Raw genomic sequence first — 56,738 nt, forward strand, 5'->3', positions numbered from 1 at the left:
CCAGTCGTGCAGGACCAGTGAGAGCACATAGCCGCCCGCGCCCGGGGGCAGCGGGTCGAAGAAGCTTCCGGCGACGGTGTCGGCGCGGTCCCCCAGCCCGGCGGCGGCGAACCGCTCCTTGGCGGTGTGGGTGGCGTCGGGCAGGTCGACGACCGTGCCCCGCAGGGCCGGGTTGGCGTGCAGCAGTTCGGCCAGCAGCGAGCCGTCGCCGCCGCCGACGTCGACGACATGGCCCAGGGACGCCCAGTCGAACCCGGTGACGACGCCTGGGGCGCGCTCGGCGACGTCGGCCCCGAGCAGCTTGTTGAAGGAGGCGACGCGGTCGGGGTCGGCGGTCAGGTCCTCCCAGTACTCGCGTCCGTAGCGGACCGGGAAGGCGGCCTCGCCGGTGCGGACGCTGTGCAGCAGCTCGACGAACGACAGCTCGCCGCGGCCCGCGCCGTCGATGTCGAACCAGGCCCGGATGCCGGCCGGGTGGTCCTCGCGCAGTGGTTCGCCCAGGGGCGTCAGGGCGTAGCGCCCGGTCTCGTCGCGCTCCAGGACGCCCCGGACCGCGAGGTAGCGCAGCAGGCGGTCGAGCGCCTCGGTGTGCGCGCCCGCGGCCTCGGCGAGCTCGGCCGCGGTGCGGCGCCCCGCGGCGATGTGGTCGGCGATCCGCAGCGTCGCCGCCACGCGCACGGCCATCGGCGTGCCCAGGCTCGCCATCGCCCACAGCTTGGCGGCCGATCCGTCCCCGTCACCCAACACGGCATGTCCTCCCTTGGTCGGCGGCCCCCTCCCGGAGCCGTGGCCTTCATCGTGGCGCACGGGCAGTCGGGGGCCATCTCCCTTGTTGCGCTGCTGACTTGGGGGTCGCAGACGGACGGAGCGGCGCTTGTCGTCAGACGCTTTCGAGCGTCTGACGGCGCTCTGGCTCGGACGTCGCCGCCGCGGGTGCCGCACGGTCCGCGGACAGCCGGCCCGGTGCCCAGAAGCGCGGGCCGAGGTCCAGGGCGAGCGCCGGCACCAGGACCGTACGGACGAGGAAGGTGTCGATCAGGACGCCGATGCAGACGACGAAGCCCATCTGGGCCATCGCCACCAGCGGCAGCCCGGCGAACACGGCGAACGTCGCGGCGAGCACGAGGCCGGCCGAGCTGATGACGCCGCCGGTGCTGCTCAGTCCGATCAGGACGCCCTTGGTGTGACCGTGCAGGGCGGTCTCCTGCTTCACCCGGTGCATCAGGAAGATGTTGTAGTCGATGCCGAGCGCGACGAGGAAGACGAAGCCCAGCAGCGGCACCGTCCAGTCGACGCCGGGGTAGCCCATGACGTGGTCGAACAGGAGGTTCGAGGCGCCGAGGGCGGCGAAGTAGGACACGACGACCGTCGCGAGCAGGACGAGCGGCGCGACCAACGCGCGCAGCAGCCACACCAGCACGAGCAGGACGACGAGCAGGACCAGCGGCACCACGACGTCCAGGTCGCGTGCGGCGGCGTTCTCCTTGTCCAGGGCCTGGGCGGCGGTGCCGCCGACGAGTCCGTCGACCCGGTCCCGCAGGGCCTCGACGGTGTGCTTGGCCGCGTCGCTGTCGGGTGTGCCGGGCAGCACGGCGGCCAGCTGGGTGAGGGTGCCGTCCGGGGTGCGGCCGACGGTGCTGACCTCGACGACGCCCTTCGTGCCGCGGGCGGCGCGGGCGGCCTCGGCCGCGTCCGGCGTCCTGACGACGATCGTCGCCGGGTCGGCGGAGCCGGACGGGAAGTGCTGGGAGAGCTTCTCCTGGGCGACGACCGACTCCGGCTTGTTCTGGAACCAGTCGGTCTGGCTGAGCCCCATGTTCAGGCCCAGGGCGCCCAGCGCGAGGGCGCCGGTGACGGCGAGCGAGGTGATCCACGAGGCGCGGGGCCGGGCCGCGACGGCCTGGCCGACGCGCTCCCACAGCGGGCGGGCGGCGCGCACGGGCGCGCCCTCGCGCGGCACGAGCGGCCAGAACACCCAGCGGCCGGCGATGACGAGCAGGGCCGGCAGGATCGTGACCATCGCGAGGAAGCCGCACAGGACGCCGATGACGCCGACCAGGCCCATGGAGCGGGAGGAGTTGATCTCGGCGAAGGCGAGGCAGGCCAGGCCGATCGCGACGGTGCCCGCGGAGGCGAGCACGGCGGGTCCGCTGCGGCGCAGGGCGGCCTGCATGGCCGTGTGCCGGTCCGCGTGGCGGTGCAGTTCCTCGCGGTAGCGGGCGATGAGCAGCAGCGCGTAGTCCGTTCCGATGCCGAAGACGAGGACCATCAGCACGCCCGAGCTCTGCGGGTCGACCTGGAGGCCCGCTCCCTTGGCGAGGAGGTAGGTGCCGGCCTGGGTCAGCACGGAGGCGAAGGCGACGGCGAGCGCGGGGAAGAGCCACAGGACGGGACTGCGGTAGGTGAGCAGCAGCAGGACGACGACGATGAGGCCGGTGGCCATCATCAGCGTGCCGTCGAGGCTGTCGAAGACGGTGAAGGCGTCGGCGAGCGAGCCGGCCGGGCCGCCGACGCGGGCGTCGAGCCCGGGCGGGGCATGGGCGTCCGCGATACGGCGCAGCTCGGCGATCTTGTCGGCGACGACCGACTGCTCCTTGCCGGGCAGCGGCACGACCACCATGAGGGCCTTGCCGTCCTTGGACTCGACGACCGGCGGCACCTGCCGTCCCTCGGCGGCGACCTTCGCGAAGGCGGCGTGGTCGGCCCGGACCTTGGCGCGGGCCTCGTCGCTCAGCATGCCCGTGCCGCTGTAGACCACGACGGCCGAGGTGAGGTCGTCGGTGCGGAACTTCTCCAGCTCCGTGTTCACCTTGGCCGACTCGGCGCCGCGCGGCAGGAAGGCGTTGGCGCTGGTGTCCTGGACCTCGCCGAGCTTCCCGGCGAGCGCGCCGAGCGCCATCACCGCGATCAGCCAGGTCACGAGGACGAGCCATTTTCCGCGACGGCTGCCGGGCACGCCGGCGGCTCGTTCGAACCATGCTCGCATGGAGTTCTCTCCTTCAAGGGGGACGTTCCGCGGCCGGGCGCGCTGCGGCCGCGCGGCGGGGACGTTTCATCGTCCCGGGCGTTCAATCGGGGCCGCATCTTCCGTATTGCTGAATGCGCGCATGCGGCAGCGCCCGTGGAGCCACGCTCCACGGGCGCTGCGCGGTGCCGCCCGGCGGATCGGGCCGAAGCCCGTTGCCGGTGGCCTCAGTTGGCGAAGAAGTTCTTCAACTCGGGTGCGAGGACGGCCGGGTCGACGGCGATGCCCTGGCCGGCCAGGGCGTGCCGGCGGGCGTCGGGCAGGGCGTCGGTGACCGCCTGCGCGGAGGCCTTCAGCCACGCGTCCGCCTCACCGCCGTGCACCACGAACACCGGGGCGGTGACGGATGCCAGTTCCTCGGTCGGCAGGACGAAGTCGTCGCCGACGATGGTCGTGTCGTACGGCAGCGTGTGCGCCAGGGCTTCGAGGCCCGCCCAGAACGGGGCGAACTTCATTCCGGCGACGGCCTCGGCCGGCGCCCCCATGCCCTCGGTCATGAAGAACTCGACGGCCTCGGCACGCCGGCCGGACGCGCTCAGTTCCGCGAGGCGGGCGGTGAAGCCGGCCGGGGGCCGCGGGCCGGACTCGTCGACGACGTACGGCGGGTCGTAGACGGCGATCTGCGTGATGTCCAGACCGGCGGCCGCGGCCTTGAACGCCAGGGCGCCGCCGGCCGACAGGCCGAACACCCTGGCCGAGCCGCCGGCCTCGGCGATCAGTGCCGCGAGGTCCTCGATCTCGCGCTCCACGGCGTACTCGGCGGCGTCGCCGCTGTCCCCGCGGCCGCGGCGGTCGTAGTTGAAGACAGTGAAGTGGGGGGCCAGTTCCTCGGCCAGCTGCGTCATGGTCGGATGCGCCCGCTCGCTGAAGGAACCGCCCACGAGGATCAGCGGTTCGCCCTCGCCAAGGCGGTCGTAGGCGATCGTGGTGCCGTCGGCGGACTGAACTGTGTTCATTGTTCTCCTGAGACGTCAAGCGCCGGGCTGCGCAAGCGGATGTCGGGTGGTGTCCTGGTCCAGCCTGCTGACGGCGTGGGGCGCGGCGCATCTTCGGAATTGCTGCGTCCGCGCACGGGGCGCACGAAGCCCCGAGGGCCGGGAGGCCTTCGGGGCGGGTGGTGCGTGGTCGTGCGCGGGTCAGCGGGGTCCGGCGACGGTGTACGCCTCCTGCGCGGGGGCGGCGGCCGGGTCGGCGCCGTCCTTGCGGGCGGCCCAGCGTCCGACGGCCTTCACGATGGGGCGTTCGACGAGGTAGTGGCTGGCGCTGGCGGCCAGGATGCTGCCGACGAGCACCGCGGTCATCAGCTCCGGGAAGCCGATCGTGCCGCGCAGCTGGTTCATCAGACCCGGCTGGGTGCCGAAGACGCTGCCGGTCTGGAACCAGAAGTACATGATGGCGAAGTGCCACAGGTAGATGCCGTAGGAGATGCGTCCCAGGTAGCGCGAGACGGGGTTGGCGACGATCGCGTCGACGACCCGGGACTTGGTGCCGGGGATCGAGAGCGGCATCACCATCAGGTAGGAGAAGACCAGCAGCAGGAAGTACTGGGTCAGGGCGAGGCCGACGCCCTCGTAGTCGCCGTAGCCGGGGCGGCCGAAGGGCTGGGTGCAGTTGAAGGCGTAGACGGCCAGGGCGCCGATCCAGAACAGCAGCGGGTGGTTGGCGGCGATCCGGTACAGGGCGGGCTTGCGGTCGGGCCGCAGCTCGGCGAGGACGTGCAGGAGGGCCATCGCCATACCGAGGGCGAAGGCACCGCCCACCCCCAGCGGCCACCAGTACTTGGTGGGGTAGATGCCCATCTGCGGGCGGTGGATGTAGTACGTCCACACCGCTGATCCGACGGTGATGAGCGCCAGCGGCACCATCATGCGGCGCACCTTGCGCACCGGGTCGTCCGTGCCCCGGGCCAGCCAGTGCATCAGTACGGCCAGCAGCGGGAGGGCCAGGTAGTACTGCATCTCGGCCGGGACGGTCCAGGCCGGGTCCATGCCGGCGATCCACGTGTAGTCGTAGACCTGGAGCATCAGGATCGGCCGCAGCACGTACCAGACTCCGTCGACCGCGTCGAAGTTGAGCAGGAACACGCAGACCAGCGACAGCAGTATGTAGGCGGGCCACAGCCGGGCCAGGCGCTTGGCGAGGAACGGGCCGACCTTGGGGCGCTCGGCGCCGCCGAGGGTCCAGCGGGCGAAGGGCCGGTACAACAGCATGCCGGACAGGACGAAGAAGGGGCCCAGCGCCAGCGGGCGCATGCCGGCCAGCAGGTCGGCGAGGGCCTGGTTGCCGGGCCGTGCCGTGTAGGCACCCATGACTCCGGCGGCGAAGGACGTGTGGACGGCCGCCACTCCGAGGGCACACAGCGCGCGGACACCGTCGAGTCCCCCGACGCGCTTGGTCTGTGGGGCCGGTGCCTCGGCCCGATTGGCATTCACTGCGTCAGAGCTCCTCTGTGTCTCGATGGCTTGTTCAGCATGGGCATGGCGTGATTGCGGCGCCATCTTCTGCCGTGCGGTGTTGCCACGGGCCGCCGCGACCCGGCGGTCGGCCGCCAACTGCCGTATGACGCACGGCAATCCAGGAGATGCAGCGCCCGGCGGCCCTGTGTGACCGTTCCGGCTGACCCGTCAGGCCGCCTGCGTGCGGGCTGCCCTCGGCAGGGACGAGCGATTGGACGTAAGCGATGGTCTCCACCTCGATTCACGAACGTTTCGCCGCGCAGGCACGCCGGACGCCGGACGCGGTGGCGGTGTCGGCGGGCGACGAGACACTGACCTACCGTCAGCTGGACGAGCGGGCCAACCGCCTCGCCCACCGGCTGCTCGGGGCGGGCGTCGAGCCGCATGATCCGGTCGCGGTGCTGATGGAGCGCTCCGCCGACCTCGTGGTCGCGATCCTCGCCACCCTCAAGGCCGGTGCCTTCTACCTGCCGTTGCACAGCGCCCACCCGCTGCCGCGGATGCAGCAGATCATGGACCGGGCCGGCTCCCCGGTGCTGCTCGCGGACCGGGTGAGCCGGGCACGCGGGCTGCCCCGCACCCGCCAGGTCGTCCTGCCCGCCGGCGACGAGCCCACGGCCGCGGCCCCCGCCACCGACCCGGGTGTCCCGGTGGGGCCCGAGGCGCCGGCGTACGTCATCCACACCTCGGGCTCCACCGGTGAGCCGAAGGGCGTCACGGTCCCCCACCGCGGTGTGCTCGGCCTGGTCGACGACTCCTGCTGGGACGGTGACGCACACCGGCGGATCCTGGCGCTCGCCCCGTACGCCTTCGGTGTCTCCACCTACGAGCTGTGGGTCCCGCTGCTGCGCGGCGGCGAGATCGTGCTGCCGCCGCCCGGCGACCTGGACGTACGCGCGGTGCGCCGGCTCATCACGGCGCACGGCATCACCGCGCTGCACGTCACCGCCGGTCTGTTCCGGCTCTTCGCCGACGAGGCCCCGGACAGCTTCGCCACCGTGCGCGAGGTCCTGACCGGAGGGGACGTCATCTCCCCGGCCGCCGTCGGGCGCGTCCTCGACGCCTGCCCGGACCTGGTCGTGCGCGCCATGTACGGCGCCACCGAGGTGTCCTCGTTCGCCGCCTCCGCGACGCTGACCGCGCCCTACGAGCCGACCGCGGTGATACCCGTCGGCCGGCCGCTGGACACCGTCGACGCACGGCTGCTGGACGAGCGGCTGCGGCCGGTGGCGGACGGCGGGACCGGGGAGCTGTACATCGCGGGCGAGCGGCTCGCCCTCGGCTACTACCGGCGCCCGGACCTGACGGCCGAACGCTTCGTCGAGGACCCCGAGGCTCCGGGGTCCCGGATGTACCGCACCGGCGACCTCATGCGGCGCGGCCCGCGCGGCCTGGAGTTCGCGGGCCGCGTCGGCGACCAGGTCAAGATACGTGGTTTCCGCGTGGAGCCGGCCGAGGTGGAGCACGTGCTGGCGGGACGCGAGGATTTGGCCCACGCCGCCGTCGTCGCCCTGGAGCAGGAGGGCGGCGAGCGGCGCCTGGTCGCCTACCTCGTGCCCAAGGCACCGGGTCTGGACCTGGCGGCGCTGCGGACGGCCGTCGCCCAGGTGCTGCCCGACTACATGGTGCCCGCCGCGTTCGTCGAGCTCGCCGAGCTGCCCCTGACGGCCAATGGGAAGCTGGACCGCGCGGCACTGCCCGCGCCCGCACCGCGGCACGGCACCGGCTCCGCCCCGGCGGCCGGCGAACGGCAGGACGTTCTGTGCGCGCTGTTCTCCCGCGTGCTCGGTGTGCCCGAAGTCGGCGTGGACGACAGCTTCTTCGCGCTCGGCGGTGAGTCGCTGCAGGCCGTGCGCCTGGCCTCCCGCATCGAGGCCGAGCTGGGCTACGAGATCTCCGTCAGCGATGTGCTGAACCATCCGACGGTCGCCGAACTGGACCGCCGCCTGGAGGAACTCACCGAGGAGGCCAAACTCGCGGGGGCCGCGCGATGACCGGCCGGCCCGCCGCCGAGGACACCGCCGGGCGCGAGTGCGTCGTCCTTGTCAACACCCTGGGCCGGCACTCGCTGTGGCCCGCCGAGCTGGAGACCCCGGCCGGCTGGCCGGTCGCCTACGGCCCGGCCGCCCGCGCGCGGTGCCTCGACTTCATCGACCGGGCCTCGAACCGCCGCCACGAGGCGGCCGAGGCGGCCGCCGCCTGAACCCCGGCGGCCGCGCCCGCGGGCGCACCGCCCCACCACCCGGAGAGGACTGGATCACGTGAGCATCACCGCCGTACCGCCGGAGGCGGAGGGTATTGCCCAGCGCATCCCGCTGTCGTACAACCAGGAGTTCCTGCGCGCGTTCGACAAGGGCGAGACGGACGGTGCCTTCGGTCACCGCCACACCCTGGTGTGCGGCTGGCGGGTCACCGGCGAGATCGACCTCACCGCCCTCCAGCTGGCCCTCGACGACGTCGTGGTCCGCCACGAGGTGCTGCGCACCTCCGTGCGCGGCGACGAGCAGGGCGGCCACCAGGTGGTCGAGCCGCCGTCGCCGGTCCCGCTGGAGGTCCGCGAGCTGGGCGCCGACGCGGCGACGCCGCGTGATGTGCGGGCCGAGGAGTTCCTGAACGAGCTGGACGCCCGCCCGTTCGGGGTGCGCGAACTGCCGCACCTGCGCGCGGCCGTGGGCCGCTTCGACGCCACGGACGCGGTCCTGGTGCTGGCCACCCACCACACCTCGACCGACGCCTGGTCGCTGCAGGTGATCATGCGCGACCTGGCCGCCGCCTACGCGGCGCGCGTGACGCACCATGCCGCCGGCCAGCCCGTACCCGCGCAGTACCAGGAGTTCGCCCGCCGGCAGCAGGACACCGCCGCGAGCGGACGCGTGGACCGTGCGCGCGGCTACTGGCGCGAGCGGCTGGCGGGGGCGCAGATCACCGGGATCACCTCGGACCGGCCGCGGGACGAGAACCTGGCGAGCGCGTACGGCGTGCACCGGTTCGTCTTCGACGCGCAGCTGTCCTCGGCCGTCCTGAGGTCCGCCAGGGACAAGCGCTGCACGCCGTTCATGGTGATGGCCGCCGCCTACAGCGTGCTGCTGCGCGAGCGCACCGGCACCCCCGACGTGGTCTTCCCGACCTTCTCCTCCGGCCGCTACGAGGAGCGGTTCATGGACGCGGTCGGCCCGTTCTTCAACTTCATGCCCGTACGGATCGACACCACCGGCTGCGAGACCCTGGCCGAGGTGCTGGAGCGGGCGCGCGTCGCCTGTGTCGGCGCCTACCAGCACGAGATCCCCTTCGCCCGGATCGCCGAGGACAGCCCCGCGCTGCTCGCCCCGTTCGCCAACGGCTCCCTCGCCGTCGTCGCGTTCGAGGTGCTGCAGACCGCGTTCCCGATGGAGGGAACGCCGGCCGGCGGCCTGCGGTTCGCGGAGATCCGGCACAGGACCCTGTCGCAGCGGGTCAGTTCGGCGATCCCGGACGGCGGTCTGTGGGCGATGGACGTGCTGCCGAACGGGCAGCTCGCCGGAAGCCTGAAGTTCGACCACAACCGCTTCGACGAGTCCACCGCGGCCCAACTGGTGGCCCGGTTCCGCGAACTGCTGAGCACGCTGGCCGACGCGCCCCACACCCCGCTGGACTGACCCGCGGGAGCCGAGCCCCCTTCGACGCCAAGAGGATCCATCGACGATGACAACCCTGGCCCCCTTCGCCCCTGTGACTCCCCCGGAGCCCGGCCTGACCCCCGAGGAGATCGTCGCCCGGGCCGAGGCCCTGGCCGCGACCCTGGTCGAGCGGCAGGCCGAGACCGAGCGGCGCGGCTTCTACGCCGAGGACACCCACGAGGCCTTCGCCCGCGCCGGCTTCTACCGCATCCTCGTACCGCGTCGCTACGGCGGTTACGAGTTCGGCCCCGAGACCTTCATGAAGGTCTCCATGGCGCTGGCCCGCGGCTGCCCCTCGACCGGCTGGATGTACCTCTTCGGCGCCGCGCACGCGCTGGTCGTGGGCACCCTGTTCGACGAGGCCACGCAGGCGGAGCTGTTCGCCGGCGGCGACTTCATCTGTCCCGCGACGGTCGCCCCGGCGGGCTCGGCGCGGCCCGACGGCGAGGGCGGCTGGGTGCTCGACGGCACCTGGAGCTACTGCTCCGGCGCCCCCTACGCCACCCACTTCATAGGCCACACCCTGGTGGCCCAGGGCGAGGGCGAACCTCCCGCGCCGATGCTGTTCGTCGCCCCGCGCGAGCAGTTCGAGCGCCTGGACGACTGGGGTGCCCAGCTCGGCCTCAAGGGCAGCGGCTCGCACAGCATCCGCATCGAGGGCGGCCGCGTGCCCGGGCACCACACGCTCGGCGGGCACCTGAGCCAGCTGCCGGTCACCGAACAGACCCCGGGACGCAGCCTGCACGGCCCCGAGTACGGCGGCGGTCCGCTCAGCTTCATGCTGCTGGAGCTGGGCGTCCTCGCCGTCGGCATGGCCAAGGGCGCCCTGGACGCGTACGAGCAGCTGATGCGCAGCCGTACGACGACGTTCTTCCCGATCGTCCCGCGCACCGAGGACCCCGACTTCCAGTTCCGCTACGGCGAGGCCACCGGCATGATCGCCGCGGCCGAGGCGGCGGTGCTGCACGCCACGCAGCAGTGGCAGGAGCTGTGCCGCAAGGAGGCGGCGGCGTTCACGCGCGAGGAGGAACTCCGGCTGGCCACCATCAGCCGGGAGGCCGTGCGGCTGTCCTGGCGGGCGGTCGAGGGGCAGCTGTTCCCGACCGCGGGGTCCAGCTCGGTGCGGGCCGGCGAGCGCATCGAGCGGGTCTGGCGCGACCTGTCCACGCTGCACAGCCACGCCGGCAACGGCGTCTTCCTCTCCTCGCTCGCCAACCGCGAGCTGGCCCGGGCGCACTTCGGTACGGCCGGCCGGTGAGTGCCGCCGCGCTGCGCCCCTGGACGCCGCCTCCGCCCACGCCCTCACTTTTGACAGATCGGGATGAACCCGTGACTCCACCCACGCGTAAACGCGCGGGCTTCCTGTGTCGGTGGCCAGGCCACGTCGCAGAGGACCAGCCCGGCCCTGTTGAGGACGTTCGTCGCGCCGACGTGGTCCGCGTTCCCGGTGAAACCGCACGTCGTGCACTTGAAGTCGGCTTGGGTGACACGGTTCTCCTTCGCAACGTGCCCGCAGTCGGGACACGTGCGGGAGGTGTTGCGCGCATCCACGGGGATCGTGAGGCGACCGGCACTCTCAGCCTTGTTCGCCAGGATCCCGAGGAACTGCGCCCAACCCGCGTCGAGGATGCTTCGGTTGAGTCCGGCCTTCGCTGCAGCACCGTTCGGCAGGAAGCCGCCGGGAGTGTCCGGGTCGGCCTTGGGTGCGGGCGACTTGGTCATGCCCGCCGTGTTGAGCCGCTCGTGCGCGATGACGTCGTGGTCGCTGACCAGCGCGCGGGCGGTCTTGTGGTGGAAGTCGAGACGCTGTCGCCGGATTCTGGCGTACAGTTTCGCGACCTTCCGGGCCGCGGCGCGGTGACGCTTGGTGCGCTGCCGGGTCCGCTTCGGGAACGTCGCAAGGTACCGCTGTGCCTCGGCCAGCTCGTCGGCCATGGCTTCCAGGAAGCGCGGATTCGCGACGTGCCCGCCGTCCGACGTGGTCAGGAAGTGGGCAACACCCATGTCGATACCGACGAGCGCGCCGGTGGGCGCAAGGGGCTCGGCGGGAACGGCATCGCACGCCAGGACCACGTACCAGCGCCTGCCTTCGCGCTTGACGCTGATCGTCTTCACCCGCCCCTTGACGGGCCGGTGCTGGTGCACGCGGACGTGTCCTACACCTTGCAGGCGTACGCGGGTCTGCGCGTCGTGCGGGGTGGAATCCCAGCGGCAGCCGTCGCCGTCCTTCGGGAACGTGACGGTGTCGAAGTGGCCGATGCCCTTGAACCTGGGGTATCCGGGTGTCTGTCCGGCCTTGACTCGCTTGAAGAACGCGGCGAACGCCTTGTCCAGGCGTCGCAGCGTGGCCTGTTGCGAGCTGAAGGACCAGCGGCCCTGACGCTCCGGGTCGAACGCCCGGATGTCCTTGAGCTGTGCGGACTGCTCGCCGTACCTGATGCTCGTCTTCAAACTGTCCCGGTAGGCATCCCGGCGTTCCTGCAAGGCTCCGTTGTAGAGCGAGCAGTGGTCGGCCAGCATCCCGCGCAGCGCGGCCACCTGATGGGCCGTGGGGCGCAAGAGGAACTTGTACGCGCGGATCACCGCTCGCGCCTCCGCTCGGCGCGGAGTCCTTCGGCGAGGAGTACGCAGGCAGCGGCATTGATCGAGATGCCTACGCGCTCGGCGTATGCCTCGATCTGCCGCTTCAAGTCCGGTGAGACGCGCAGGTTCAGCGACTCCCGGCGATCACCTCTCGCCACAACCAAGATGCTGCCACTTCGCGATGCGCTGCGGCCCCGTGCACACAGCCGGGGTCACAGCAGCACTGAGAAGCAATTCCCCCACCGGCTAAAGCCGGTAGTCCCCTTGCTAGGAGATCCGATGGAACAAGGCTGCCCCTTCGCCCTCGACACCACCGGCCGCGACATCCACGCCGAGGCCGCGACCTTGCGGGCCAGGGGCCCGGCGACCCAGGTGGAACTGCCGGGTGGTGTGCTCGCCTGGTCGCTGAACGGCCACGCGGTGATCAAGCAGGTGCTCGCCGACCCGCGTGTGACCAAGAGCGCCCGCAACCACTGGCCGGCCTTCGTCAACGGCGAGGTGCCGCCGGACTGGGAGTTGATCAGCTGGGTCGCGATGGACAACATGGTGACGGCCTACGGCAAGAACCACGTGCGGCTGCGCAAGCTGGTCGGCAAGGCGTTCACCCCGCGCCGCGCCGAGGCGTTCCGTCCCCGCGTGGAGGAGCTGACCGACCAGCTGCTCGACGCGCTGGAGCAGGCCGGGCCCGGTGAGACGGTGGACCTGCGCGAGCGGTTCGCCTACCCGCTGCCGGCCCGGCTGGTGGCCGACCTGATCGGCATGCCGGAGGAGGCCCGCGCCAAGACGGCCAAGGTCATCGACGCGATGGTGGACACCACCATCACCCCGGAGCAGGCCCAGGGCGTGCTGGCGGGCTGGCGCGGCGCGATGGCCGACCTGATCGCCGACAAGCGGCGCGAGCCGGGCGAGGACATCACGAGCGACCTGGTCGCCGCCCGCGACGAGGACGGCTCGCGGCTGTCCGAGGACGAGCTGACCGACACGATCTTCGCGATCCTCGGGGCCGGCTCGGAGACCACGATCAACTTCTTCGACAACGCCATCACCGCGCTGCTGAGCGACCGTTCGCAGCTGGAGCTGGTCCGTTCCGGGCGCGCCACCTGGGACGACGTGATCGACGAGACGCTGCGCGTGGAGTCGCCGCTGGCTCATCTGCCGCTGCGGTACGCGGCGGAGGACATCGAGCTGGACGGGGTGACCATCCCGAAGGGCGACCCGATCCTGGTCAACTACGCCGCGGTGGGCCGTGATCCCGAGCTGCACGCCGCCGCGCCCGAGACGTTCGACCTCACGCGGAGCGACAAGTCCCATCTGTCGTTCGGGTTCGGGCCGCACTACTGCCTGGGCGCGGGCATCGCCCGCCTGGTGGCCACGACCGGTCTGTCCCGGCTGTTCGAGCGCTTCCCGGACCTGGAGCTGGCAGTCGGCCGCGACGAGCTCCAGCCGCTGCCGACGTTCATCATGAACGGCCACCGCGGCCTGCCGGTGCGGCTGAACGCGAAGGTGCCGGCCGGCGCCGCCGCCCGCTGAGCCCCGCACGCGAAGGGCCGTCCGGGACGTGAGGTCCCGGACGGCCCTGCGGTTTGCCCGGCGGCGGGCGTGGGCCCGGGTGACCGGAGGGGGTACGGCCGCGGCCGCACACGGGCGTGGCTATGCCGTCGTCAGGGGTGGGTGCGGGGAGCATCGGGCAGACGGCGTCGACCTCCATCCGTATTCGCTCGGCACGCTGCCACGGCTCCGCCCGCCGCTCCTCGGTCACCATCGCTGCCACGCCCCCGGCTCGACCGTGACGTACACCCAATACGCGTGCCGGTATCGCTGATGCCCGGTGTCCCGCGTGCGCTCCGCCATCCAACGGGTGACCTCCTCCAGGCTGCGCACGTCGCCGGACGTCTTGCCGCAGTCGGCATCGTCGCCCGAGACGCGCACGGCCTGAAACTCGGGCATCGCCAACTCGTCGGGCCCGACACCCGGTTGCTCCGTGACGTTGAAGTTCCGAAACCGGTAGGTCGTAGTCACTGTGTCGCGCCGTCCGTCGAGTTGCCGTGGTGGGTGTGGCCGCCGAATTCGCCGGTCCGCGGGTCGGCCGAACCGACGGTCATGGTGAGGGCGACTGCGGCCCGTGCCACCCGGGCAGCGACTCGCACTGACCCTGCGGCCGGGGGGTGAGCTTTGACCGGTCCCGGCCCGCTGGGGGGCGGGCCGGGCCAGGATGGGGCGGGTGACAACGACCACCCCAGATCTCTGGCATCACTACGGCCGCTCCCGTGCCGAGACCGACCGCGACGTTCCCGACCGTTTCCGCTGGACGTGGGGCCAGGACTCCGGGCCCGGTACGGAGGTCCTGGGCGGCCTGGACGGGGCGTGCGTGGCAGACCTCGGCGCCGGGGCGGCCCGGCACGCCGCGCACCTGGCCATCCGTCACCGGCCCGCCCGGGTCGACGCGGTGGACTCCTCGCCCGCGCAGAGCGCGATGGCCGCCGATCTGTTCGGGCACCTCGCGCCGCGCCTTCAGGTCGTGTCCGGCGATGTGACCGCGCACCTTCAGGCCGTGCCTGCCACCTATGACGTGCTGTACTCCGTGTTCGGGGCGGTGGACTTCACCGATCCGCGGGAGCTGCTGCCGGCGGCCGCAGCGGCGCTGCGGCCGGGCGGGCGGCTGGTGTTCTCCACGCTGGCCCACTACCTGTCGGGGGCGCCTGCGCAGGCGGACGTGGTCGCCGGGAGGGTCGGCGCGAAGACGCCGGACGGAGAAGCGACCACGATGCCGCGCTGGGTGCTGGAGGAGCAGGTGTGGGTCAAGCTCCTGGACCAGGCCGGGTTCACGGACATCGCGGTGGAGCTGTGGCCTGCGACGGGTGGGGGGCCGCGTACGGCGGCGACGCTGCTGGTGTCGGCCCGCCGCGCGGCGTGAACTGTCCCGGCTAGATGAACAGCGGCTGGTGGTCGCGCCACAGGTACTGCCAGCGCCCGTTGTCGTCCTTCGCGGGTTCGTTGGTGTCGCGGCGGACCGCCCGCAGGTATGTGTGCGGCTGCGGCGCCGGGACCTGGACGGACCAGCCGGGCACGCCCTGCGGTGGGGGCGCCACCATCAGGTGGGCCGGGGCCACCCGTTCCCGTTGAGTTCGACGGGCGGGCTGGAGGGGCACGAGTACAGGCCGAGGCTGCCGAGCCAGCGCCGGCCCTGATCCCACGGGGGCGCGAACTGTCCGGGTGCGGGCCGGGGTACGGCCGCCCCGCACGCTCCGCAGGCGAGGGTGTCGGCGGCGGCCGCCGCGACGTCCTCCGTCATGGTGGTGGTCACCCGCGAAGGGTATGCCAGCTCGGCGGCGCTGCAGGCCTGCTGGCTGCCACGGAAGTGCGCGGTGTGGGTGGTGGGATCGCGGAGGGCGTCAACGAGGGCGTCGAGTCGAGAGGGCACACTTCTCCGGCCACGCCGCGTTCCTGCCCGGCGGCAAGTACGCCCGGCCAGCCTGCCCGCTGTCGTGCTCGCGGGAGCACTCGGGATCACGGGTAGTGCGCCCAGCTCACAGCACACGACAGCAGCGGCCGCGGCCGCACACGGGTGAGCCCGTCCCGCGCCTGGCGCGGGACGGGCTCACGGCTCCCGGCTCCCGGCGGGGAGCCGGCACGGGCGGCCGCAGCGGCCGCGGGTGCTACGCGGCGAGGGCCGCCGCGGACTCGCGTGCGCCTTCCTCGACCCGCCGCAGCATGTCGGGGCTCATGAGCGCGTCCGGTGTGGCGACCAGGCCCGCGACGCGCATGAACGTGGCCGTGACCTCGCCGTCGACGACGGCCGCGGCGTGCAGCGCGGCCATGAAGGCGCCGGACGCCTCCCACTCCGGGGTGCGCTCGCCCTCGACCTCGGGGTAGCCGAGGTCGGCGCCGGCGGAGAACTGCCAGGGCACCTCGATGACCTGCGCGATGTCCGCCAGGAACGCCTTCGGGTCGACCTCGCCCCGGCTCAGGTGGTCGCGCAGCACCAGCGCCTCCAGCGCGGCGACGGTCATGCCCTGCCCGTACACCGGGTTGAAGCTGCACGCGGCGTCGCCCAGGACCAGGAAGCGGCCCGGGAAGCGGGACAGCCGCTCGTAGTGGCGGCGCTGGCTGGCCGGGTAGCGGAAGACCGCACCGTCGTCGACCGGCTCGGCGTCGTGGATGACGTCGTGGATGTCGGGCACCGGCAGGGTGCGCGTCCACTCCAGGAAGCCGGGCAGGTCGGCGGGGGCGCTGTCGCCGAGCACGCCGGTGAGGGAGACCACGACGAGGCCGTCCTCGATCCGGGACAGGAACGCGCCGCGCCGGTGGCTCGGCGAGGAGACGGGGTTGATCGACAGATCGCCGGCGAGCACCGCCTCGTCGCGCAGCCGGAACTTGCGCGTGGTGTAGCTGAGGTCGATGCGGATGCGCGCCTCCTCGGGGCGCTCGTAGCCGAACTCCTGAAGCCACAGCGGGGTGCGCGAGCCGCGTCCGGTCGCGTCGACGACGAGGTCCGCCTCGATCGTCCGCTCCCCCGCCCCCGGCTCCTGGGACTGCACGCGGACACCGGTGACGGTGTCGCGGGCGTCGTCGGCCACCAGTCCGACGATGTCGTACCGCTCCAGAAGGGTCACGCCGGGCAGCGCCGCGACCCGCTCGCGCACCCGGCTCTCCAGCACCGGGCGCGTGGCCGAGACGCAGATCAGCCCGGTCGTACCGGGGCTGAGCCGGCGGCCGTTGAAGAACCAGCGCAGCTCGCCCAGGTCGCCGGTCGGGACACCGGCCTCGACGGCGTCGCGGGTGAACCCGGGAAACAGCTCGTCGAGGATCTGCTGCCCGCGTGCGAGCAGCCCGTGGACGTGGCGTCCCTGCCCCACGCCCTTGCGGGCCGTGGTCGCCCCGCTGATCGTGTCGCGCTCCACGACGAGCACCTCGTCGTAGGAGTCGGCGAGCACCCGCGCGGCCAGGAGCCCCGCCATGCTGCCGCCGAGCACCACCGCGCGCTCGCCCACCCTGTCGGTCATGGACTTCACCTCTCTAGCGATGCGGGCGCCGTCAGGCGGCGTGGCGCGGAGTGTTCTGGTACGCGGCGAGGAACCACTGCCCCTCGCGCTTGACGACGACCCAGGAGGCGTGGACGGCGCGCTCGGTGCTCGGCTCGCTCTCGCCGGGGGCGAGGACGCCGCCCCGGGTGATCAGGATGCCGGACTCGCTGTTGGCGAAGCGCAGGTCGACGGGGGTGCCAGTGACGCGGGTGCCCTTGAACGGGCCCGCGAACGCCTGGGCCATGAAGGCGCGGATGGCGTCCCGGCCCTTCTGGAAGACGCCGGGGATGATCATCGTGCCGTCGGGGGTGAAGACGCCGGCGAAGGCGTCGGCGTCGTGCGCGGCCCATGCCTCGACGATGCGCTGGGGCAGCGCGGCGATGGCGGCCTTGTCCTCGTCGGTCACGGTGATGGTGGTCTCGGTGCTCTGCGCGGTCATGTGCTGCTCCTGGGGCGTTCGGTCGGTGAAGGGGCTCAGATGTAGAGGGTGTTGGGCTCCAGGCCGCACAGGACCCGGCCGTACAGCTCGTTGTTGGTGTCCGGGTTCATCAGCGCGTGGAGGCTGACGGCCTGGATGTCGCGGCTGATCCGCTGGATCGGGACGTCGCGGTAGATCGAGGAGCCGCCGGAGGCCGCGGCGAGGATGTCGACGGCCTCCTTGGCGAGGCGGACCACGGCGCCCATGTCGGCGCGGGCGCGTGCCCGCTCCTCCACGGTGAACTCCTCGCCGGTCAGGCCCTTGGCGTCGACGAGGTCGGCGAGGCGGTGGGCGTGGAACTCGGCCTGGTCGATCTTGAGGGTGGCCGTGGCGACCTGGTGGTGGGTCAGCGGCGCCTCGGCCTGGGTCTCGTACGCGGTGTAGGTGAGGGTGCGGCCGGGCAGCCGCTCGAAGAAGACGTCGCGGGCGGCACGGGCGAGGCCGAGGACGGTGCCGACCGAGGAGGCGGCGGCGACCGGCAGCAGCGGGACACGGTAGACCGGGCTCGCGGCGTTCAGCTCGGAGGCGTACTGGCCCTGCAGGATCGCCGGGAGCGGGATCACCCGCTCCTGCGGTACGAAGACGTCCTGGGCGACGGTGCTGACGCTGCCGGTGCCGCGCAGGCCGGAGGTGTCCCAGTCGTCGATGATCTGGAGGTCCGACATCGGGACGAGGGCCATCACCGGCAGGTGCCGGCCGTCGGGCGTCGGCTGGACGGCGATGATCTCCTGCCAGTGGGCGTGCTGGGCACCGCTGACGAAGCCCCACTTGCCGTTGACGACGATGCCGCCCTCGGCCGGGGCGGCCAGCGCCGACGGGCTGAGCGTGCCGCAGATGCGCACGTCGGGGGTGGCGAACACCTCGTCCTGGACGCTGTCGGGGAACAGGCACGCCATGAAGGTGGGGATCCAGTAGACCGATGTCGTCCAGGAGGCCGCTCCGTCGGCGCGGCCGAGCTCGGCGGCGACCTCGACCAGGGTGCGGGTGTCGACCTCGTAGCCGCCGTAGCGCTTGGGCACGCGAAGCTTGAACAGTCCCGCCTCGGCCAGTGCCTCGATCGTCTCGTCCTGCAGCCGCCGGTCCTCCTCCGCCTGCGCGGCGTTCTTCTTCAGCAGCGGTGCGAGTTCACCGGCACGCTGCACCAGGTGCGCTCGCGTGGGGATGTCGGCGGTGAGCATCGTGGGTCCTCCCGGAAGGTACAGAGGTGTCGGTCGTCGAAGCGGGACCGTTTCGCGCACCCGACGCTCACACCGCGGGGGCCCTCCAGGCACCTCCGTCCGTGCGCTTTTGCGGTGCTCGGCGCGACTTCGGCACGTCGGCGCGGGGATGGGCCGGCTCCCGCACGCAGCAAGAAGCCTCCGCCGGCCGGCGGCTGTCACGATGAGGCGCATGACCGATCAGCAGCACGCCGGAGCAGGCCGCGAAAAGGCTTCCGCCGCCCGTCCGTTGACGGGCGAGGAGTACGTCGAGAGCCTGCGGGACGACCGCGAGGTGTACCTGTACGGGGAGCGCGTCAAGGACGTCACCGCGCACCCGGCCTTCCGCAACCCGGTGCGGATGACGGCCCGCCTGTACGACGCGCTGCACGACCCGGCCCACCGCGAGGTGCTGACCACCGCGACCGACACCGGCAGCGGCGGCTACACGCACCGGTTCTTCACCACCCCGCACAGCGCCGAGGACCTGGTGGCCGACCAGCGGGCGATCGCCGCCTGGTCGCGGATGAGCTACGGCTGGATGGGGCGCAGCCCCGACTACAAGGCCGCCTTCCTCGGCACGCTCGGCGCCAACGCCGACTTCTACGCCCCCTTCTCGGACAACGCGCGCCGCTGGTACCGCGAGTCGCAGGAGAAGGTCCTGTACTGGAACCACGCGATCGTGCATCCGCCGGTCGACCGCAGCCGCCCGGCGGACGAGGTCTCGGACGTCTTCGTCCACGTGGAGAAGGAGACCGACGCGGGCCTGGTCGTCAGCGGCGCCAAGGTGGTCGCCACCGGGTCGGCGCTCACCCACCACAACTTCATCGCGCACTACGGCCTGCCGGTGCGGAAGAAGGAGTTCGCGCTGGTCGCCACGGTGCCCACGGGCGCGCCGGGGGTGAAGCTGATATGCCGCCCGTCCTACACCGCGATGTCCGCCGTCATGGGCAGCCCCTTCGACTATCCGCTGTCGTCGCGGCTGGACGAGAACGACACGATCCTCGTCCTGGACAAGGTCCTGATCCCGTGGGAGGACGTCTTCGTCTACGGTGACATGGCCAAGATCCAGATGTTCTCGGGGCAGTCGGGCTTCCTGGAGCGGTTCACCTTCCACGGCTGCGTCCGCCTCGCCGTGAAGCTGGAGTTTCTCGCCGGGGCGCTGGCCAAGGCGCTGGAGATCACGGGGACGCAGGACTTCCGGGGCGTGCAGACGCGCCTGGGCGAGGTGCTCGCCTGGCGGAACCTGTTCTGGGGGCTGTCGGACGCGGCCGCGCGCAATCCGGTGAAGTGGCGGAACGGGGCGGTGCTGCCCAATCCGCAGTACGGCATGGCCTACCGGTGGTTCATGCAGATCGGCTATCCCCGGATCAAGGAGATCATCCAGCAGGACGTGGCCAGCGGCCTGATCTATCTGAACTCCAGCGCCGAGGACTTCAAGAACCCGCAGATCCGGCCCTACCTCGACAAGTACGTGCGCGGTTCGGACGGCATCGACGCCGTCCAGCGCGTCAAGGTCCTGAAGCTGCTGTGGGACGCGGTGGGCACCGAGTTCGGCGGGCGGCACGAGTTGTACGAGCGCAACTACTCGGGCAACCACGAGAACGTCCGCACCGAGCTGCTGTTCGCGCAGACGGCGAGCGGGCAGCTCGACGACTACAAGGCGTTCGTCGACCAGTGCCTGTCCGAGTACGACCTGGACGGCTGGACGGTTCCCGATCTCGACTCGTTCGAGGGGCTGCGCGAGGCCCGCGGGGGCCTGCTCGGCGGCTGAGCCCTCAGGTCCGTTCCAGCAGGTCGGCCAGGAACGGCGCGATGACGCCGGACACCACCTTGCAGTCCAGGACCAGGGTGCCCGGGCAGCCCGCCGTACGCCAGCGCCGTACGGCGTCGAGGTCGTCCGGGCGCCGTACCGTGACCGCGGTGGCGCCCAGCCCGCGGGCCACCGCGGCGAAGTCGGTGTCGGCGAAGGACAACGTGGCCGGGTCGGCGCCCTGCGGCGCGTACATGTGCTCCTCGAAGCCGTAGGCCGCGTCGTCGTAGACGACGACGAGCGCCGGCCGGCCCGAGCGCACCAGTGTGTCCAGCTCGGGCAGGCCCATCAGCGCGCCGCCGTCGCCCACCGCCGCCACGGTCAGCCGGTCGGGGCGGCCCACCGCCGCGCCGACCGCGCCGGCCAGGCCCAGGCCGATGCTCTGGAAGGCGGCGCCGGTGAAGACGAAGCCCGCCGGGTCGGGGACGGGCCAGTACATCCCGGGCCAGGCGATGAAGTGCCCGCCGTCCAGCACCACCGTGCGTTCCTCGGGCAGCAGCGCGGCCAGGGACCGGGTCAGGGTGTGCGGGTCGATCCGGTCGGCGGTGGAGGCGTCCTCGTGGGCGAGGGCCGCCCATCCGGCGCGCGCCCGGGCGACCCGCGCGGCGCGCCGGTGGCGCCAGTCCGGCACGGGCAGCGCCCGCTTCTCGACAGCGTCGAGCAGCCGTACCGCGACGGCGTGGGCGTCGCCGGTCACCAGGAGGTCGGTCCGCTGCGCCCGCCTGCGCTCGGCGATGTCGACCTGGACGACGGTGGCCGCCGGATCGAGGATCCGGCCGCCGTGCAGGGTGAAGGTGTCCAGGCTCGCGCCGAAGGCTACGACCACGTCGGCCTCGCCCATCAGCGCGGCCGCGTCCGGTGCCGCGAAGCCGCCGCAGACCCCCAGTGACCAGGGGCTGTCATGGAACAGTCCGCTCGCCATGACGGTGGTCGCGAACAGGGCGCCGAGGCGGTCGCCCAACTCGCTCAGGATCTTGCCGGCGCCGGAGTGCCAGGCACCGAGTCCGGCGAGGAGCAGCGGGCGGCGCGCCCCGGCCAGGGCGTCGAGGACCGGCTCCAGGGCACGACCGTCCACGGCGGGCGGCAGGCTCGCCGCGCCCGGCGCCACGGCGGCGCGCTCGTCGCGGAGCGGAAGGCCGAGCAGGTCGCCAGGCAGGAACAGGGCGACGGGGCAGCGTCCCTCGCGGGCGATGCGTACGGCGTCGGCGGTGTCCGCGCGGGCCGTTCGTGGCTCGGTGAGCCGGACGACACGGACCCCGAGCGCGGCCATGAGCGCGCTCTGGTCGATGTCGTGCGGCCTCGGGCCGCTCAACGGGGCGTCGCCGCACAGCAGGACGACCCCGCTGCGGTTCTTGGCCGCGTCCGCCAGCGCGGTGACGGTGTTGGCGATGCCGGGCCCGTGGGTGGTGGTGCAGATCGCGACGTCGCCGGTCGCCCGGAAGTAGGCGTCGGCCATCGCCATGGCCCCGCCCTCGTGCCGGGCCGCCGTGTACCGCACGCCCGCCGCGGTGAGCGCGGCGGTGGCCAGGATGTTCCCGCCGCCCACCACCCCGAACGCGTGCCGGATGCCGCTGCCGGCGAGGGTCTGCCCGACGGCCTGCGCGAGTGTGGTCATGCGTGACTCCATGGGTTGCGTCAAACGACTTACCGATCGTGCGGAGCGGGCCGCACCGGATGGCGCGTCCCCGGGCGGCTGGCGGTGACGCCGTGGCCCGGGGTCCGGTGTGCCGTGCGGATCAGGCGAGTTCGAAGATGACCTCGCCGACGGTGATGTCGATGCGGTTGGTGCGTACCAGCTCCCAGCCGCCCTCCTCGAAGACCGACTCCCAGTCCTCGACGGTCGGCAGGAAGGTGCCCATCAGGTCGTGGCCGAGTTCGAACCCGAGGGTGAAGACGGGCAGTTCGGTGTCGGGCAGCGCGGTGCGGGTGGCGTCGCCGATCAGCAGGCGCCGGGCCGCGGGGAAGACCTCGCGCAGCCGGCGCAGGGTGGCCACGCAGTTCTCCCGGGGCCAGAAGTCGTGGCCCATCATGAAACAGGTGAGCAGTTCGATGTCGGCGTACTCGGGACGGGGTTCCAGGCGCAGCACGTCGCCCTGCACGAAGTCGGCGCGGTCCGCGAACCCGGCCTCGGCCGCCTCCTTCCTCGCCACGTCGAGGGAGGGCCGGGCGATGTCGACGCCGACGCCCGTCGCGCCCGGGTGGCGGTCGAGGATCTGCATGAGACGGGCGCCGCTGCCGCAGCCGAGGTCGGCGACGCGGGTGAAGGGGAAGTCCACCCGGTCCATGGCTGCCCAGAAGGTGGGCGCATAGGTGACCTGGTCGATCTCCCGGCAGGCGTAGGCGATGGCGGCGGCGTCGCGGTGGTAGTAGTCGCCGGCGCGGTTCTCGGTGCGCAGCACGGCGGGCATCTGCCGGAACAGTTCGGCACTGCCCCGGGTCAGCCAGTGGAAGAACGACTTGTTGCGGTACATGTCGTCGAAGCCGTCGAGGGTGTACACGACGGCACCGTCGCGCCGTACCAGGCCGACCGCCGCGAGGGCGCGGAACAGGCCGGTGGTCGACTGCGGGTCGAGTCCGGCGCGCGCGGCGAAGTCCGCGGTGTCCAGCGTCCTGGCCCGGTGCAGTTCGTCCAGCGCACCGACCTCCCAGGCGGCGGCGATCGCCCAGGCCGCCACGGCGGAGTTGTAGATGGAGGCAATGCCGCGCGCGTTGCCCTGTGCGATGTCAACAGTCACTGCTCAGCACCTCGTCCTTGGGAGGGTCCACGGGTCTGTCACCCTTCGCTCCATGCTTCAAGCGGGTGACGGGAGGGGCATCTCTGACGTTGCTGTGCCGCCCGCGCCGGTCGGGCCCGGCGCCGGTGTGCGGGGCCGTCAGCCCGTCAGCTCCCGCTCCAGGGCCCGCTCCAGCTCGGTCAGCGGCAGGTCGGTGAGCCGCTCCGGGTGGCCGGGCGCGGGCTCGTGCACCACGTCGGTGCCGGGCGCGACCGGTACGGCACAGATCCAGGTCCAGCCGAATTCGGACAGGGACCAGTAGGCGGAGCGCAGCAGCCGCCGGGCCAGGTGCAGGGCGGCGGGCCGCCGGCTTTCGGCGGGGTGCGGGAAGGGAGTCGAGGAAGTGGTCACGGGCCGACCGTCACACCCGGTCCTCGGCCGGCGCATCTCGCACCGTGCGCCGCTCACCGGCCTGCTGCAGCGCGGCCTGTCCGCGCCGGCCCTCCTCCAGGGTCGGTGCGAGTTCCACGGGTGCGCAGGAGTCGCCCTCGCGCAGGATGGCGGCGGCTCGGGCGAGCTGGTCGGCGACCCGGTCGAGGACGTCGGCCACCGGGCCCGCGTTGTGCGCCAGGACGTCGCTCCACAGCCACGGGTCGCCGCCCGCCGTGCGGACCGCGTCGCGCAGCCGGTCCTCGGCGAGCCCGAGGAACGCCTCGGAGCTGTCGGCGAATCGGGTGGCGAGGGCGGCCACGATCAGGTGCGGGCCGTGGGACAGTTCGGCGACGATCCGGTCGTGCACATGGGACGCGAGGTCGATCCGGTACGCCCCGCACGCCTTGATCAGTGCGTCCACCGTCTCCAGCGCCCACTCGGGCGTGGTCTCGTACGGGCACACCGCCCAGGGCCGGCCGATGAAGCGGTCCGCCGCGGCGGCCTCCGGGCCGGTCCCGTCGGGGCCGGCCAGCGGATGTCCGGGCACGTATCCCTTGAGGTCGCAGCCGCGCAGCTCCGCCTCGGCACAGACGATCTCCTTCGTGCCGGCCGTGTCGGTGTAGACGTGCCCGAGTCCCCGGCTCTGCGCACCGTGCAGGACGTCGGCGACGGCCGAGGGGGCGGTGGCGACGACGACGAGATCGGCGGGCGGCAGTCCGGGGGTCCAGGCGGTCCCGGCGCCGAGGGCGACGGCCTCGTGCAGTGCCCGCGGGTCCTCGTCGACGAGGGTGACCTGGACGCCGGCGAGGGTGAGGGCGAGGGCGACGGAGGTGCCGGTGGTGCCGCAGCCGATGACGACGGCGGTGCGCAGGGTGGTGGTCATGGGGGCTCCTTGCGGCGGGGCGGCCGGGCCGGTGGGCTGCGGGTGCGTGGGGGGGGGCCGGGGCGGCCGCGGCCGCCGGTACGGCGGCCGTTCAGTGGTCGCAGCCGGGGTGGGCGAACTGCCCCGGCTTGCGTCCCTCGCCGGCGGGACCGCGGTAGGCCTGCGCGATGTCGAGCCAGCGGTCGGCCTCGCCGCCGGTGGCGACGAGGGCGAGGTCGTCGCGGTGGCGGCGGCGGGTGACCAGGAGGCAGAAGTCCTCGGCGGGTCCGGTGATCTTGTTCCCGGCGTCCTCGGGGCCGTAGGCCCAGACCTCGCCGTTCGGGGCGGTCACCTCGATGCGGAAGGGCTCGGCCGGCGGGGTCAGGCCCCGGGAGAGGTAGCCGAAGTCCCGGGTGAGGAAGGCGAAGAAGACCAGGTGGCGCAGCCGCTCGGTGGGCTCGCGGCGCACGCCGAGCGCGTCGGCGATGTCCTGGCCGTGGCCGAAGATCTCCATGATTCCGGCGGAGGCGAGGACGGTCGGCGGCAGCGGGTTGACCAGCCACGGCACGACCTGGTTCTCGGGGACGGCGGCGAGGGCGTCGACGGACTTGCGGCCGAGGGCGCGGAAGCGGGCCAGCAGTTGGGCGGGCGGGAAGGCGTTGAACTGCCGCAGGGCGGCGTCGACCGCGGCGTCGAAGTCGCCGGCGGCGCCGGCGGCGAGCTCGGCGAAGGCCTCGGGGTCGGACGCCGCGGTGCCGGCCAGGTGGAAGATGAAGGTCAGGTGGGCGATCTGGTCGGCGATGGTCCAGCCCGGGGCGGGGGTCGCCGTGTGCCAGGTCTGCTCGTCGAGGCTCTCGACGAGACGGGCGGTCTCCTCGATGTCGGTGGCGAGGGCCTTCACGACGTCGTTCAGCGTGCTCATGATGTGTCTCCTTGGTGGCGAAGCGGGTCTGGGGGATGGGCGGTTGCCGCGTTCAGCGGGCGGCGGACGATGTGGGACGGACGGCTCCGCCGAGGCGGGCGCCGGTTCGGACGGCGGCGGTGAGCGCCGCCCAGGACGCGAGCTCCACCAGTTCCCGGTCGCCCGGGTGGACCGTGCGGAACGCGTCGATGTCCGCGTCGGTGATCTGGTGGGGGTTGAGGGCGATGAGGAGGGCCAGCCGGGCGGTGGGCAGGTGCCCCTCCGGCAGGCCGGCGGTGGTTTCGGTCAGCCAGGCGCGGCTCGGACCGGGCACCACGCCGTCGCGCACGGCGAGTTCGGCGTGCAGCAGGTCGCGTACGGCGTCGGGGATCCAGCACTCCGCGGCGGCGTCGACGGACGCGACGGCCCGGGAGAGGGCACCGGCGACGGCCGGGTTGGTCTTCGCCCAGTCGAGTCCGGTCGGCAGTGGGGCGGCGGGGAGCAGGCCGAGCGATGCGCCGGGCACCACTCTCCGGCCCCGGTCGGGGCGCAGGGCACGGGCGACCATCCGCATCACCGGCCCGCGGCCCGCGGCCGGGGCGGTCGCGGGGACGGGCGAGTCGGGCAGGAAGAGCCGGACCATTCGGTTGAGGTAGTGGAAGGTGACGGCGGTGCCCAGGATCTCGGGGGCGTCCTGCGCGTCGAAGGGCGGCGGTGTCTGCTCCCCGGCCGGGCTCGTGCTCGCGCCGTGCGCCCAGTCGGCGAGCGGTCCGTGGCCGCCGGTGCCGCCCAGGGTGGCGAGCGTGGCCTCGTGGACCTCGACGCAGTAGGGGCAGTCGTTGGCCCGGGACACGGCGGTGGCCACCGCCTCTTTGGCGGCCCGGCCGACCCGGCCCTCGGCAAGGAGGGTCTCGCGCAGCAGCAGCCACGCGGCGGCGAGGGTCTCGGGTGCCGGCGAGTGCAGGGCGAGGGGCGGAGCGACGACGCCGAACTCCCGCCGGGCCTGGGCGTAGACCTCGGCCACCGGGCCGCGGGCCGCGTCGTGCCGGACGGCCGTGATGTGCCGGATCTGCTGCAGGGAGCCCTTCAGCAGGATTCTTACGAGCGGTCGCACCGCCGCCTCCTGATTCCCGGTTCGGTTGAGGTTGTGTGAAGCAACCCACTGGACGGATGGATGGTTTTGTGAAGCAACTCACTGGCGACAAGCCGTTCGGGGCTCACACCGTGGTCAGAGGCTTCCGCTTCAGCAGCGGCAGCACGCCCGCGCGTCCGCTCTTGTAGCCGGTGGGGGCCGGTGCGCCGTAGGTGACCTCCACTCCCCTGGCCCGGGCGGCGGCCACGATGTGAGGTACGGCCCGTTCGGCGAGGGCGGCGATGGTCATGGCCGGGTTGACGGTCAGGGCGCCGGGGACGGCCGAGCCGTCGGTGACGAAGATGCCGGAGTGGCCGCGCAGTTCGTTGGTGTCGTCGAGGGCCGAGGTGGCCGGGTCGTCGCCCATGCGGCAGGAGGCCAGCGGGTGGACGGTGTAGGCGCCGACCAGGTCGTTGGTCCAGGGCATCACCTTGGCGAGGCCGTCCTTCTCCAGGATCTCCTTCACGTCGGCGTCGGCCTGGTTCCAGCCGTGCCAGGTGTTCTTCGTCGGCTTGTACGACAGATTGCCGCGGCCGAGCATCTGCTGGGAGATGCGGTGGGAGTTGCCGGTGGCCGGCGGCGGCCCGAAGACGCCTTCGTTGTCGTCCTCGGTCATGCAGAAGATCGTCAGCCAGGACTTCCAGTTCTTCAGGATCTCCTTCTTCTCCTTGCCGAACCAGCTCGGCCCGGTGGCGTCGGGCACCTGCGCGAGGATGGTGCCGAGGCCCGGCGGGAAGTAGAGCTGCTCCAGCGAGTAGCGGGAGTACTCCGGCAGGGAGCCGTCGAGCTTGTCCCAGCTGGCCACGGTCGGGCCCTTGCCGATCGCGTTGGCGCCGTAGGGCAGGTTGCCGTCGCCGCGGCTCAGGCCGAGGACCTCGGCGACCTTGTCCTCGTCGAGGATGGCCGTGTTGAGGCGCTCGCCGTTGCCGGAGAAGTAGCGGCCGACCGCGTGCGGCATCGTGCCCAGATGGCCCTCGCTGCGCTGCAGGATGACCGGGGTGGCGCCGGCGCCGGCCGCCAGCACGACGATCTTGGCCTCGATGACGCCGGAGCCGCTCTGCAGCCGGTAGTCCTCGTCGTCGACGATGTTGTAGTGGACGCGGTAGCCGCCGTCGGTGGTCCGCGCCAGGTGCTGCACCTCGTGCAGGGGGCGGATCTCCGCGCCGTGGGCGAGGGCGGCGGGCAGGTAGTTGACGGTGAGCGACTGCTTCGCCTCGAACCGGCAGCCGGCCATCATGAAGTTGCAGTTGACGCACTTGGAGTTGTCGACGGCCGCCGCGAGCGGGTTGGCGGTGCGCCCGGCGTGGTCGCAGGCCGCGGCCCACAGGCCGCCCGCGTAGGAGGCCTCGCTCCAGTCCGGCTTGCTGACCGACAGGGACTCCTCGATCCGGTCGTACCAGGGGTCGAGCGTGTGGCGGCTGACGGACTGCGGCCACATCCTGCGGCCGATACTGCCGTGCCGGTCGAAGACGAACCGGGGGGCCCGCGGCATGGCCGCGAAGTAGACGACGCTGCCGCCGCCGACGCAGTTGCCGCCCAGCACGCTCATGCCGTCGCCGACGACGAAGTCGAAGATGCGCGTGTAGGAGGAGCCGAGCTTGTAGTCGTGCTCGAACTCGTCGTTCTGCAGCCAGGGCCCGCGTTCCAGGACGGTGACCTTGGCGCCGCCGGCGGCCAGGTGGTAGGCGGCGATCGCTCCGCCGAAGCCGCTGCCGACGACCAGTACGTCGGTCTTCTCGATCGCGTTGCTCATGCGGGGCTCCCGGTGGGGGTGGTGTCGGGGTGGATGTCGGCCAGCTGCCGGCCGTAGCCGGAGCTCGCGAAACGCCACAGTCCGTCGGCGTCGGGCCGGGTGATGCCCATGGCCGTCAGACCCGGGTGGCCGTCCGCCAGGGCCTCGGCGGTGTGCAGGTGGGCCGCCGAGTCGAAGGCCATGTTGCAGAAGAGGGAGAGCAGGACCCAGAAGTCCTTCTCGGGGTGGCCCGGCGTGGTGAGTTCCTGGATGAGGCGGACCCGCTCGTCGTAGTCGAGGGAGACGAACGGCGGCACGGTCGGGTCGAGGGTGAGGCCGGCCTTCTCGGCATGGGCCCGGGCGTGGTCGTTGACCCGGTCGGCCAGGTCCTCGAGGCCGTCGTGGATTCCGGTGGCGTCCCAGCGGAGCAGGTCGATGGCTCCGCAGACGACCGCACCGCCGCCGGTGCTGACTCCGGCGATCGCCCGGTCACCGGGCCAGCGCTTCTCGCCCGGGACGATCGTGTCCGCGTAGGCCTCTAGCGTCAGGGTGGCGTCGGGCCCGATGTCGACCCTGCGCTCAGGAATTCTTCTCACTGCAGGCAACTGGGGCCTCCGGTCAGGTCTTTGAGGTTCCTGGTGGTGTGAGAGAAAGCTAGAAGTGCTGGGTCTTTTCAAACAACCAACCACCGGGCGTTCGCCCGAACAGGGGTGCGCAGACCCGACCAGCCAAAGTCGCACTATCCCCGGCCGCGGGCCCCAGAAAAAAAGAGGTCGTTCTATATGCTCTCTCCGGATGCGTTGTTCTCCGTGGCGCCCGGGCCGTCTCACGCTTTTTGAGGGGAATTCCGGGTACGCCTGGATCTCGCCGAGGGGGATGAGGAGAGGTGAACAGCAACGACAGTTCTCTGACGCTGCCCGCCGGCTTCACTCACCGGGTGCGGATCGAGACGCTCCTTCCGGCCGATTCACCACGCCTGAACGGCGTCGACGAGAATCACGTACGACGTCTCGCCGACATCTACGCCACGCTGCCCCCGATACTCGTGCACCGCGGGACCATGCGGGTGGTCGACGGGATGCACCGCGTCGCCGCGGCCGCCGCGAAAGGGCTCACCTCCGTAGAGGTGCAATATTTCGACGGCGCCGACGAGGAAGCGTTTCTGCGGTCGGTGACGGCCAACATCGCGCACGGACTTCCGCTCTCCGTGGCGGATCGCAAGGCGGCTGCCGAGCGCATCCTGCGCGCCCGTTCCGACCTGTCCGACCGGGCCGTCGCCGACTGCACCGGACTCGACGCGAAGACGGTCGCGACGATCCGTCCGCGTTCGACCGCGGATTCTCCTCGGTCGAACATCCGGATCGGAACCGACGGCCGGGCCCATCCGCTCGACCGCACGGCCGAGCGGATCCGGGCCGCCGAGATCATGACGCGCAGGCCCGACCTGCCGCTGCGGGCGATCGTCAAGGAGACCGGCCTGTCGCTGGGCACGGCCCACGACGTGCGCCAGCGGCTGCTGCGCGGCGAGGCCCCGGTGCCCACCGGCCGCCGGACGTCCGCCCGCCGGGGGCCCGCAGCCGCGGTGGACCGTCCCGGCCCGCCGGCCGCTCCCCGTACCCCCGACACCGCCGGCCCGTCCGACACCCACGTCCCCGCGGGCTCCAGTCGCACCCGCGGTTCGCTGGAGACCCTGCGGCGGCTCGCCGGGGACCCGTCCCTGCGGCACTCCGAGTCCGGGCGCCAGTTCCTGCGCTGGCTGCACGTCCACTTCGTTCTCGACGAGGCCTGGCGGCAGCAGGCCGACGCGGTGCCCATGCACTGCGCGGGCACCGTCGCGGACCTGGCCCTCCAGTGCGCGGGCGCCTGGCAGCGGTTCGCCGAGGACCTCGACCGTCGGCGGCTGACCCAAACGACCCCCGCTCCAGTACGGCACGCGGCCTCCGAAGCTCGGCAGGGAGCATGATGCAAAGACAGGGAGAAACGGTGACCACCACCGCCATCGAAGCCGCTGTCCTTCGAGTCATCGACGAAATGCACGCGAATCTCGGCCAGGAACTCACGATCGACGACATGGCCCGCACCGCCATGTTCAGCAAGTTCCATTTCACGCGGGTTTTCCGGGATGTGACCGGCACGTCTCCCGGACGCTTTCTCTCCGCCCTGCGTCTGCAGGAGGCAAAGCGGCTGCTGCTCCAGACGGACTTCAGCGTCGCCGACATAAGCAGTCAGGTCGGATACAGCAGCGTCGGCACCTTCAGTTCCCGTTTCAAGTCCTGTGTCGGCGTCTCACCGAGCATGTTCCGGGAATTGGACGGATTCACCCCGGAAATCGGTCCGGGTGAACAGCCGGAAACGGTGGCCGACCACTCTCACGGGACGCTGCGCGGCCGGGTGCACCTGCCCGAGGACCGCGCGCCCGGCCACTGCTTCGTGGGCCTCTTCCCCACGCCCGTCCCGCAGGGACAGCCGGTGCGCTGCGCCGTCCTGGACGGTCCCGGGTCCTTCGAGCTGCGCGACGTCCCGGACGGCACCTGGCACGTGCTGGTGCACTCCGTCCCGTACGGCTGCGAGCACATTCCGTCCGGCACCGGCGGCCAGGACGTCGTCTCCGTCGGCAGCTACGGACCGGTGACCGCGCACGAGGACACCCTGCTGATGCCGGCCGAGATCATCCTGCGCCCGCTGGACGCCCTGGACCCGCCGGTACTGATGGCGCTGCTCGATCTGCGCACCGACGCCCTGGACCGCATCGCCGGCTGACCGCCCGGACCGACGACGAAGGGGCGGGCACGGAATTCGACCGTGCCCGCCCCTTCACGCGTTCCCGCGTGCGGTTCCTCAGTCCACCGCACGGACCGTCATCGGCAGCCCGCCCCGCATCCGCAGCGACATCATCGGCTCGGGGACGCCGTGGTGCCCGGGCACCACGGCCAGGTCCAGGTCGCGGCTGACGAGCGCGGTGACGAACACCGCCTCCATCATCCCGAGGTTGCTGCCCACGCAGAACCGCGGCCCCGCGCCGAACGGGATGTACGCGTAGCGGTGCCGGTGCGCGACGCGCGCCGGGTCGAAGCGTCCCGGGTCGAACCGCTCGGGGTCCTCCCACAGGTCCGGATGGCGGTGCAGGGTGTACGGGCACACCAGCACATCGGCCTTGGCCGGCACGTCGAACCCACCGACCCGGTCGGGTCCCTGGGCGATGCGCGGCAGGATCCACACCGGCGGATACAGCCGCATGGCCTCCTGCACGACCTGCATGGTGTACGTCAGCTTGTGCAGGTCCTCGGCGTCCGGCAGGCGGCCGCCGGCCAGCACGGCACGCGCCTCCTCGCGCACCAGGTCACGCACATGCGGATGGCGGGCGAGCAGCAGCAGGGTCCAGCCGAGTGTGCTCGCCGTCGTCTCGTGGCCGGCCAGCAGCAGCGTGACCAGCTCCTCCTGGAGCAGCCGGCGTCCCCGTGCCGCGTCCTCGCGTTCGCGTGCGGCGAGGATCATCCGGGCGAACGCGTCGTCGGCGCCCTCCCCGTCCGCGAGGCGGGCACTGCGGTCGGCGACCAGCTCGTCGACGATCCGGGTGAGTTCGCGACGTGCGCGGCGGAACCGCCGCTGGGTGGCGAGCGGCACCCAGGTCGGCACCAGGCCCTGGGTGACCATGTCGAACATGGCCTGGTCCTGGACCGCCTCGAAGGCGTGCGCGATGCCGCCGTGCGCGTCCAGGGAGGTGTCCATGAGGGTGCGCCCGAGCACGCCGAGGGTGAGCCCGGTGACCTCGCTCAGGATGTCGACGGGCGTGTCCCCGGCGCGCCGGCGCAGCAGCTCCACCAGGCGGGCGGACTCCTCGGCCACGGCCCCGGCCTGGGCGGCGATCCGCCCGGGCCGGAACGCGGGCTGCACGTTGCGGCGCTGGGCGCGCCACAGCTCGCCCTCGCTGGTGAGCAGGCCGTCGCCGAGTACCTTGCGGGACTCCACCAGGCCGATGCCCTTGTGGTAGTTGGCGGCGTTGTCCGCCAGCACGTGCTTGGCGTAGTCCGGCCGGTTGAAGATGTAGAGCTTCTTCGGCCCCATGGAGACGCGGACGGCGTCGGAGAGCGCGGCCGCGTCCCGCATCATGCCGAGCCGGTCGACGGCCAGTTTGCGCAGCAGTCCGGGCAGCGCCCACACGGGCGGGCCGGGCGGATGGACGCTCATGTGCGCTCTCCTTCCGCGGGCTCGGCGAGCCGCCGGAAGCGGCCTTTGTGGAAGACGAGCGGCTCCCGGCCGGGCAGTTCGTCCAGGGCCAGCACCCGGCCGAGGTGGATGGTGTGGTCGCCGCCGTCGTACGCCCGCCACCGGGCGCACTCGAAGTGGGCGGCCGCCCCCGCGATCAGCGGGGCGCCGCCGGCCTTGCCGGGCAGCCAGTCCACGGTGTCGAACTGGGCGGCGCCCAGGGGCCGGGAGCGGTCGGCGAAGTGCCGGGCCACGTCCTCCTGCCCGGCGCCGAGGACCGACACCGCGAAGGTGCCGGCCTCGGTGAGGACCCGGTTCATGACGGCGTCGTTGCCGACGCACAGCAGCACCAGGGCGGGATCCAGCGACACCGAGGTGAAGGAGTTGGCGGTCATGCCGTGCGGGCTCGCCCCGCCGACGGTCACGACCGTCACCCCGGTGGTGAAGGACCCGAAGGCCCGCCGCAGCCGCGCGGGATCGCCGGTGACGGCGTCCCGCGGCGGCGCGGCGGCCAGGGTGCTCATGCCGCCCGCCCCGTCAGCGCCCGGCCGTGGGCGGCGTACGGCTCGAGGGCGTGGGCCAGGGCCTCGGGGATGAGCGAGGGCACGGTGTTGGTGTTGGGGCCGCGCATGCACGCGATCCGCTGGCGCCCGCGCGCGATCAGCACCTCCGCGCCGCCGGTCACCTTGACGTAGTCGAAGGTGAACTCCAGCTGCGTCTGGCCCAGTTCGGACAGCCGCATCCGGATGGACAGCTCGTCGAAGGCGGTGATCTCCGCGAAGAACTCGCAGTCGACCTTCAGCGTGAACAGCTTCAGGTCGTCCTGCACCTCGGCCAGTACCGCCGGCGCCTTCTGCTGCAGGAACAGTTCCCGGCACCGGCCCTGCCAGCGCAGGTAGTTCACGTAGTACACGTTGCCGACGAGGTTGGTCTCCTCGAATCCGACCGTGTGCCGGTACTCGAAGTAGTCGTCCGTCATGTCTCAGAGCCTCCCTTCGGTGAGTTGCGTCTCGTGCGTGAGGAACGCGAAGACGGCTGGTTCCAGGGCGTCGCGCAGCGCGGTGACGAAGGTCGCGATCCTGAGGTCGCCGGCGGCGAAGACCACCCAGGCGTCCTTGCGGCGTGGCAGCACCGTCAGCGGAGCGCCGGCCATGATGCCGGCCTTGCGCAGGCACTCCACGGCGCCCCAGACCCGGGTGGCCGCGGTGTCCGGCGCCTCGCCCGTCTCCCTGGCGACCAGTTCGGCGACGACCGCGTGCTCCCCGAGCAGCCCGCGCCACTCGTCGGCCGAGCGCATGCTGACCGCCTCGATGTCGCAGGCCACCTCGGTGTCGCAGACGGCGCTGAGCGTGACTCCCAGACCGTGTGCCGCCGACATCGACATGTGCCGTTCGGGCTCCAGTTCCGGTCGCCCGTCCGGGCGGTGCCGGACCGCGACCGGGCTGCCCAGGGCCCGGGCCGCCGCGTCCGCGGTGAAGCTGCGGCGCTGGGCGACGGAGCCAGCCGGGGTCTCCCCGTGCGGCTCGACGGCGACGGCGATCCGGCTGCCGACGACGTCCTCGATCGAGCGCTCCAGGTACGGGCCGAGCAGCGGGGCGACCCACGGGCCGGAGCCGTCGGTCTTGCGCACGGCGTGCAGGGTCAGGCCGTCCCAGCGTTCGACGACGGTGCCGTTCTCGTCGCGCACCGCGATGTCGTACACATAGGTGTCTCCGTCGCGGCTGCGCTCGACGGCGGTGTACCGCAGCCGGTCGGGCACATGGTCGCCGGAGCCGAGCGCGTGGATCCGCTCCACGCCGGACGGCAGCAGGGTGGCGTCGGGGACGCACACCTGGTTGCCGTGCATGAGCGCGTCGCGCATGCCCGGGTCGGCGAGCAGCAACTCACCGGGCAGGAAGCCGGCGAACCAGCCCTCGGGCCGCTGCTGCACGGCGACTTCGGCATCCACATGCCGGGCGGCGGCCCGGTGGAAGCGGCGCAGCCGCTGGAAGCGGGCGCCCTGGAACAGGATGCTGCCGTACAGATCGGCTGCCGGATCCAGGGGGACGACCGGGGTGTCGTCCGGCACCTGCAGCGGCGGGCCGTCCGGCACCGCGGTCTCGGTGAAGACCAGACGGGCGCGGAAGTGCTCGGCAACGAATCCGGTGTCCTCGGCATGGATCGCGACGTCGACGGTGTCGGTGCCGGTGACGGTCGCCGCGATCCGGATCCGGGTGCTGCCGTTCGGCGGCACGACGATGGGCCGCAGGAACTTCGCGCCCTCGATGACCGGGGTGCCGGTGTGCCCGGTCACCGCGGAGGCGACCTGGGTCATGGCCTCCATGCCGATGACGGCGGGCAGCAGCAGGTTGCCGTCGAGCAGGTGGTCGGACAGGTAGGGGTCGGTGCCGGAGTTCAGCTCGACCTCGGTGACCAGCTCGACGCCGTGGTAGCGCACCAGCGGGTTGCCGGTGAAGCGCAGCATCGGCAGTGCGGGCAGATCGCGGCGGACGGTGTCGATGCCCTCGGTACGGCCGCTGATGACCGTGACGACGGGGGCGTCCGGGTCCTCGATCAGGCGCAGCAGGATCTCCACGCCCTGGTCCGGGGAGACCGGGGTGATGCCCTCGCGGGAGAGGGTCTCGACGACGGAGAGCTTCTCGCCCATGCCGACGCCGGACCACACCGACCATTCCATGCAGCGGGCGCGCAGGTCCGGGTGGGTGCGGGCGACCTCCTCGGTGAGGTCGGCCAGCCACTCGTTGGCGGTGGCGTAGTGGCCCTCTCCGCGCAGACCGGCCCGGCCGATGATGCTGCCGAAGGTGACCAGCAGCTTGAGGCCGGCGGCGCCCACCGCGTCCAGGACGGTACGCAGTCCGTCGACCTTCGGGGCGAAGGTCCGTTCGAAGTCCTGCGGGGCGAGCCGCGCCAGCGGGTTCGGCTCGTTGCGGCCGGCGCCGTGCAACAGGCCGGTGATCGCGCCCAGCTCCCCCGTCAGTTCGGTGACGGCCGCGGTGACCTGCTCGGGGACGGTGACGTCGGCGCGCGCGTAGTGCACACGGACTCCGTCGGCGCGCATCCGCTCCAGGTTGTCGGCGAGTTCGCGGTCCTCGGCGGGGTCGGACCGGCCGAGGACGGCCAGCTTGGCGCCGGTCCTGTGGGCCACGGCAAGCGCGCACTCGGCGGAGATGCCCTTGCCGCCGCCCGTCACCAGCAGTACGTCCGAGGCGTCCAGCGCTGACGTGGTGCGCTGCGGGGCCACGGGCAGGGCCCGTAGGGTCGGCACGCGGCGCACACCGGCGTCGTCGTAGTGGACCTCGGCGAACCGGGTGGTCGCCGCGACCTCGCCCACGACCCGTTCCACCACGTCCGGTGACGCCGGGGTGTGGACGACGGTGGTGCGCAGGTGCGGGGCCTCCAGGTAAAGGGTCTTGGCCAGGCCGGCGGCGCCGCGCCCGTCCTGGACGAGGACGAAGCGCCGTGCGCGGTCACCGGCGAGCGCGCTGTGCGCGGCGGCCAGCACCCGCTCCACCTCCTGCCGTGCGCAGCCCTTGGCCAGCACGGCGAGGACGCCGGCGCCGACGCCGGACCCCGCCAGCTTCTGGCGCAGCTGTTCGGCGTACGGGTGGCCGTCGGTGGTGAACAGTTCCCAGTCGCCGTCGGCGCCGTCGGCGGCGGCGTGCGGCCGGGCGACCTCGTCCAGGTCCACGGCGAAGGGGCGGGCCCAGGGGGCGGCGCCCGCGACGACGGGGGTGCCGGAGTCCACGGCGCCGCCGGTACTGACCACGGTCTCGAGCGCCTCGGCCAGTTCGGCCAGGGTGGCGGTGGCGAAGTTGGTCGGCACCTGGGCGGCGGCGATCCCGAGGCGGGACGCCGCCTGGTTGACGATCTGGCCCACGGTGATCGAGCTCATGTGGAGGTCGTCCAGCAGCCGGCTGTCGGGGTCGACCAACTCGGCGGGCAGTTCGGCGCGTTCGGCGACGAGGGCGCGCAGCACCTCCAGTGCGTCGACGCCGTCCTCGGTCGTCTCCTCGGCGGCGGGCGCCGGTTCGGCGGCCGTGGGAGCCGGTTCCGGCGCCGTCTGCTCCTTCCGCGGGGTCTGCGCCGCGGGGGCGGCGGCCCGCGGGCGGCGCCCGGCATGTACGTCCTCGCGGGGCGCCTGCTCGCAGGGGCTGGCGAGGAAGGAGAACTCCTGCCCGATCTGGAGCGGCCGGATGAGCCGGTCCTCGAAGAGCCGCTCCAGGGCGACGGGCGCTCCGGCGACGAACGCGGCACCGGTGACACTCAGCAGACTGCGCAGCGACTCGTCGTCGGTGTTGAGGGCGACGGCGGGGACGCCGGTGGTGGCCCGGGCGAGTCCGGTGAGCACCCGTCCGGGCCCGACCTCGATGAACAGGTCGACGTTTTGGGCGGCCTCGCTCACCGCCTGGGTGAAGCGGACGGGGCCGGTGATCTGCTCGGTGAGCAGCGCGGCCAGGTCCGTATCACGTGTCAGCGCCGCACCGGTGACGGTGGAGACGATCCCGTCGGCCGGGACGCCCAGCGGGGTGGTGGCCAGCCAGGCGCCGAAGGTCGCGGCGGAGTCGGCGACCAGCGGCGAGTGGAAGGCGTGCGAGACGTTGAGGCGGGTGCAGGCGACCTCGGCCCGTTCGGCGCGGCGCTGCACTTCCTCGATGTCCGCCGGCGAACCGGCGATCACCGTCTGCTCCGGGCCGTTGTACCCGGAGATGACGGCGTCGAGGCCCGCGAGGAGTTCCGCGGCCCGCTCCGGGGTCGCGCCGAGCGAGGCCATCGTGCCCGAGGCGCCGTGCCGGGCCATGGCCCGGCCCCGCACCCGCGCCGCCTCCAGGAGGGTCTCCTCGTCGAGTGCCTGAGCCCAGTGCAGGGCGGACAGCTCGCCGAGGCTGTGCCCGACGGCGACCGACGCCTCCAGGCGCAGCGCGTCGAGGACGCGCAGGCCCGCCGCGGAACCGGTGGCGATGCGCGGCTGTGCCACGTCGGTGGCGACCATGTCGCCGGTGGTGGGCAGCGCGGCCCGGGCGAAGACCTCGGCGGCCTCGGGGAAGCGGCGGCACAGCGCCCCTCCGTCGGCGCCGTGGCCGGACCCCTGGCCCGGGAAGAGGAAGCCGATCCGGGCGCGCCCGGTGGCCCGGCCGAGGAAGCCGCGGCCGTCGGCGGCGGTGTACGACGTGTCCCCTGCCTCCAGCAGGTCGGCCAGGTGGGTCAGCCGGCGTTCGGCGTCCTCCGGGGAGGAGACGACGACGGCCGCGCGGTGCGGCAGGCCGCGCAGTTCGCGCTGGAGCGTGGCGGCGAGGTCGGCGACCTGGCCGTAGGAGACCTGGCCGGCGAAGGCGGCGACCTCGGTGAGCCGGACGCGCAGCGCCTTCGGGGACTCGCCGTCCAGGACGAGGAGTTCGCAGTCCTGCGGCGCGTGCGCGAGGGTGCCGGAGCGCCGGCTGCGGGCCGTACGGCGCCGGCCGGCGGGCTCGTCGAGGACGATGTGGGTGTTGATGCCGCCGAAGCCCATGGCGGTGACGCCGGCCCGGCGCGGCGCTTCCGCGGGCCATGCCTCGGCCTTGCGCAGGGCCTTGAGGTTGGCCTTGTCGTCGGCGAGCAGCTCGTGCGGATCGACGGTGCCGATGGCCGGCGGGAGGGTCTGGTGGTCGACGGCCATGGCCGCCTTGATCAGACCGGCGACGCCGGCGGCGGCCTTGGTGTGGCCGATCATGCCCTTGATGGACGTGATGGCCGCGGGCGGTGCGTCGGGGTCGGCCTGGCGGCGCGCGCCCATGAGAGCGGTCAGCTCGGTGGCGTCGCCGACGGCGGTGCCGGTGCCGTGGCCCTCGAAGAGCCGGACCGTCTCGATGCCGAACCCGGCACGCTCGTAGGCCCGTTTGAGGGCCAGCTGGTATCCGCTCACCTCGGGGCGGGTGATGCCGCCCTGGCCGTCGGAGGACACGCCCCAGCCCGCGATGGTCGCGTAGATGCGGTGGCCCGCGGCGAGGGCGTCCTCCTCCCGCATCAGGACGATCATGCCGCAGCCCTCACCCGGCCAGAAGCCGTTGGAGCCGCGGTCGTAGAGCCGCATCTCGCCCTTGGCCAGCGCGCCGGTCTTGGCGAAGCCGATGATCTCGAAGGGGTCGATCGACAGGTCCACCCCGCCGGCGACGGCGACGTCGATGTCGCCGTTGACCAGCGCGGTGCCGGCGGTGGTGACCGACAGCAGCGAGGAGGAGCAGGCACCGTCGACGGTGTATCCGCCGCCGTTGAGGTCGAAGTGGTTGCAGATCCGGCCGGCGATGGTGTTGGCGAGTCCCCCGGCGAGGGTGTCCTCGTCGATGGCGGGGAACGGCTCCTTGTAGGCGGTCTCGACGTCGTCGAGGAACTGCGCGATGCGGTCCTCGTCCCAGTCCTGTTCGCCCTTGAGGGCCGCGGCCATCACTCGCCGTACGTACGGCCAGCGCAGCCGCATGACGTTGGCGCGGGAGAACTCGCCGGTGAGGGTGTTGCCGACGATGACGCCGGTGCGTTCGCGGGGCAGGCCCTCGCCGGCCGGGAATCCGGCGTCGGCGAGCGCGCGTCCCGCGGTGTCCAGGGCGAGCCAGTGGGTCAGGTCGGTCGACCGGAAGGTGCTGCCCGCGATGCGGTGGGCGATCCGGTCGAACGCATAGCCCTCGATGACCGCGGCGTTGCGGGCGTAGAAGGTGTCGGGGGTGGTCGGGTCCGCGTCCCAGTAGTCGTCCAGGTTCATCCGGACGTCGGGCAGGCGGCGGAACGCACGCCGCCCGGCGACGGCGTTGTCCCACAGTTCCTTCGGGTCGGTTGCGTCGGGATAGCGGCAGGCCATGCCGACGATGGCGATTCTGGTCATGCGACCACCGGTGTCTTCAGGGTCTCGGCCTCGGCGGCGGCCGGGGCGGGGCAGGAGCAGGCGCCGTCCGGGCAGGCGCACGCCGGAGCCTCGGCGTTCGCCGGGGCGGGGCACGAGCAGGCGCCGTCCGGGCACGCGCACGCGGCGGTGGTGCCGGCGGCGGCGGCCGCCTGGGCGGCGTCCTTCTGGGCGACGGACCGGGTGACGGCGGCGAGTGCGAGGGCCTCCTCGGTCCGCTTCTTCGCCACGATGTCGGCGGTCCACAGGAACGTGCCGCGGATGGCGCAGGCGAGCGCGGTGGCGAAGAACAGGCCGTAGGCGATGCCCAGCGCGGTCACCACGCCGTACAGGGTGGCGACACCGCCGCCGAAGGCGATCTGGCCCCACTTCGAGGACGGCGTCGTACCCGGGTCCGTGATCATGTAGTTGGTGAAGAGCACGAACGCCACGCCCGTCATCATCGCGAGGGCCGCGGGGATGGAGGTGTCGTACAGCAGGCCGCGGACGATCGCCTGGAGGGCGAAGCCGCCGAGCCAGGCGAGGATCAGCCACATCCGCTCGGTGAGCTTGGCGTTCAGCATCGTGCCGAGCGAGATGATGATGGCCGGCACGAGCCAGTCGAAGCCGCCGTCGAGGTACTCGGTGAACTGGTACGGCGGCGCGATCGACGCCCACGGGAAGAGCACCAGGATGACGGCGATGCCGAAGTTCGAGGGGTTCATGAAGTGCCGCAGGCGGCCCTTGACCGGGGCGCGCAGCACCCACTTGGTGCCGACGGCGACGATGACGCCGAACATCATGACCCACACGATGTCGTTGACGTACGACAGCATGTTCACCGCGAGACCGGTGATGTGGGCCGGGTAGAGGAACTCCATCACACCGCGCGGGCCGTTGCCGCGGAAGCGTGCCGTACGGCCCTCGGCGCGGGCGCCGATGATCTCCAGGACGATTTCGAGTGAGTAGGCGGTGGCCAGGGCTATCAGCGGCCAGGTCCAGGGCTGCTCGAAGCCCAGCACCGTGTAGCCGAAGATGTTCAGTACAGAGATGGAGATCGCGAACCGGCGCAGGGCCGTGACGACCTTCGGGTTGTGGCGTGGTGCGTTGGTCTGGGCGGACATGGTCACTTCTCCTTGGCCCGGTCGCCGAGTTCGATGCTGTGCCGGCCCGGCTTCAGCGTCAGTTCCTGCTCGTGGACGTCACCGTTGCGGTCGCGCCAGGTGATCTGGGTGGGCAGCGGGCCCTTGATCCCCTTGCCGAGGCCGATGTGGATGTCGGTGCTGCGCTTGCCGGAGTGGCCGCCGCCGCCGTCGATGCGGTCGATCCGCTTGGTGCCGTCGGGCAGTTGGACGCAGACCTCCGCGCCCACGACGGGCGCACCATCGGGGTGGGTCAGCTGCAGGCCCAGGTACGCGCCGGTGTGCCGGCTGATGTTGTGGTAGAAGACCGGCTCGCCCCACTGGCGGGCCACCGCCAGGTCCAGGCGGCCGTCACCGTCGACGTCGGCGGTGGCGATGCCCCGGGTGGGCATCGGCTCACCGATGCCGAGGGCCTCGGACAGGTTGACGTACTTGCCGGTCGACGGGTCCTTGGCGTAGAAGCGCATGCGCTGGTTGCCGGCCAGGTCGTCACCATGGCGGACGTTGGGCCACCACTGCGGGTTGGGGACGAGCGCGTCGTTGGCGGTGGCAAGCTCCTGAAGCTGCGGCCAGCGGTTGGTCTTGCCCTTGACGAAGCCGTTGGCCTGGGTGATCTCCAGGTCGCCGTTGTTGTCGAAGTCGCCCATCTTCACGTCCCAGCCCCAGCCGGACCAGGCGAGGTTGAGACCGGAGGACCTGTCCTTGAACGGCGCTTCGCCGTTCTGGAAGCTCTTGCGCAGCTCGGCCTTGCTCTTGGCCTGGTCGAAGAACGCGAAGTTCGACTCCTGGATACCGAACGACGTCGTGATGTTGCTGACGAACATGTCGTACAGGCCGTCGTGGTTCAGGTCGCCGAAGTCGACGCCCATGCCCTTGAACGAACTGCGGCCCAGTTGCTTGGACTTGGGCACGGTGCCGTTGTGCACGGCCTTGACCTCGGCGAACTTGATCGTGCCCGGCCTGGACTTGTTGTAGAGCAGCGCGGAGGTGCCGAAGTCGTGGGCGAGGAACATCTCCGGCAGGTGGTCGCCGTCCAGGTCGGCGGCGGAGGCGCCGAGCGTCCAGCCGTGGTTGAGGCCCTGCGGGATGGCGTCGTCGACCTTCTCGTAGCCGTTCTTCGTCCAGCGGAAGAAGTGGCCTCCGCCGCCGTTGGTGGCGTGCGACAGCGAGGCGTTCATGGTGACGTCGCCGTCCTTGGTCGGGTCCAGGACGGGGCTGTCGGGGAAGTAGTTGCCGATGAAGATGTCGTCGTGTCCGTCACCGTCGAAGTCGGCGACGGCGGCGGCGTTGGAGTTCCACAGCGGGCCGGTGTACGTCGCGCCGGTCTTGCCGGGCAGCAGTTCGGTCGGCCGGAAGGAGCGGGCCGTCAGCGGCTGCCCCTTCTGGCCCTGGTTCAGGAAGATGACCGGCGTACGGCCCCAGTAGTAGACGAGGAGGTCAATCCTGCCGTCCTCGTTGTAGTCGCCGGGCACACAGCCCATCGGCGCCATCGTCCTGCTGGTGCCCAGCGGCGCCGGGTTCAGCGCGAACGGCGCGTAGGCCTCCCCTCGCGTCGGTGCCGGGGTGACGAAGGCCTGGTCGATGCGCGGGTCGACGACGCACAGGTCGTTGGGCAGGCCGTCCCCGTCCATGTCGTTCACGGCAATACCCGCACCGACCGACGAAATCCAGGCCTCGATGTGCTTGTACGCCTTGTTGACCTGCCGGACCTCCTGCTTCTTGAATCCGGCGGGCTCGGCGATGGACATCGGCTCGAACGAGTAATTCTTTGCCAGGCTGTCGATCTCGGCGGCCGACGACTCAGGCAGCCGAACAGCGTAGAACGTGCCCGCCATCAGGGCCAGGGCGACTATTCCCGGTGAATTTCTGCGAAGCCAGTTCTTTGCGACCGTCACTGGTCAGTACCTTTCAAAACGAGCGACGAGGAAGCGAGTTGCGCGGCGATGTCGTGGCGCCAGGCCTCGTAGGCCGGGAACGGGCCGACGGTCTCGGGCGCCTGGGGCCGGGCGTCACGGCACACCTGCGAGGCCCCTTCCGCCGTCGTGCCGCACACCACGCGGGCCGCGAGGTGGGTGTGGTCGATGACCGTGCCGGCCTTGACGCGCGCCTCGGTGGCGAAGGCGGATCCCTGGGCGAGCGCCCAGCGGTGCTCGCCGGCGCCCTCGACGAAGTGGGCGAGTTCGTCCTCGCTGACCCCGCCGGCATAGGCGCAGGCGAGTCCGGCGCCCGCGTAGAGGTCGGAGTGGCGGCGCTCGGGATAGGCGCGGATCAGGTCGGTGACGACGTCGGGGTCGGTGCCGCCGACGAACCACAGGGCGCGGCCGATGCCCTGGTCGATGGCGTTGGCCGTGTAGTGGTTGTGACCGCCGCGCCAGCGGAAGGGGTGCTGGACCTGCGGGTTGCGCACATACGCGTCGGTCTTGAAGTACGCCTGGTGGAACCCGTATCCGTCCAGCGTCAGCCAGCGCAGCAGCGGGTCGGTGGACCGGATGTCGGGCCACAGGGGCTTGGGCAGGCGGGCCATCGCCCAGCCGATGCCGACGTAGATCATGTAGTCGTGGTCACGGCCCCGCCCGGCCAGCAGTCCCTGCAGTCGGCCGCCGTGTCCGGGCAGCGAGTCGTACACCGCCGCGCCCATGCCGGCGCCCTCGTACGCGAAGCCGCGCATGTCCCGCGGGACGGTCTCCAGCAGTTCCTCGGCCTCGGCGGGCGAGCCCGCCTCCACCGCGTAGGCGTACCCCCTGAGGAACACCTCACCGATGTACTCAAGGCGTTCCTTTGCTTCCGCGTTCTTCACATGAAAACCGCGCACCTCCATGGTCGTCTCGGAAACCGGAGGTGTGAGCAATCGGCGCCTCAACGCGCCAAATGAACTGGACACAGCAGTAAACCGCCCCTCTCGAATCCCTTGAATCCCCAGCGAATCGAATGTAGTCAGGGGCCTCGGAGGGGCGTCTACTTCAGATGTGCTCAAACAACGGCGGCGCTCAATTGCCGGCGCACATTGCGGCGCCAGACCTCGTAGGCCGGTCCGACCCCGTCCTGGGGTGCGGCGGCGGCGCAGTCGTCGGCGAGGCGCGCGACGGCCTCGACGGTGCGTCCGGTGAACGCGTGCACGGCGGCGGCGCTGTGCTCCGGGACGTACCCGGCGTGGTGGCGGGCCTTGGCGGCGAACACGGCACCCTGCGCGAGGTGGTCGGCGAAGTCGCCCGCTTCCGCGTGCAGCGCGCTCAGACCGGCCGCCGTGCTGCCGCCCGCGAAGGTGGCGGCAAGACCGACGCCGCTCCACAGATCCGCGCGCCGGTCGGCGGCGAACGCCCCTACGGCCGCGGTCACGTTGCCCACGTGCCCGCCGTGGATGAACCACAGCGCGCGGCCGACGCCCTGGTCGAAGGCGCGCTGCCAGTAGGAGGGGTCGCCGTCCCAGGCGTAGGGGGCGTCGAGGCGCTGTCCGCCCACCCAGGTGTCGGTGTCGAAGTAGGCGCGGTCGAAGCCGTAGCCGTCGACGCACAGCCAGCTCATCGCCGGATACAGGTCGGGCTCGTCCAGGTCCGGGACGAGCTTCTTCCACAGCGGCCTGGGCAGCTTGGCCATGGCGAAGCCGATGCCTATGTAGTTGAGGAAGATGTGCGGCCTGCCGCCGCCTCGCAGCAGATCGGCGGTGCGGTGGCCCTTCGGGCCCATGGCGTCGCGGATCGCGCAGGCCATGGTGGCGCCCTCGTAGGCGAAGCCCCGGTTGAGCGGGTCGACGAGCGCCAGCCGGCGCTCGGTGGTGGTTGTGTCCCGGTCCTCGATGCCCCATTCGAAGCCGGTCACCACCGCCTGTGGTACGGCTTCCAACTGGCGTGTGAGTCTGGTGGGTTCGACGCGGAATCCTCGTCGCGCGAAGCCCACTTCGTCCAGGGACGGAGCCATGATGAGCCTGCGCAGCGCTCCCAGTGCCGGCACGGACGCCTCCTCGTAAGCGCCGCTCCCTTACCGGCGGCGGGGCTGTCATGGTGGTCGACCCGGCGGCGGGGCGGCATCTTCGTCCGTGCGCTGCGCGCCGCGGTCAGCGGATGCGGCGGACGTCCACCTCCTCGTCGTGCACGGCACGCCCGCAGTGCGAGCAGTGCAGCTCGACCTGGACGCTGCCCTCGCAGCCGAGGTGGTCGGCGCGGCGCGGCGGGCCCAGCTCCTGCGGCAGGTTGCGGTCCCCCCACTGCATCAGGGCCACGACCGCCCGGGTGAGGTCCCGGCCCGACGGGGTGAGCCGGTACTCGTGGCGCACCGGCTTGTCCTGGTAGGGCACGCGTTCCATGATGCCGTGCTCGACCAGCCTGTTCAGCCGCGAGGAGAGCACGTTGCGTGCGATGTCCAGATGGGACAGGAACCCGTCGAAGCGCGTGGTGCCGAGGAGGGCCGAGCGGATGATCAGCAGGGTCCAGCGCTCGCCGATCACCTCCAGGGAACGGGCGAGGCTGCAGTCCTGTCCCTCGTACGTGTGTCTCAGCATGCGATCACTCTAGGCAGGGGTGAGTTGTGTGAAGGTACCCGACTTGGCGAAGCCGTCACGGGTTTGCCGGGGCGCTCAGGCCGCGATGAGCATGCGCTCTCCGCCACCGGTGGGGCGCTGGTCGAAGCGGCTGTAGGCATACGCGGCGGACACCAGCGTCATGTGATGGTGCCAGCCGGGGTAGGAGCGCCCCTCGAAGTCGAGCAGCCCGAAGCCGTCCGTCATCGCGCGCACGGACCGTTCCGCCTGTGCGAGCGTCCGCGTCAGAGCCAGCACCGACTCCATACGGGCGTGGGTCAGGCTGGTCAGCCACAGCTGCAGGGGGCGCCGTCCTCCCTCCGGACGGACGGCGAAGAGCCGGTACGTGCGGTCGATGCGCTCGCCGCCCTGTCCCCTCCTGGGCAGCCGTACGAAGGCGGACATGACGGTGGTGTGCCGGCCGCGACCGTCCCACGGGGCCACGCTCTCCATCCGGGTGAGGGTGCCCGCGTCGAACTCGAAGAGACTGCGGGCCGCGAGCACCAGGCCCTGCCCGTCCTCGCCGTTCGGGCTCTGCATCCGCAGGCGCCGGCCCACGGCGACCTGGAGCCGGTCCGGGACGGCGACGACGAAGTCCCGCCCGCGCAGGGCGAGTCCGTTGATCAGGGAGGTCGCGTGGGTTCCGCCGGCGGACTCCAGGTCGACGACGACCGGCAGGGGCGTGGTGCGGCTGTTGCCGGCGAGCGTGTCGACGAGGTCGAGGGCGTGCTGCTCGACGGAGCGGGGGCCCACCTCGGCCGGGATCCGGGTCCGGACGCGGCGTTCGTGGTCCTTCACCCAGGAACCGGGAAGCAGCAGGCGCCAGTCGACCGGCACGGCCCGGTCGTAGGAGGACAGGAACATGCCTATGCCCACCTGGCAGGTCACCGAGCGGCCGGTGGAGGCCAGGAAGCGGCGGTGCACCCCGCAGGAGTGCTCGCCGCGCTTGCGCAGCATCGCCGGGCTGACCACGCAGGCGCGCGGCGGGGCGAGGCGCGGCTCGACCCACCGGGTGAGCTCGGCCCGGACCGGCATCCAGTCCCAGGGGCTGGCGCTGACGAACTGGTGCAGTGACTGCGAGGCGGCGGGCGATCCCGAGACGGCTGCGGCCAGCCGGCGGACCGACTTCTTGCCCGGAGTGACGAGCAGCCCCTGCACATAGGCCTGCGCCCAGCGGCGCTGGTCGCTGCGCGGCAGGCACTCGAAGACACTCTCCGCGAACACCGGTAGCGAGGCCTGTGAGTCCATCAAAGCGTGCGTGACCATGGCAAGTTCCTCCCCGTCATCGGCCGGCGACTGCTGGCCACGCTAAAATAATAGCGAACGCCCTCTTTTTTTCGCGACTAAGGAGAGTTGCCGGATGTACTTCGCCAAGTCGGCCCTCGCCAGGCCCAGTCACACGGTCGTCGCGCGAACACCGTGGCAGCACCCTGCTCGCACTGCGGCCAGCACCTCTCACCTGCGAAGCAGTCCTCGCCGCGGGCACGGCCGCCGGCTAGCGCATCTTGTGCAACTTCGGGTTGCCGGTGGCAGGAAGATGACGCAAAGGTGGTGGCCTGAGGCGATCTTCGACTTGGCTACGGACAGCACGGCGGTGCGATGCCCGGGGAGTCCGCCCTGGCGTACACCGGCGGCCGGCAGCCCTCTTCAGGAGACAGCATGGTGAAGCAGGAGAGGGCCATGCGTACGCGCGAGGCCCTGGTCAAAGCGGCAGCGTCGGAGTTCGACCGTGCCGGCTACGAAGGCACGTCACTGTCGCGCATCAGCAAGTCGGTCGGCATGTCCATAGGCGCCGTCACCTTCCACTTCTCGACCAAGAGCGAACTGGCCGACGCGGTCCAGCAGGTGGGGCGGTCGGTGACCCGGGATGCGGTGGAGGGCGTCCTCGCCGAGAACCGGTCGGCGCTGCGCGTGGTGGTCGACCTGACGCTGATACTGGCCCAGTTGATGGAGCGGGAGCCTTCCGTCCGTGCCGCCATCCGCCTCAGCCGCGAGCGTCCGGACGCCGTCCCGTGGTCGGAGGTCTGGCTGCCGACGGTGCGCGACCTCTTGGACGAGGCACACGAAACAGGTCAACTTCATGCGGCTGCCCTGCCCGCGGACGTGACGACGCTGGTCGAGTACCTGACCAGCGGCGCGGAGGCCTATCTGCGCAGCCGTATGGGCTCGGACGTGGCGTTCGAGAGCGCGGTGGCGCAGCTCAAGCGGCTCTGGCACGTGGCCATCGCGGGAGTCGCGGTCGACACGGGGGCGAACGCACCCGGCGCCCCCTTGCCCGTCACCACCGTCGAGCGGGTCGTCCTCGACCCGTCAGCCGCGGTGCCCGGGGCCGAGTGCCAGTAGGGAGCGGTACCACGGAACGGCCTCCACCACTCCGGTCAGCGGACCGGGGCCGGGGTCGCAGTTCGTGCCGCGCCAGATCTCCCGGCTGTCGTACCAGTGGTCGCGGGCCACCAGGGCGAACTGACGCTCGCTCAGTTCGCAGGCCGACACCCGCAGCCGGGCCCGGCACTCGTCCCAGGCCAGTTCGGCGGAGACGGCCGGCAGGCCGAGGTGGCGGGTCAGCGCCGCCAGCAGTTCGCGGGTGGTCACCGGGTCGGGATGGCTGGCGTGCCAGACCCGGGGCCCGGCCAGGGGGAACTCCGTCGCGAGGTGCACGATGAGGCGCGAGAGGTCCTCCACGGCGACCATGGAGACACGTGCACGCCCTCCGTCCCACAACGCCGGTACGGCGGTGACGAGTTCGGCGAGAGCGGGTACGACCCACCGGTCCCCGCGTCCCAGCACGAGGCCGGGCCGCAGGACGCACGCCCCGGCCGCCAGGGCGTGCTTCTCACCGGCCAGCCGGGTGCGGCTGGGGACGGACAGGGGGGCGGGCGCGACTTCGTCCACGCCTATCCCGCGGTGCGGACCCGGCCCGTAGACCGCCGCCGTCGACAGATGCATGATCCGCCCGACCCCGGAGCGTAAGGCCTCACGCATCAGCGCGGCGGTCCCGTGGACGTTGACCGCCGTGCCGTGCTGTTCGTCGGAGCTCTGCGAGGCCGCGAGGTGCAGCAGCACGTCCGCCCCCTCGCAGACGCCCCGCAGGCTGCCGGGCTCCCCGAGATCGGCCGGCCTCCACTCGTCCACCAGCGCCGCGGTGCTCGTGGGCAGCCGTCTGCCCACCGCATGGACGGAAAGAGGCGCGGCCGTGCCGGCCTCGTCCCGTAACCGGGCCAGTCGTCGCAGCACCGCTGCTCCGATGAACCCGGTGGCACCGGTCAGCACGACGCGCGTCTGTCTCATGCGGCGAGTCTCGCGACATCGGCGGGCAGCTCCACCCGGGCCAGGCCGTGCGGGGTGGCGATGGCCGGCAGGAAGTACCGCCACATCGAGACCAGGCGTTCCGGAAGGTCCGCGTGACCGCTGGCGACGTTGGAGAATATCTGCGTCCCGGTGTAGGCGCCCACCAGCACGTTGGCGAGCTCCCGTTCATCGACCTCGGGAAGCAGCTCGCCCTGCTCGCGCGCGGCACACAGGTGGACGTACAACTGATCCACCCACTCCTGGTAGGCCGTGTCGTCGCGCTGCCCGAACTCGCCCTGTTCGACGGCGAGTCGGACGCTCGCCCGGAACAGCACGTTGCTGGTCAACTGGTGTGCGGTGAAGAACGTGAGATCGACGAGCCCCTGCAGGCCGAACCCCTCGGCCGGAGGGTCCACGAACTCCTGCTGGTGCGTCAGAACGGCCTGGGCCAGCTCACGCTTCGACTTGAAGTGGAAGTACATCCCGCCCTGCGTGACGTTGGCCCGGGTCATGATCTTGTTGATGCTCGCCCCGCTGTAGCCGTACTCGTCGAAGATCTCGGCGGCCGCAGTCAGGATCGCGTCCCGCGTCCGTACTGCCCTCTCTTGCTTTGGCTCGGCCATTGCTCGCGACTCCCTCGACAAAAAAAACGAACACCCTTATTTTACAGGTCGGCCCCTTCGACCGATAGACAAGGGGCCTCCACATACGCACGCCAGGGGGATAGGCATGCTCACAACCACGGAACGGCCCAATGCGGCAAGCCAGCCTGCTCTGACCACGACCGTTGCGAGGGAGTACGTGCATCGTGCGGCTCTGTCGGAGGTGTTCCTGACCGGCTGGCGCAAGGAGAGGGCCGACAGGTTCACCGTCACCGCCCAGTGGCCGCGCAGCCACAGCTTCTACACCTCCGAGCACGGCCTGTACGACCCGCTCCTGCTGAGCGAGACGGTCCGGCAGTGCGGTCTGCTGCTCACCCATGTCGGCTACGACATGCCGTTCGGGCACCAGATCAGCTGGTCGCGGCTTCAGTACGCGATCAACCCGCAGGCGTTGCGCATCGAACCCAGGCCCGCCGAGATCGAACTCCACGTGACCTGCTCGGACATCAAGTACCACGGCACCGTACCGCGCACCATGGTCATGCACCTGGAGGCCATTCGCGCCGGCTCCCTGCTGGCCATGGCCAGCATCCGGTTCAGCAACCACTCCCCCGCGGTCTACCGGCGCCTGCGGATGGGCCGCAACGTCGAGGAGATCTTCGCGGCCGTTCCGGAGCCGATCGAGCCGGTGTCGCGGGCCGCCGTCGGCCGCCTGCGCCGGCAGGACATCGTCCTGTCCCCGACCGAGGAGAGCGGACGCTGGCAACTGCGCGTCGACACAAGCCATCCCGTGCTGTTCGACCACCCCGTCGACCATGTGCCGGGCATGCTCCTGCTGGAAGCCGTCCGGCAGGCGGGCCACGCCATGGATCCCGCGCAGGCCGGGGCGGCACTGCCCGTGTCGCTGGACGTCTCGTTCAACCGCTACGTCGAGTTCGACGAACCGTGCTGGATCGAGGCGGAGCCCATACCCGCGATGTCCCCAACGCCCGGTACACGGCGCACAATTCGGGTCAACGCCAGACAGAAAGGTTCCTTCGCCTTCAACGCGACTGCGGAGCTGGCTGACGCCGCTTCACTCTGAGGAATGACGTTCTTCGCTACAGAGGGGCATCACTCCCCCGCGGGATACGGTGACCACATACGGGGGGAGGAAAATGTAGAACCTGCGTGAGCGACTCGTGCCCTGCCACGGGTCAGTCGCCGACCGGCCCCCAGTGCGCCAGCACTGGGGTTCACGGTCTTCTCATACGGCCCGCCGAGGTAGCAACTCGACGGGCACGCGCCCGTTCCCGGGTGCCAACCCAAGAAACGTGCATTGCACGGTCCTGCCAGACCGTGCACCAGCCGAATGACGGCTTCCAACATAGAGACGTCTCCATAATGAACCAGAGCTCCGCGATTCTCCAGCCCCCCCACCAGATTTATGTGGCGGGAAGCCACTTAAGTACCCACTCCTCACCTTCGAGATCCAGCCAATCTTCGGCTGAAACCGCGTGCCGCAGCGCCGTTCGTATGCCGCGTGGACAGGTGAAGGTGCCGATGCGACTCGTCGAGTCGCCCCACTATTCGGATGCGGCGCTCAGCGTCTACATGAAGGTGAAGGCTCTCGCCCAGCGGCAGGAGGGCTGCACCGCCGGCGTCGCAACTCTCGCCCGATACCTCGGCTTCTCGGCATCGACCGTTCAACGGGGCCTGGCGCAGCTCCGTGCTCCGGCCCCCGACGGTGTCGTCGAACTCCCCCTCAGCACGCGCAGGTCCTTGCCGGGCGGCCGGGGAACCACCGCATGCCGCCGGGTCCGCCCGATGCAGCGCACCGAGCCGTTCATCTGGCTGCCCGTCGCCGCGAGTGAACATCTGCGGCCCCGTCTGCTGCGCGCCTACGCGGTCATCGCCTACGCCGTCGTGCAGAAGATTCCCTTGACCGAGCGCGACCTCGCCGACTTCCTGCGTCATCATTCCGGCCCCCGGGCCGGTGAGGCGATCAGCACCGAGGCGGCAAGCCGCATCGTCGATGAACTGGTCGCCTCGGGCTGGATCGGCGTGCTGCGGCGAGCCGGTTTCCAGGGCCGCCACGAGTTCGTCGTCAACGACCAACCGACCTGTGCGACTCCCGTACTTGATGACCCATCGGGTCACGACGTTGATGCGCGTTCGCTCGCGTATAAGGAAGACCTGAGGATTGACCGACCCGAGATCGCCGCTGCGCCTGTCTCATCCGCCGTAGGCGAGGAACCGGTGGACAAGCGTGTTGGAGCCCGGCTCGAAAAGCCGGGCCCGGCCCGGACACCGGGTGTGCTCGCGCTGCGCGCGGATGAGAAGAGACCCGCCCCCTCCCCCGTCCGCAAGGAGCCCTACCGCGGACCCCAACTGACGTTCAGCGGCAGGCTCCATGCCGTGCTGGAGCCGGTCCGCTTCCTGCTCAGAGACGTGAACACCTACGTGCAGCGCAGAATCGGCCAGGAGATCGCCCGTCAGCTCACCGACGGCATGACCGTCGCGCGTCTGCGGGACAGGCTCAGACAACGCCTCGCGCAAACCGTCCTCGCCGACATCCGGGACGTGGGCCGTTGGCTGCTGGGCGTGGCACTGCCCCGTTGGGGCTGTGCGAATCCGGACTGCGAAACGGGCGTGCTCTGCTCCACCGGCGCACGCTGTCCCGTCTGCCAGGAGGTGGTCGCGCAGCGTGCGGCGGCCCGCCGCGGTGGTGCACCGCTGCCCGACGGGGAAGCGGCCGAGGGGACCGACAGACCGAGCGTCCCTCGCGCCGTGGCCCCTGCCTCGCCCCCCGCGCCCCGCACCGTCACCTGCTGCCCGAGCTGTGAGCGCCCTCACCGCCCGGGGCACTCCGGTCTCTGCCGTGACTGCCGCCCCGGCCCCGACCCCGGCCCCGATCCCGCCCTCCGAGTCGGCGACGGCCCCTGCTCGGAGAGCAACGGCACCTGCGGCCATCCCTCCCCGCACGGTCTGTGCTGGCGGTGCCGCGTCGCGTCGGATGCGAGCCCCGGTGGCGCACCGACACCCGCACCGCCTGCCGCGACGAACACCCCCAGCACCGGCGAACGATCAGATGCACCACCACAGGGGACGTGACCCGACAGCGGCCGCGGGCTTGCCCGCATCGGCCACTGCGGCCACCACAGTCACGTCACCCACCCCGACCACCTCGGTCACCTCGGTCACCTCGGCCAGGGGAGCCTCGTACCCGGCCTTGACCGCGCGCCGTTCCTTCCACAGGTGGTAGACCGCGACGGCGAGGATGGCCGTGCCGATGAGATTGGCGACGAAGTGCCACCACACCCGGTACGTCACGAGCGCAGGGCCCGGTTCGATCAGTCCGAACCAGGTGGACAGCCCGATGGCACGGCTGGCGCCAAGCGCGACGGACAGCGTCAGCACCACGTGCTCCAGGCCGTGGATGGTCTGCATCCACACGCCCATCTTGGCCCACTTGCGGGACTTGAGCTCTCCGGCGGCCCGGCGGGTGATCTGTGCGATGCCGACGAGTCCCGCCAGGAAGATGAAGTTGCCCGTGAGATGGAGGATCTCCATACCGAGCATGGGCTTGCTCGCGTCGACCTGCCCCATGCCACGTGACAGGCCGTTCGCCCAGGGAGTCATCCAGGCCGGCGAGTACGGGTGCGCCACCCAGTAGCCGACCTGGGCCACGTGCTCCTGGAAGTGACCGATCTGCCCGATCACGCCGAGCCCGATGAGGGCGACCGCGGTCTTGTACAGCCACGGCCGGACCTGCCCCCGGTTGCCGAGGGCGAGCACGACGACGGCCGCCCACATCGCGACGGCCCATCCGATGAAGAGGACAGCGCCCAAGGTGTCCAGGGAGGAAACGGTGCTTCCCATGCCTCCCATCCCTCCCATGCTGGGGCCTCCGTGCGCGTGGTCCATGGGGATACTCCTCTGGCTCCGACTCCGGGCAGCGACGTGTATGGCGCTCTGCGTCACGCTAGGGATCCGGGCCGGGCACCGGCCACTTCAGGCGTGCGGACTTCCAGGGCTTCGAGGAGCCGCACGATCACTGACGTACCGTCGGAGACTCAGCAGGAGGGTGCGGGAGCCGAGGTGACAGGCGGCTGGCCTGTGCCGAAGACGGTGGCGGGCCGGGTGATGCGGTAGCACTGGCCGACCGTTCCGTCGTTGCTGGAGAGCAGGACGGCGACCGTCACCCTGCCGTCTCCTCGCGTCACGCCCTTGACGGTGAAGCTACGGAGCGTTCCGGTGGGGTCGAGGGCCTTCTGTACTCCGGTGCGGGTGAGGTCTTTCGGGTCCATCCCCTCGATCCGCGTCCCTGCCAGCCGCGACAGAAAACCGATGTCCGTGGCGGCTCTGCACACGTCGTCCTTCCGCACGGTCACCTTCGACGTCCATGCGTGGCCGTGCGGGTGGCTGTAGGTGAAGTCGAGGCACCGGCTCACGGCGTCACTCCCTCCGCCCAGAAGGGATCCCGACGTCTCGTACATGACTTGCTTGGACAGCCGGGCCGTGAACGCACGGCGGGATGCGTCGTAGGTGATCAGCGGGGATCCGGTGTGCTTCCAGATCACACCGGTCAGCTCGTCGAGGTCGCCGCTGCGGCTCGCGTCGAGTGAGCGGGCCGTGTCGTCCGCCGCGTTGCGTGCTTGCCGCAGAATCGATGACACAGCTCTGTTCCTGCGTTCGCTGTCGACCTTCCCGGTGTGCCACTCGAAGCACCACAGCCAGGAAAGACCAGTTGCGAGGACGACGACCAGCAGGACCTACATGGTCAGGCAGCCGGTGGTCATGACGCGATCGACCCGCTCCACGACCACCGAACGCTCCTGGCCGTCAGGTTGCACCAGTCGCCCCCGTATTCGATGTCCGCCAGTTCCTGGTCCATGACTCGGGTGTAACCCGTCGTGTCGCCTAGGTCCCCCGGGTGTGAGTCCAGTTTCCCAGCCCTGGCCGGCTCAGGCAGTGCTGTCCGAGGTCGTTTCCGGTTTCGTGTAGAGGACGTCGCGGGCCTGCTCCGCGGCGCGGGCGAGGCTCTCGGAGACGAAGTCGACGAAACGGGCGATGTTCTCGAGGCGGACGGCTGCCGGGGTGCCGGGGCCGAGGACGCCGACGCCCTGCCGTGCGGTCTCGGCGAGTTGGGCGTTGGAGCGGGCGGCGGCGATCATCGACTGGTAGAAGACGTCGCTGTCGACGAGGTAGCGCTCGCGACGGCGTTCGTCGCGTTCCCGGCGGATGAGGCCCTGGCTTTCGAGGAACGCGATCGCTTTGGAGATGGACGCCGGGCTGACCTGGAGGCGCTGGACGAGTTCGGACGCGGTGAGGCTGCCGGTGTCGGTGGTGTAGAGGCAGGTCAGCACCCGGGACATCATTTTGGGCAGGCCCTGTTGCATGAGGAGGGTGGTGAACGCCTCCTCGTACTCGCGCACGGCGTCGGCGTCGCGTCCATGGGCCTGCGCGGGGGTGTTCGGGTCCCGGGGCGTGGTCTGCCTGCGGCGGTGGGCGCGGCGTTCGGTGGCGCGGTGGGCGAGGTCGGCGCGGTAGGCGGTGGGGCCGCCGTTGCGCATGACCTCGCGTGTGACGGTCGAGGTCGGGCGGTCGAGGCGTCTGGCGATCTCCGCGTAGGCGAGGCCGTCGGCCAGTCCCAGCGCGATCTGCTGGCGTTCCTGCTGGGTGAGTCTGCCTCCCGGCATCGCGGCCTCCTTCGGTCGTCCGTGGGGTCTCCACTATAGCGTTCACTTCTCATTCATTGCAACGAGTGCGGTGCGGCTTGTTGCATTAGATTCAAAACCATTGCAACACTTTCTCGGCCTCTACCTGCATAGATTGCAGATATACGCAACGACTCTGTTGCCGGATCTTTGAATGCAACGTAGCGTTTCCATCATCAGAAACGAAGAGCCGAAGGAGCGCACCATGCAGAAGTACGACACCCCCGCCCCGGTCTCCGCCGTCCTCGACATCCCCGCGGGACGCATCCGGTTCATCGCCGCCGACCGGGCCGACACCACCGTCGAGGTCCTGCCCGCGGACGCCTCAAGGAGCCGCGACGTGAAGGCGGCCGAGCAGATCGAGGTCGCCTACGGCGACGGTGTCCTGCGGGTCGAGGCCCCGGCCGCGAAGAACCGGGGCCTCGGCAACTCCGGATCCGTCGAGGTGACCGTCCAGTTGCCCGCCGGCTCCCGCATCGAGGCCAGGACCGACGCCGCCGAACTCCGTGGCGTCGGCCGCCTGGGCGACGTCGCCTTCGACGGCGCGTACCGCCAGATCAAGATCGACGAGGCCGCGAGTGTCCGGCTCACCGCGGTCGACGGTGACGTCGAGGTCGGGCGGCTGGGCGGTCCCGCGGAAATCAGCACCGCACGGGGTGACATCCGGATCGCCGAGGCCGTGTGCGGCACGGTCGTGCTCCGCACCCAGTCCGGCGACATCTCGGTCGGCGCCGCCGCCGGCGTCTCGGCCGCCCTGGACGCCGGCACCGGCCACGGCCGCATCAGCAACGCCCTCAAGAACGACGGCACCGCCGGACTCGACATCCGCGCCACCACCTCCCACGGCGACATCACCGCCCGCAGCCTGTAAATCCGCAGTCAGTAAGAGGGGGCACCACTCATGACCGACCTGGCCATCGCGGCGAACGGGTTGCGCAAGTCCTACGGCGACAAGGTCGTGCTCGACGGCGTCGACCTGGCCGTCCCGGAAGGAACGATTTTTTCCCTGCTCGGCCCGAACGGCGCCGGCAAGACCACCGCCGTCAAGATCCTCTCCACCCTCGTCTCCCCCGACCCCGCCAGTGGGCAGATCCGGGTCGGCGGCCACGACCTCGCCGCCGACCCGCAGGCCGTGCGCGCCGCGATCGGCGTCACCGGGCAGTTCTCCGCCGTCGACGGGCTGATCACCGGCGAGGAGAACATGCTCCTCATGGCGGACCTGCACCATCTGTCCAAGCGCGAGGGGCGGCGGGTCACCGCCGAGTTGCTCGAGCGCTTCGACCTCACCGAGGCCGCGAAGAAGCCCGCCTCCGCCTACTCCGGCGGCATGAAGCGCCGTCTCGACATCGCCATGACCCTGGTCGGCACCCCGCGGATCATCTTCCTCGACGAGCCGACCACCGGCCTCGACCCGCGTTCCCGGCACACCATGTGGCAGATCATCCGCGAACTCGTCACGGGCGGCGTCACCGTCTTCCTGACCACCCAGTACCTGGAGGAGGCCGACGAACTCGCCGACCGCATCGCCGTGCTCGACGACGGAAGGATCGCCGCCGAGGGCACCGCCGAGGAGCTGAAGCGGATCGTCCCCGGCGGACACGTCCGGCTCCGCTTCACCGACCCGGCCGCCTACCAGAGCGCCGCCGGAGCACTGCGCGCGGCCTCCCGTGACGACGAGTCCCTCACGCTGCGGATCCCGAGCGACGGCAGCCAGCGCGAGCTGCGCACCGTACTCGACCGGCTGGACTCTGCCGGCGTCGAGGCCGACGAGCTGACCGTGCACACCCCCGACCTCGACGACGTGTTCTTCGCCCTGACCGGCGGCGGCGCCGACGTCCCCGACCAGCTCAAGGAGGCTGTCCGATGAGCTCCCCCCTGGCTCCCGCCCGCACGGCCCGGATCTCCCTCGCCGTACGCGACTCCTCCACGATGCTGCGCCGCAACCTCCTGCACGCCCGGCGCTATCCGTCCCTGACGCTGAACCTGCTGCTCACCCCGATCATGCTGCTGTTGCTCTTCGTCTACATCTTCGGCGACACGATGAGCGCGGGCATCGGCAGCGGCGGTCCGGACCGCGCCAAGTACATCGCCTACATCGTCCCGGGCCTGCTGCTGATGACCATCGGCAGCACCACGATCGGGACGGCGGTCTCCGTCTCCAACGACATGAGCGAGGGCATCATCGCCCGCTTCCGTACGATGGCGATCCATCGCCCTTCGGTGCTCGTCGGGCACGTCGTCGGCAGTGTGCTGCAGTCGGTCATGAGCGTGGTCCTCGTCGGCGCCGTCGCCGTGGCCATCGGCTTCCGCTCCACCGACGCCACCGTCCTGGAGTGGCTCGCGGCGTTCGGACTGCTCGTGCTGTTCGCCACGGCGCTCACCTGGATCGCGGTCGGCATGGGCCTGGTCAGCCCGAACGCCGAGGCCGCAAGCAACA

The 56,738-nt window shown here is 71.5% G+C and carries 50 protein-coding genes (2 of these 50 cut by a window edge); 15 read left to right on the top strand and 35 right to left on the bottom strand.

All coding sequences use genetic code 11. The features are described from left to right. From ACZ4EG_RS38365 to ACZ4EG_RS38380, 4 genes are all read right to left on the bottom strand, one after another. On the bottom strand, positions 1–744 hold the 5' portion of the coding sequence (locus ACZ4EG_RS38365; protein ID WP_467793971.1) for a methyltransferase. It extends 261 nt beyond the left edge of the window; 744 of the gene's 1,005 nt are visible here — the first part of the coding sequence; the start codon lies at positions 742–744; its stop codon lies beyond the left edge, outside the window. A gap of 136 nt (positions 745–880) precedes the next feature. Next, positions 881–2,986, bottom strand: coding sequence for an MMPL family transporter (locus tag ACZ4EG_RS38370; protein ID WP_467793900.1), 2,106 nt, complete (start codon positions 2,984–2,986; stop codon positions 881–883). A 206-nt stretch (positions 2,987–3,192) separates the two neighbouring features. Beyond that, the gene (locus tag ACZ4EG_RS38375) at positions 3,193–3,981 is read right to left on the bottom strand and encodes an alpha/beta fold hydrolase (protein ID WP_467793901.1); all 789 of its coding nucleotides are present in this window, start codon (positions 3,979–3,981) and stop codon (positions 3,193–3,195) included. Positions 3,982–4,161: 180 nt separating this feature from the next. Then, positions 4,162–5,457, bottom strand: coding sequence for an acyltransferase family protein (locus ACZ4EG_RS38380; protein ID WP_467793902.1), 1,296 nt, complete (start codon positions 5,455–5,457; stop codon positions 4,162–4,164). Positions 5,458–5,705: 248 nt separating this feature from the next. Here ACZ4EG_RS38380 and ACZ4EG_RS38385 point away from each other — a divergent pair, with 248 nt between their 5' ends. Genes ACZ4EG_RS38385 through ACZ4EG_RS38400 form a run of 4 tightly spaced genes read left to right on the top strand, consistent with a single transcriptional unit; the run spans position 5,706 to position 10,395 of the window. Further along, entirely contained in the window at positions 5,706–7,475 is a 1,770-nt protein-coding gene (locus ACZ4EG_RS38385; RefSeq protein WP_467793903.1) for a non-ribosomal peptide synthetase, read from the top strand. Then, positions 7,472–7,684 (top strand): MbtH family NRPS accessory protein, encoded by a 213-nt coding sequence (locus tag ACZ4EG_RS38390; RefSeq protein WP_467793904.1) that lies wholly within the window; start codon positions 7,472–7,474, stop codon positions 7,682–7,684. Before ACZ4EG_RS38385 ends, ACZ4EG_RS38390 begins: the two co-directional genes overlap by 4 nt. A gap of 58 nt (positions 7,685–7,742) precedes the next feature. Next, the gene (locus tag ACZ4EG_RS38395; protein WP_467793905.1) at positions 7,743–9,116 is read left to right on the top strand and encodes a condensation domain-containing protein; all 1,374 of its coding nucleotides are present in this window, start codon (positions 7,743–7,745) and stop codon (positions 9,114–9,116) included. A 46-nt stretch (positions 9,117–9,162) separates the two neighbouring features. Further along, positions 9,163–10,395, top strand: coding sequence for an acyl-CoA dehydrogenase family protein (locus ACZ4EG_RS38400; protein ID WP_467793906.1), 1,233 nt, complete (start codon positions 9,163–9,165; stop codon positions 10,393–10,395). Between the two features lie 44 nt (positions 10,396–10,439). Here ACZ4EG_RS38400 and ACZ4EG_RS38405 read toward each other — a convergent pair whose 3' ends face one another. Both ACZ4EG_RS38405 and ACZ4EG_RS38410 read right to left on the bottom strand, forming a co-directional pair. Next, positions 10,440–11,720: an RNA-guided endonuclease InsQ/TnpB family protein gene (locus ACZ4EG_RS38405; protein WP_467793907.1), complete on the bottom strand. Its 1,281-nt coding sequence runs from the start codon at positions 11,718–11,720 to the stop codon at positions 10,440–10,442. Continuing rightward, positions 11,717–11,878 (bottom strand): toxin-antitoxin system HicB family antitoxin, encoded by a 162-nt coding sequence (locus ACZ4EG_RS38410; RefSeq protein ID WP_467793908.1) that lies wholly within the window; start codon positions 11,876–11,878, stop codon positions 11,717–11,719. The genes ACZ4EG_RS38405 and ACZ4EG_RS38410 overlap by 4 nt, the downstream gene beginning before the upstream one ends. A gap of 121 nt (positions 11,879–11,999) precedes the next feature. On the opposite strand from ACZ4EG_RS38410, the gene ACZ4EG_RS38415 reads away from it, so the two are divergent. Next, on the top strand, positions 12,000–13,250 hold the full coding sequence (locus ACZ4EG_RS38415; protein ID WP_467793909.1) for a cytochrome P450 family protein: 1,251 nt from the start codon (positions 12,000–12,002) through the stop codon (positions 13,248–13,250). Between the two features lie 225 nt (positions 13,251–13,475). Here ACZ4EG_RS38415 and ACZ4EG_RS38420 read toward each other — a convergent pair whose 3' ends face one another. Continuing rightward, positions 13,476–13,667 carry a hypothetical protein gene (locus ACZ4EG_RS38420; RefSeq protein WP_467793910.1) on the bottom strand — a complete coding sequence of 64 codons (192 nt, stop codon included), beginning with the start codon at positions 13,665–13,667 and terminating at the stop codon, positions 13,476–13,478. A gap of 274 nt (positions 13,668–13,941) precedes the next feature. Between ACZ4EG_RS38420 and ACZ4EG_RS38425 the strand changes: the two genes are divergently transcribed. Continuing rightward, positions 13,942–14,634 (top strand): class I SAM-dependent methyltransferase, encoded by a 693-nt coding sequence (locus tag ACZ4EG_RS38425; protein WP_467793911.1) that lies wholly within the window; start codon positions 13,942–13,944, stop codon positions 14,632–14,634. 10 nt (positions 14,635–14,644) lie between these two features. On the opposite strand, the gene ACZ4EG_RS38430 is transcribed toward ACZ4EG_RS38425, so the two are convergent. The 5 genes from ACZ4EG_RS38430 to ACZ4EG_RS38450 all read right to left on the bottom strand — a co-directional run bounded on the left by ACZ4EG_RS38430 (position 14,645) and on the right by ACZ4EG_RS38450 (position 18,400). Then, entirely contained in the window at positions 14,645–14,830 is a 186-nt protein-coding gene (locus ACZ4EG_RS38430; protein ID WP_467793912.1) for a hypothetical protein, read from the bottom strand. Next, positions 14,812–15,024, bottom strand: coding sequence for a hypothetical protein (locus ACZ4EG_RS38435; protein ID WP_467793913.1), 213 nt, complete (start codon positions 15,022–15,024; stop codon positions 14,812–14,814). Before ACZ4EG_RS38435 ends, ACZ4EG_RS38430 begins: the two co-directional genes overlap by 19 nt. A gap of 352 nt (positions 15,025–15,376) precedes the next feature. Continuing rightward, positions 15,377–16,723: an FAD-dependent oxidoreductase gene (locus tag ACZ4EG_RS38440; RefSeq protein WP_467793914.1), complete on the bottom strand. Its 1,347-nt coding sequence runs from the start codon at positions 16,721–16,723 to the stop codon at positions 15,377–15,379. A gap of 31 nt (positions 16,724–16,754) precedes the next feature. Next, positions 16,755–17,183 carry an SgcJ/EcaC family oxidoreductase gene (locus ACZ4EG_RS38445; RefSeq protein ID WP_390708481.1) on the bottom strand — a complete coding sequence of 143 codons (429 nt, stop codon included), beginning with the start codon at positions 17,181–17,183 and terminating at the stop codon, positions 16,755–16,757. 35 nt (positions 17,184–17,218) lie between these two features. After that, the gene (locus tag ACZ4EG_RS38450) at positions 17,219–18,400 is read right to left on the bottom strand and encodes an acyl-CoA dehydrogenase family protein (RefSeq protein WP_453560706.1); all 1,182 of its coding nucleotides are present in this window, start codon (positions 18,398–18,400) and stop codon (positions 17,219–17,221) included. Positions 18,401–18,611: 211 nt separating this feature from the next. On the opposite strand from ACZ4EG_RS38450, the gene ACZ4EG_RS38455 reads away from it, so the two are divergent. Then, the gene (locus ACZ4EG_RS38455; RefSeq protein WP_453560709.1) at positions 18,612–20,192 is read left to right on the top strand and encodes a 4-hydroxyphenylacetate 3-hydroxylase family protein; all 1,581 of its coding nucleotides are present in this window, start codon (positions 18,612–18,614) and stop codon (positions 20,190–20,192) included. Between the two features lie 4 nt (positions 20,193–20,196). Here ACZ4EG_RS38455 and ACZ4EG_RS38460 read toward each other — a convergent pair whose 3' ends face one another. The 8 genes from ACZ4EG_RS38460 to ACZ4EG_RS38495 form a co-directional block, all read right to left on the bottom strand. Further along, the gene (locus ACZ4EG_RS38460; RefSeq protein WP_467793915.1) at positions 20,197–21,846 is read right to left on the bottom strand and encodes a thiamine pyrophosphate-binding protein; all 1,650 of its coding nucleotides are present in this window, start codon (positions 21,844–21,846) and stop codon (positions 20,197–20,199) included. A gap of 121 nt (positions 21,847–21,967) precedes the next feature. Beyond that, the gene (locus ACZ4EG_RS38465) at positions 21,968–22,966 is read right to left on the bottom strand and encodes a class I SAM-dependent methyltransferase (RefSeq protein WP_467793916.1); all 999 of its coding nucleotides are present in this window, start codon (positions 22,964–22,966) and stop codon (positions 21,968–21,970) included. A gap of 138 nt (positions 22,967–23,104) precedes the next feature. Then, complete coding sequence (locus ACZ4EG_RS38470; protein WP_467793917.1) at positions 23,105–23,356, bottom strand: DUF6059 family protein; 252 nt, start codon at positions 23,354–23,356, stop codon at positions 23,105–23,107. A 10-nt stretch (positions 23,357–23,366) separates the two neighbouring features. After that, on the bottom strand, positions 23,367–24,260 hold the full coding sequence (locus ACZ4EG_RS38475) for a prephenate dehydrogenase/arogenate dehydrogenase family protein (RefSeq protein WP_467793918.1): 894 nt from the start codon (positions 24,258–24,260) through the stop codon (positions 23,367–23,369). Positions 24,261–24,351: 91 nt separating this feature from the next. Continuing rightward, positions 24,352–25,161, bottom strand: a complete 810-nt coding sequence (locus ACZ4EG_RS38480) for a TIGR03084 family metal-binding protein (protein WP_453560722.1) — start codon at positions 25,159–25,161, stop codon at positions 24,352–24,354. A gap of 52 nt (positions 25,162–25,213) precedes the next feature. Then, the gene (locus ACZ4EG_RS38485; RefSeq protein ID WP_467793919.1) at positions 25,214–26,254 is read right to left on the bottom strand and encodes a carboxymuconolactone decarboxylase family protein; all 1,041 of its coding nucleotides are present in this window, start codon (positions 26,252–26,254) and stop codon (positions 25,214–25,216) included. Between the two features lie 103 nt (positions 26,255–26,357). Then, positions 26,358–28,025 carry an FAD-dependent oxidoreductase gene (locus ACZ4EG_RS38490; protein WP_467793920.1) on the bottom strand — a complete coding sequence of 556 codons (1,668 nt, stop codon included), beginning with the start codon at positions 28,023–28,025 and terminating at the stop codon, positions 26,358–26,360. Continuing rightward, complete coding sequence (locus ACZ4EG_RS38495) at positions 28,022–28,600, bottom strand: DUF5987 family protein (protein ID WP_453560729.1); 579 nt, start codon at positions 28,598–28,600, stop codon at positions 28,022–28,024. Before ACZ4EG_RS38495 ends, ACZ4EG_RS38490 begins: the two co-directional genes overlap by 4 nt. Positions 28,601–28,890: 290 nt before the next feature. On the opposite strand from ACZ4EG_RS38495, the gene ACZ4EG_RS38500 reads away from it, so the two are divergent. Next, complete coding sequence (locus ACZ4EG_RS38500) at positions 28,891–29,967, top strand: ParB/RepB/Spo0J family partition protein (protein ID WP_467793921.1); 1,077 nt, start codon at positions 28,891–28,893, stop codon at positions 29,965–29,967. Positions 29,968–29,987: 20 nt separating this feature from the next. Next, positions 29,988–30,764: a helix-turn-helix domain-containing protein gene (locus ACZ4EG_RS38505; RefSeq protein ID WP_467793922.1), complete on the top strand. Its 777-nt coding sequence runs from the start codon at positions 29,988–29,990 to the stop codon at positions 30,762–30,764. A 78-nt stretch (positions 30,765–30,842) separates the two neighbouring features. Here the strand turns inward: ACZ4EG_RS38505 and ACZ4EG_RS38510 are convergent, their stop codons facing one another. The 10 genes from ACZ4EG_RS38510 to ACZ4EG_RS38555 all read right to left on the bottom strand — a co-directional run bounded on the left by ACZ4EG_RS38510 (position 30,843) and on the right by ACZ4EG_RS38555 (position 45,978). Continuing rightward, positions 30,843–32,192 (bottom strand): cytochrome P450, encoded by a 1,350-nt coding sequence (locus ACZ4EG_RS38510; protein ID WP_467793923.1) that lies wholly within the window; start codon positions 32,190–32,192, stop codon positions 30,843–30,845. Beyond that, entirely contained in the window at positions 32,189–32,734 is a 546-nt protein-coding gene (locus tag ACZ4EG_RS38515) for a flavin reductase family protein (RefSeq protein ID WP_453560739.1), read from the bottom strand. The genes ACZ4EG_RS38510 and ACZ4EG_RS38515 overlap by 4 nt, the downstream gene beginning before the upstream one ends. Next, positions 32,731–33,189 (bottom strand): acyl-CoA thioesterase, encoded by a 459-nt coding sequence (locus tag ACZ4EG_RS38520; RefSeq protein WP_467793924.1) that lies wholly within the window; start codon positions 33,187–33,189, stop codon positions 32,731–32,733. The genes ACZ4EG_RS38515 and ACZ4EG_RS38520 overlap by 4 nt, the downstream gene beginning before the upstream one ends. 3 nt (positions 33,190–33,192) lie before the next feature. Then, positions 33,193–39,060 carry an SDR family NAD(P)-dependent oxidoreductase gene (locus tag ACZ4EG_RS38525; RefSeq protein WP_467793925.1) on the bottom strand — a complete coding sequence of 1,956 codons (5,868 nt, stop codon included), beginning with the start codon at positions 39,058–39,060 and terminating at the stop codon, positions 33,193–33,195. Continuing rightward, positions 39,057–40,181 carry an enediyne biosynthesis protein gene (locus tag ACZ4EG_RS38530; protein WP_467793926.1) on the bottom strand — a complete coding sequence of 375 codons (1,125 nt, stop codon included), beginning with the start codon at positions 40,179–40,181 and terminating at the stop codon, positions 39,057–39,059. The genes ACZ4EG_RS38525 and ACZ4EG_RS38530 overlap by 4 nt, the downstream gene beginning before the upstream one ends. A gap of 2 nt (positions 40,182–40,183) precedes the next feature. After that, positions 40,184–42,034, bottom strand: a complete 1,851-nt coding sequence (locus tag ACZ4EG_RS38535; RefSeq protein ID WP_467793972.1) for a CRTAC1 family protein — start codon at positions 42,032–42,034, stop codon at positions 40,184–40,186. Between the two features lie 56 nt (positions 42,035–42,090). Continuing rightward, positions 42,091–43,080, bottom strand: a complete 990-nt coding sequence (locus ACZ4EG_RS38540) for a DUF1702 family protein (protein ID WP_467793927.1) — start codon at positions 43,078–43,080, stop codon at positions 42,091–42,093. Between the two features lie 89 nt (positions 43,081–43,169). Next, on the bottom strand, positions 43,170–44,147 hold the full coding sequence (locus ACZ4EG_RS38545) for a DUF1702 family protein (protein ID WP_467793928.1): 978 nt from the start codon (positions 44,145–44,147) through the stop codon (positions 43,170–43,172). A gap of 103 nt (positions 44,148–44,250) precedes the next feature. Beyond that, positions 44,251–44,694 carry a winged helix-turn-helix transcriptional regulator gene (locus ACZ4EG_RS38550; protein ID WP_363300923.1) on the bottom strand — a complete coding sequence of 148 codons (444 nt, stop codon included), beginning with the start codon at positions 44,692–44,694 and terminating at the stop codon, positions 44,251–44,253. A 75-nt stretch (positions 44,695–44,769) separates the two neighbouring features. Continuing rightward, positions 44,770–45,978, bottom strand: a complete 1,209-nt coding sequence (locus ACZ4EG_RS38555; protein WP_467793929.1) for an IS701 family transposase — start codon at positions 45,976–45,978, stop codon at positions 44,770–44,772. Positions 45,979–46,371: 393 nt separating this feature from the next. Here ACZ4EG_RS38555 and ACZ4EG_RS38560 point away from each other — a divergent pair, with 393 nt between their 5' ends. Continuing rightward, positions 46,372–47,055, top strand: a complete 684-nt coding sequence (locus ACZ4EG_RS38560; protein ID WP_467793930.1) for a TetR family transcriptional regulator — start codon at positions 46,372–46,374, stop codon at positions 47,053–47,055. Here the strand turns inward: ACZ4EG_RS38560 and ACZ4EG_RS38565 are convergent. Then, positions 47,023–48,000 carry an NAD-dependent epimerase/dehydratase family protein gene (locus tag ACZ4EG_RS38565; protein WP_467793931.1) on the bottom strand — a complete coding sequence of 326 codons (978 nt, stop codon included), beginning with the start codon at positions 47,998–48,000 and terminating at the stop codon, positions 47,023–47,025. The two genes, ACZ4EG_RS38560 and ACZ4EG_RS38565, sit on opposite strands and share 33 nt — an antisense overlap. Further along, on the bottom strand, positions 47,997–48,623 hold the full coding sequence (locus ACZ4EG_RS38570; protein ID WP_467793932.1) for a ScbR family autoregulator-binding transcription factor: 627 nt from the start codon (positions 48,621–48,623) through the stop codon (positions 47,997–47,999). The genes ACZ4EG_RS38565 and ACZ4EG_RS38570 overlap by 4 nt, the downstream gene beginning before the upstream one ends. 106 nt (positions 48,624–48,729) lie before the next feature. On the opposite strand from ACZ4EG_RS38570, the gene ACZ4EG_RS38575 reads away from it, so the two are divergent. After that, on the top strand, positions 48,730–49,686 hold the full coding sequence (locus ACZ4EG_RS38575) for a ScbA/BarX family gamma-butyrolactone biosynthesis protein (protein WP_467793933.1): 957 nt from the start codon (positions 48,730–48,732) through the stop codon (positions 49,684–49,686). A 299-nt stretch (positions 49,687–49,985) separates the two neighbouring features. Continuing rightward, a complete protein-coding gene (locus ACZ4EG_RS38580) occupies positions 49,986–51,695 on the top strand; it encodes a hypothetical protein (protein ID WP_467793934.1) in 1,710 nt (569 codons plus the stop codon). Here the strand turns inward: ACZ4EG_RS38580 and ACZ4EG_RS38585 are convergent. The 3 genes from ACZ4EG_RS38585 to ACZ4EG_RS38595 form a co-directional block, all read right to left on the bottom strand. Then, entirely contained in the window at positions 51,669–52,472 is an 804-nt protein-coding gene (locus ACZ4EG_RS38585) for a DUF6008 family protein (protein WP_467793935.1), read from the bottom strand. The genes ACZ4EG_RS38580 and ACZ4EG_RS38585 overlap by 27 nt on opposite strands. Before the next feature lie 185 nt (positions 52,473–52,657). Next, positions 52,658–53,260: a hypothetical protein gene (locus tag ACZ4EG_RS38590; protein WP_467793936.1), complete on the bottom strand. Its 603-nt coding sequence runs from the start codon at positions 53,258–53,260 to the stop codon at positions 52,658–52,660. A 288-nt stretch (positions 53,261–53,548) separates the two neighbouring features. Then, positions 53,549–54,283 carry a helix-turn-helix domain-containing protein gene (locus ACZ4EG_RS38595; protein WP_467793937.1) on the bottom strand — a complete coding sequence of 245 codons (735 nt, stop codon included), beginning with the start codon at positions 54,281–54,283 and terminating at the stop codon, positions 53,549–53,551. Between the two features lie 223 nt (positions 54,284–54,506). On the opposite strand from ACZ4EG_RS38595, the gene ACZ4EG_RS38600 reads away from it, so the two are divergent. The 3 genes in view from ACZ4EG_RS38600 to ACZ4EG_RS38610 are tightly spaced (at most 30 nt apart) and all read left to right on the top strand, a layout consistent with a single transcriptional unit that may run on beyond the window. Continuing rightward, a complete protein-coding gene (locus ACZ4EG_RS38600) occupies positions 54,507–55,172 on the top strand; it encodes a DUF4097 family beta strand repeat-containing protein (RefSeq protein WP_467793938.1) in 666 nt (221 codons plus the stop codon). Between the two features lie 30 nt (positions 55,173–55,202). Continuing rightward, positions 55,203–56,168, top strand: coding sequence for an ATP-binding cassette domain-containing protein (locus tag ACZ4EG_RS38605; protein ID WP_467793939.1), 966 nt, complete (start codon positions 55,203–55,205; stop codon positions 56,166–56,168). Then, a protein-coding gene (locus tag ACZ4EG_RS38610; protein ID WP_467793940.1) for an ABC transporter permease crosses the window boundary here: on the top strand, positions 56,165–56,738 show its 5' portion. It continues 245 nt past the right edge of the window; 574 of the gene's 819 nt are visible here — the first part of the coding sequence; the start codon lies at positions 56,165–56,167; its stop codon lies off the right edge, out of view. Before ACZ4EG_RS38605 ends, ACZ4EG_RS38610 begins: the two co-directional genes overlap by 4 nt.

The sequence above is a fragment of the Streptomyces sp. NPDC025638 genome (assembly GCF_055558775.1).

Bases quoted from the DNA above. Each gene is read 5' to 3' on its own strand.
- ACZ4EG_RS38455 (WP_453560709.1), top strand. From the start codon at position 18,612: ATGACCGATCAGCAGCACGCCGGAGCAGGCCGCGAAAAGGCTTCCGCC.
- ACZ4EG_RS38445 (WP_390708481.1), bottom strand. From the start codon at position 17,183: ATGACCGCGCAGAGCACCGAGACCACCATCACCGTGACCGACGAGGAC.
- ACZ4EG_RS38420 (WP_467793910.1), bottom strand. From the start codon at position 13,667: ATGCCCGAGTTTCAGGCCGTGCGCGTCTCGGGCGACGATGCCGACTGC.
- ACZ4EG_RS38525 (WP_467793925.1), bottom strand. From the start codon at position 39,060: ATGACCAGAATCGCCATCGTCGGCATGGCCTGCCGCTATCCCGACGCA.
- ACZ4EG_RS38550 (WP_363300923.1), bottom strand. From the start codon at position 44,694: ATGCTGAGACACACGTACGAGGGACAGGACTGCAGCCTCGCCCGTTCC.
- ACZ4EG_RS38530 (WP_467793926.1), bottom strand. From the start codon at position 40,181: ATGTCCGCCCAGACCAACGCACCACGCCACAACCCGAAGGTCGTCACG.
- ACZ4EG_RS38440 (WP_467793914.1), bottom strand. From the start codon at position 16,723: ATGACCGACAGGGTGGGCGAGCGCGCGGTGGTGCTCGGCGGCAGCATG.
- ACZ4EG_RS38460 (WP_467793915.1), bottom strand. From the start codon at position 21,846: ATGACCACACTCGCGCAGGCCGTCGGGCAGACCCTCGCCGGCAGCGGC.
- ACZ4EG_RS38555 (WP_467793929.1), bottom strand. From the start codon at position 45,978: ATGGTCACGCACGCTTTGATGGACTCACAGGCCTCGCTACCGGTGTTC.
- ACZ4EG_RS38515 (WP_453560739.1), bottom strand. From the start codon at position 32,734: ATGAGCACCCTGGCCGCCGCGCCGCCGCGGGACGCCGTCACCGGCGAT.
- ACZ4EG_RS38605 (WP_467793939.1), top strand. From the start codon at position 55,203: ATGACCGACCTGGCCATCGCGGCGAACGGGTTGCGCAAGTCCTACGGC.
- ACZ4EG_RS38595 (WP_467793937.1), bottom strand. From the start codon at position 54,283: ATGCCGGGAGGCAGACTCACCCAGCAGGAACGCCAGCAGATCGCGCTG.
- ACZ4EG_RS38415 (WP_467793909.1), top strand. From the start codon at position 12,000: ATGGAACAAGGCTGCCCCTTCGCCCTCGACACCACCGGCCGCGACATC.
- ACZ4EG_RS38575 (WP_467793933.1), top strand. From the start codon at position 48,730: ATGCTCACAACCACGGAACGGCCCAATGCGGCAAGCCAGCCTGCTCTG.
- ACZ4EG_RS38565 (WP_467793931.1), bottom strand. From the start codon at position 48,000: ATGAGACAGACGCGCGTCGTGCTGACCGGTGCCACCGGGTTCATCGGA.
- ACZ4EG_RS38585 (WP_467793935.1), bottom strand. From the start codon at position 52,472: ATGGGAGGCATGGGAAGCACCGTTTCCTCCCTGGACACCTTGGGCGCT.
- ACZ4EG_RS38390 (WP_467793904.1), top strand. From the start codon at position 7,472: ATGACCGGCCGGCCCGCCGCCGAGGACACCGCCGGGCGCGAGTGCGTC.
- ACZ4EG_RS38375 (WP_467793901.1), bottom strand. From the start codon at position 3,981: ATGAACACAGTTCAGTCCGCCGACGGCACCACGATCGCCTACGACCGC.
- ACZ4EG_RS38560 (WP_467793930.1), top strand. From the start codon at position 46,372: ATGGTGAAGCAGGAGAGGGCCATGCGTACGCGCGAGGCCCTGGTCAAA.
- ACZ4EG_RS38480 (WP_453560722.1), bottom strand. From the start codon at position 25,161: ATGAGCACGCTGAACGACGTCGTGAAGGCCCTCGCCACCGACATCGAG.
- ACZ4EG_RS38570 (WP_467793932.1), bottom strand. From the start codon at position 48,623: ATGGCCGAGCCAAAGCAAGAGAGGGCAGTACGGACGCGGGACGCGATC.
- ACZ4EG_RS38400 (WP_467793906.1), top strand. From the start codon at position 9,163: ATGACAACCCTGGCCCCCTTCGCCCCTGTGACTCCCCCGGAGCCCGGC.
- ACZ4EG_RS38450 (WP_453560706.1), bottom strand. From the start codon at position 18,400: ATGCTCACCGCCGACATCCCCACGCGAGCGCACCTGGTGCAGCGTGCC.
- ACZ4EG_RS38520 (WP_467793924.1), bottom strand. From the start codon at position 33,189: ATGACGGACGACTACTTCGAGTACCGGCACACGGTCGGATTCGAGGAG.
- ACZ4EG_RS38600 (WP_467793938.1), top strand. From the start codon at position 54,507: ATGCAGAAGTACGACACCCCCGCCCCGGTCTCCGCCGTCCTCGACATC.
- ACZ4EG_RS38370 (WP_467793900.1), bottom strand. From the start codon at position 2,986: ATGCGAGCATGGTTCGAACGAGCCGCCGGCGTGCCCGGCAGCCGTCGC.
- ACZ4EG_RS38475 (WP_467793918.1), bottom strand. From the start codon at position 24,260: ATGACCACCACCCTGCGCACCGCCGTCGTCATCGGCTGCGGCACCACC.
- ACZ4EG_RS38490 (WP_467793920.1), bottom strand. From the start codon at position 28,025: ATGAGCAACGCGATCGAGAAGACCGACGTACTGGTCGTCGGCAGCGGC.
- ACZ4EG_RS38580 (WP_467793934.1), top strand. From the start codon at position 49,986: ATGAACCAGAGCTCCGCGATTCTCCAGCCCCCCCACCAGATTTATGTG.
- ACZ4EG_RS38510 (WP_467793923.1), bottom strand. From the start codon at position 32,192: ATGAGCGTCCATCCGCCCGGCCCGCCCGTGTGGGCGCTGCCCGGACTG.
- ACZ4EG_RS38535 (WP_467793972.1), bottom strand. From the start codon at position 42,034: ATGGCGGGCACGTTCTACGCTGTTCGGCTGCCTGAGTCGTCGGCCGCC.
- ACZ4EG_RS38385 (WP_467793903.1), top strand. From the start codon at position 5,706: ATGGTCTCCACCTCGATTCACGAACGTTTCGCCGCGCAGGCACGCCGG.